Genomic DNA, 57,671 nt, shown 5'->3' on the forward strand with positions numbered 1-57,671 from the left:
TTCAACCGGATAACTCACTCTTGTCCCCATAGAAAAAACACCTCCAAGTCTAATTTCGGCTAACAATCATCCGTTTTCAAACTTGAAGGTGTTTTTTATTTGTCTCATCTTATGGGGTCAGTCCCGTCTGGCAAGGGGCGGTTTTTTTATGAAACAATTTTCTCAATCAGATTGTCGATGTCAACTGCGCTGCCATCCTCTTTTCGGTAGACAACATGCTCCTTGGAAAAATGAACTGGCGAATCGATCCCGGCTGCGGCGGCCAGATTAAACAGCCCCTCACGCAGCGAAATGACGTAGTTGCAGACGCGGTGCTGTTTTTCCTCAACGCTCAGCGCTTTTTGCAGCTTCGGATCTGTTGTTGCAACGCCTGCCGGGCATGTGTTGGTGTGGCATACGAGGGCGCGGATGCATCCGACTGAAAACATCATGCCGCGTGCAATGTTGACAAAGTCAGCGCCCAGAGCTAAAGCGACCGCGATTTTGTCAGGGGTCAGCAGCTTTCCGGAAGCAAAAAGTTTCATACGGTCACGCAAGCCGTATTGTCTGAGCAGCGTATCAACGATAGGGAGCGCCGTCATAATCGGGAGGCCGACTGTGTCGGCAAGCTCATAGAAGGAAGCGCCGGTACCGCCTTCACTACCGTCTACCGTAATAAAATCAGGATGTTTTCCGCTTTTCTGCATATAAGAAAAAAGCTCATGCAAGTCATCAGGCTGGCCTGCAACAATTTTAATGCCGACCGGCTTTTGACCGACGTCTCGCAGCTTTTCAATAAAATCCAGCATTTCAGGCGCGCTTGAAAATTCATGAAAGCGGTTTGGGCTGTCGATTGATTTTCCGGGTTCGACATTCCGGATGTCTGCCACCTCTTCTGATACTTTAGCGCCATCCACATGTCCGCCGCGGGTTTTGGCTCCTTGTGCGAGCTTCAGCTCAAACGCTTTAATTTGATCTAGCCGGCTTTTCTTTTTAAATTCCTCCCACGAAAATTCCCCTTTTCTATTGCGTACGCCAAATAGACCGGGGCCGATTTGGCAGATGATATCAGCACCTCCCTTTAAGTGATACTCAGACAATCCGCCTTCACCGGTATTCATCCAAGTGCCGCCCGCCTGGTGCAGCCCTTTTGACAGCGCCGTAATGGCGCGCTCTCCAAGTGAACCGTAGCTCATGGCGGATTGACCGACTAATCCCTTCACATAAAAAGGCTTTTCGCATGTACTCCCACCGATGACTTGAACATCATCCGGATGGAGAAAATACGGATCAGCCTTGGTACGTTCGGCATGTTCGCTGCGTCTGAACAGATTGTCCGAATCGATTTTATAGATGTGGGTTTCGATTTTCGGAGACTGGCCCACACGCAATTCTTCTTTTTGCTTTGGGAAAAGGGCGTTTCGGATATAATAGCCCGGTTGATCAAAATCTCTTACCGATCCGAATCCCATCATTCTGCTTTTGTATTTTCCTGATATGACTGTTTGCTCATATTCTTTTCGTGAAAAAGGCTGTTCCTCATTGTCATTGCTGAATAAATACTGCCGCAGCTCCGGTCCGATTTTTTCAAAAATATAGCGAAACCTTCCGATGACAGGATAATTGCGGAGGATTGAATGCTCCTGCTGTTTTTCGTCCTTTATGTAGATCCAGACAAACAATGCGATGGGGATAACGATGATCCCGATGATAAATGCAATAAGTGCAATGATGATGTATTCCATCTGTTAGCCTCCCTTTTTATGTAACCATTTCCACTGTTGGAGCGTTTCCAAACAATAGAAAATATTACTGTGTTTTTTCTATAAAAAGAGAGCGGAACAGCCGCTTTTTTTCTGCGGAAATAGAATCAAAACACCTTTTTCAGTGAATAACGAGAATGACGGCTTTTTCCGTTTTTCCGCGCTATGTGAATTTGTTATAATGTTTAAATGGTAAGAAACGAATGGAGGAACGGATGACGTGTACGATGTAACGGAGTGGAAGCATGTCTTTAAACTCGATCCAAATAAAGATTTGCCTGATGAACAGCTTGAGATTCTTTGTGAGTCAGGGACTGATGCGGTCATTATCGGAGGAAGCGACGGTGTGACGGAGGATAATGTCCTGCGGATGCTGTCTCAGGTGAGACGGTTTTTGGTGCCGTGTGTCCTTGAGGTGTCAGCGATTGAAGCGATTGTCCCTGGCTTTGACTTATATTTTATTCCGAGTGTATTAAACAGCAAAAATCCGGATTGGATTGTCGGGATGCATCAGAAAGCCATGAAGGAATATGGAGAACTGATGTCGATGGAAGAAATCGTGGCGGAAGGCTACTGTATCGTAAATCCTGATTGCAAAGCCGCGGCTTTAACGGAGGCGGACACCAATCTGAATCATGACGATATCATCGCCTATGCGCGCGTGTCTGAGCTGCTGCAGCTTCCGGTTTTTTATCTGGAATACAGCGGCGCTCTTGGGGACATAGAAGCCGTGAAGCAAACGAAGGCTGTATTGGAAACGTCCACCCTGTTTTACGGAGGCGGCATCAAAGACGCGGAGACGGCGAAACAGTATGCCGAGCACGCGGATGTCATTGTGGTGGGCAACGCTGTGTATGAGGATTTTGATGAAGCGCTGAAGACAGTAGCAGCTGTCAAAAGCGAGTAGCGAAATGTACGGATTTGGTTTATGATAGAACATATGTTTGTATAGGCGGGTGACGAATTTTGAATTACATTAGCAATCAACTATTAAGCGGATTAAACCCTGTTCAGCAGGAAGCTGTCAAAACAACGGACGGGCCTTTGCTGCTGATGGCGGGAGCGGGAAGCGGAAAGACGCGTGTCCTGACGCACAGAATCGCTTACTTAATGGCGGAAAAGCATGTGGCGCCGTGGAACATTCTGGCGATCACATTTACAAATAAAGCGGCCAGAGAAATGAAAGAACGTGTGGAGAGCATTCTCGGGCCCGGAGCGGATGATATCTGGATTTCCACGTTCCACAGCATGTGTGTGCGGATTTTGCGCCGAGATATCGACCGCATCGGGATCAACCGCAATTTCTCAATCCTTGATACGGCTGACCAGCTTTCAGTCATCAAGGGAATTTTGAAGGAACGCAACCTCGATCCGAAAAAATTTGATCCGAGGAGCATCCTCGGCACGATCAGCAGTGCGAAAAATGAATTAACCGAACCTGAGGAATTTTCTAAGGTTGCCGGCGGCTACTATGATCAGGTCGTCAGCGATGTATACACTGATTATCAGAAAAAACTGCTGAAAAACCAGTCGCTTGATTTCGACGACTTAATTATGACGACCATTAAACTATTTGACCGTATTCCGGAAGTGCTTGAGTTTTATCAGCGCAAATTCCAATACATCCACGTCGATGAGTATCAGGATACGAACAGAGCGCAATACATGCTCGTGAAGCAGCTGGCGGAGCGTTTTCAAAACCTTTGTGTTGTCGGCGACTCCGACCAGTCCATCTACAGATGGCGCGGGGCGGACATTGCCAACATTCTTTCTTTTGAAAAGGATTATCCGAATGCCAGCGTCATTTTGCTTGAACAAAACTACCGTTCAACAAAACGGATTTTGCGCGCGGCCAACGAAGTGATCCAAAACAACACAAACCGAAAGCCGAAAAATCTATGGACGGAAAACGATGAAGGAATTAAAATTTCCTATTACCGCGGAGACAATGAATTCGGTGAAGGACAATTTGTTGCCGGGAAAATTTATGAGCTTCATAACACCGGCAAACGGAAGCTGTCGGATATCGCCATCTTGTACCGGACAAACGCCCAGTCCCGTGTGATTGAGGAAACGCTTCTCAAAGCGGGCCTGAACTATAACATTGTCGGCGGCACAAAGTTCTATGACAGAAAAGAAATCAAAGACATCCTCGCGTATCTGCGTCTCGTATCCAATCCGGATGATGACATCAGCTTCACGCGTATTGTCAATGTGCCGAAGCGCGGGGTCGGCGCCACATCGCTTGAAAAAATCGCTTCATATGCAGCGATGAACGGCTTGTCACTCTTCCAAGCGATTCAGCAGGTTGATTTCATTGGCGTCAGCGCCAAGGCAGCAAACGCGCTCGACAGCTTCAGACAGATGATTGAGAACCTGACAAACATGCAGGACTATTTATCAATTACAGAGCTGACCGAAGAAATTCTCGATAAAACCGAATACAGAGAGATGCTGAAGGCTGAAAAATCAATTGAAGCCCAAAGCCGTTTAGAAAACATCGACGAGTTCCTGTCTGTAACGAAAAACTTTGAACAGAAAAGCGAAGACAAAACACTCGTTGCGTTCCTGACAGATTTGGCACTGATCGCTGATATCGATCAGCTCGACCAGAAAGAGGAAGAATCCGGCGGCACGGATGCGATCACGCTGATGACGCTGCACGCCGCAAAAGGACTGGAATTCCCGGTTGTTTTCCTTATGGGACTTGAGGAAGGCGTCTTCCCGCACAGCCGTTCACTGATGGAAGAAGCAGAGATGGAAGAAGAACGCCGTCTCGCTTACGTGGGCATTACAAGAGCGGAGCAGGAGCTTTATCTGACCAACGCAAAAATGCGCACGTTGTTTGGCAGAACAAACATGAACCCGGAATCACGCTTTATCGGTGAAATTCCAGATGATTTATTGGAAAACCTAAATGAGAAAAAAGAAACGAGAGCGCCGTCTGCGAGAAAAATGCAGCCGAGGCGCGGCCCTGTTTCCCGTCCGGTGTCCTACGCAAGCAAAACAGGCGGCGATACCCTAAACTGGGCTGTCGGAGATAAAGCCGGGCATAAAAAATGGGGCACAGGCACCGTTGTCAGCGTGAAAGGCGAAGGAGAAGGGACCGAACTCGATATTGCCTTCCCGAGCCCGATCGGTGTGAAACGCCTGTTAGCGGCATTCGCGCCAATAGAAAAGCAGTAATTGAAGAGGAAAGGAAGAAGCAGATGGACAAAGAAACAGCGAAGCAGCGGGCAGAAGAACTGCGCCGCACCATCAACAAGTATAGCTATGAATATTACACCTTAGATGAACCGAGCGTCCCGGATGCCGAATACGACAGATTGATGCAGGAGCTGATTGCGATTGAGGAGGAGCATCCAGACCTCAGAACGCCTGATTCTCCTACACAGCGTGTCGGCGGCGCTGTGCTTGATGCGTTTCAAAAAGTCACTCACGGCACGCCGATGCTCAGCCTGGGCAACGCGTTTAATGCTGACGATCTCCGCGACTTTGACCGCCGTGTGCGACAGGCCGTGGGTGATGATGTGGCGTATAATGTGGAGCTGAAGATAGACGGTCTTGCTGTTTCTCTCCGTTATGAAGACGGCTATTTTGTGAGAGGCGCTACAAGAGGCGACGGGACGACGGGAGAGGATATTACGGAAAATCTGAAGACGATCCGCACTATTCCGCTCAAAATGAAACGCAGCCTTTCGATTGAAGTGCGCGGCGAGGCGTATATGCCGAAGCGTTCGTTTGAAGCGCTCAATGAAGAACGGATCAAAAACGAGGAAGAACCGTTCGCAAATCCGCGCAATGCCGCTGCGGGATCACTCAGACAGCTAGACCCTAAAATTGCGGCGAAACGAAATCTCGATATCTTCGTCTACAGTATAGCGGAGCTTGACGAAATGGGTGTGGAGACACAAAGCCAAGGACTTGATTTTCTCGACGACATCGGCTTTAAAACGAACCAGGAACGGAAAAAATGCGGCAGCATTGAAGAAGTCATTGCGATGATCGATGAGCTTCAGGCGAAACGCGCCGATCTCCCGTATGAAATTGACGGCATCGTCATCAAAGTGGATTCCCTTGATCAGCAGGAGGAGCTTGGTTTTACGGCGAAAAGCCCGCGCTGGGCCATTGCGTATAAGTTTCCTGCAGAAGAGGTCGTGACCAAGCTTCTCGATATCGAATTAAATGTCGGAAGAACGGGTGTAATTACGCCGACCGCGATTCTTGAGCCGGTAAAAGTTGCCGGGACAACGGTCTCAAGAGCATCCCTTCATAACGAAGATTTAATTAAAGAGAAGGATATCCGGATTTTGGATAAGGTAGTCGTCAAAAAAGCGGGCGATATTATACCTGAAGTCGTGAACGTTCTCGTTGAGCAGCGCACAGGGGAAGAAAAGGAATTCAGCATGCCGACAGAATGCCCTGAATGCGGCAGTGAACTCGTCCGCATTGAAGGAGAAGTGGCGCTTCGCTGCATCAATCCTGAATGCCCTGCCCAAATCAGAGAAGGGCTGATTCATTTTGTCTCCCGCAATGCCATGAACATTGACGGGCTTGGCGAACGAGTGATCACACAGCTGTTTCAGGAGAATCTCGTCCGTAATGTGGCAGATCTGTATAAGCTGACGAAGGAACAGGTGATTCAGCTCGAACGCATGGGCGAAAAATCAACTGAAAACCTGATCAGCTCTATACAGAAATCGAAGGAAAATTCATTAGAGCGCCTGTTATTCGGCCTCGGCATCCGCTTTATCGGCTCGAAGGCTGCAAAGACGCTCGCCATGCACTTTGAAAGCTTGGATAATCTGAAAAAAGCCACCATAGAGGAGCTTCTCGCAATAGATGAAATCGGTGAAAAAATGGCTGACGCAGTCATCACCTATTTCCATAAAGAAGAAATGCTCGAGCTTTTGGCAGAGCTTGAGGAGCTGGGCGTAAACACACTTTATAAAGGTCCGAAAAAAGTAAAAGCAGAGGACAGCGATTCCTATTTTGCAGGCAAAACCATCGTTCTGACAGGAAAGCTGGAAGAGCTGTCAAGAAACGAAGCGAAAGCGCAAATTGAAGCGCTCGGCGGAAAGATGACTGGAAGCGTCAGCAAAAACACAGACTTGGTCATCGCCGGAGAAGCGGCGGGAAGCAAGCTGACAAAAGCGCAAGAGCTGAATATTGAAGTGTGGAATGAAGAACAGTTAATGGGAGAGCTAAAGAAATAAGAGGAGTGTTTTCTATTGAAAAAGACGTTGGTAATGGCGGCAACGGCGGCAGTGTTAATGCTGTCTGCCTGTTCGTCAGGTTTTGGGGGGAAGAAGGAGGAAGAGATTACGCAAAAAACGGCGAAATCGTCAGAAAAAGCGATTATCCCGAAATACAATATCTCTGACTCTTATTACAAAATGGTGCTTCCGTTTAAGGCGGGGAAAGCACGCGGCCTGACAACTGAACAGCTGAATACAAGACTTGATATTGATGAGTTTGAAACAGGACTGATGCGCCTTGCCCAAGACTCTTTCTCGACAGACGATTATCTGTTCCAAGAAGGACAATACTTAGATGAAGATACAGTATTAAGCTGGCTGGCTCGGAAAAAAACAGGCTCTGATCTGAAAAAAGCCCAAAAAGAAGATAAAAACTTTAAAAACGAGGGTCTGAACCCAGCCCTCCCTAGCTCCGGTTCAACTGAAGAGAAAAACGAAAGCAGTCCGGTTTATTTAGCTTCTATGCTGGAACATGATTACTTAGTCAGAAAAGACAAGAATTCCATCCAGCTTGGCGGCGTTATGATCGGCTTGGCGTTAAATTCCGTGTATTACTACCGTGAAAAAACAGGCGACCCTCAAAAAGAAGTGGAGATTGACAACAGCACACTCCGTAAACAGGGAGAAAAAATCGCGCAGGAGGTCATTAACCGCCTTCGCAAAAAAGACAATCTGAAGAATGTGCCGATTACGATTGCGCTTTACAAACAGGCGTCCAAAACATCAATCGTTCCCGGCAATTTTATCGCCAAAACAGAAGTCAAAGCAGGCTCCTCTGATATCTCAAACTGGGACGATGTAAATGAAAAATACGTCTTCTACCCGGCCGATACGAGCACTGCAGAGAAATATCCTGATGATACTGAAGTCTTTAAACGGTTCAAAAACTCAATTGACAACTACTTCCCGAACTACACAGGTGTTGTCGGAACGGCCCTGTATGAAAACGATGAAATGAAGAAAATGAAAATTGAAATTCCGATGCAATTCTACGGAAAGAGTGAAGTCGTCGCGTTTACCCAGTTCTTAACGGGTGAAGTCATGGACTACTACTCAAAGAGCTCACTAGATCTCGAAGTGGATATTACATCCTCAGACGGACAGGAAGCAGTCATTCTCCGCGATGCTGGCGATAAAGAGCCGACTGTTCACATTTATGACTGATAAACATGCAAAACCCTTGTGCCAATTAAGGCTCGAGGGTTTTTTGTGTTACAATTAACAGTATAAGGAAACCGCAACCGTTTCCGCTTCTGCCGAAACAAAAACCAAATGGGGGTATGTTGATGCTGGAAATCGTGTAAAAACAATAGAAGAAATCAAAAGCATAGAAAGGGAGATAAACGTGCATAAAGAAATCAAGAAAGTATTTCGTGAGGAGAAGGTTTTGGCAGAGGCTGCGGAGAGATACGGTTTTTCAAGAAATCAGGTGCGTTTTCTGGCTGATGCCGAAAACTATGTATATGAGTTTATAAAAGATAATGAACCTTATATTTTAAAGGTTACCCATACAATTCGCAGATCGGCTGATTATATGATGGGTGAAATGGAATGGCTCCGTCATCTGGATGAAGGCGGGCTTTCAGTCGCAAAACCGATTTCGTCGCTAAACGGCACAGAGGTTGAAGAAGTCCCTGACGGAAGCGGCGGAGCATTTTTATTGCGAGCCTATGAGAAGGCGCCGGGGCACAAAGTGGACGAATCCGACTGGAATGAAACCCTATTTTTTGAGCTTGGCAGATACACAGGGAAAATGCACAGCTTGACAAAAAGCTACAAGCTCAACAATCCTGCTTATAAAAGACAGGAGTGGGATGAAGAAGAGCAGCTGATGCTTAGAAAATACGTGCCGGAAGACCAGACTCAGGTGTTTCAGCAGGCGGATGAGCTAATGAATAAACTGCGCCAATTACCAAAAAGCAGGGACAGCTACGGCTTGGTTCATGCAGACCTCCACCATGGCAATTTTAACTGGGACCAAGGGAAAATCACAACATTTGATTTTGATGACATCGGATACAATTGGTTTGTCAATGATATCAGCATTCTCCTTTATAATGTGCTGTGGTACCCGGTCGTTCCATATGAAAATAAAGCCGTGTTTACAGAGGGATTTATGGCGCACTTTATGAACGGATACAGAGAAGAAAATGATCTTGATGCTTCGTGGCTGAAAAGAATACCTGATTTTCTCCGTCTGCGTCACATGCTGATATACGGACTGCTGCATCAAATGTTTGATCTTAACTCAATAGGCGCAGAAGAAAAAGAAATGCTGGCCGGTTTCAGAAGGGATATAGAAAACCGCACGCCGATCACAGAATTTGATTTTTCTAAGCTCGTCTAGAACGAAAAAAGCCAATGGGATATAATGCCCCATTGGCTTTTATAATGTATCGCACTTCACGCCGACTACACCTTCAATGTCTTTTATATCATAGTAGACATCGGTCGTATATCTGTTTTTATGAACACGGACTTTGACTTCCATGATCGGAAATTCTTTTTCATGAAGGTCATCGATTCGGACGGAGTGTGTCTTAATGTTTCTTCTTTTCATTTCTTTTAAGATCTCTGTCATTTTGTCTTTATCAGAAAGTGACATTCTGATGCGGATGTCTTTTTCCTGCAGACGGTCTGGACCGATTTTTCTGACCGCCCACGGAAGAAATTCAACGCTGATCAGGATGAACAGAAGGCTGGCAAAGGCTTCTTTGTAAAATCCCGCTCCGGTAGCAAGCCCGAGCCCTGCCGCACCCCAAATCATAGCCGATGTGGTTAAGCCGGAAATGACGTCGTTGCTTTTCCGCAAAATGACACCTGCGCCGATAAACCCGACGCCGGAGATGATTTGCGCCGGCAGACGCAGCGGGTCCATCATGATGCGGTAGTATTTAGGGAAATGATATGCCGCGTTAATACTGACGATCGTCAGCATGCATGAGCTGACGGCGATAACGATACAGGTTTTTAACCCGAGCGGCTTATTCTTCAGCTCGCGCTCCAGCCCGATGACCATGCCAATCAAAGTGGCAATGCCTAATTTCAATAAAATGTCAGGATCAATATACCAGCTCAACAGCAACTTCCCCCTTATCTATGGTGTTTTTAAATAAATATGATTTTCTCACAGTATTTATCGCAAAACAAGGGCACAAAAGCCACCAAGCAGCGCTTGATGGCTTTTTGATTATTTTTTGCGTTTTAACAGTTTTTCCATGACACCGAATAATCGGTAAGAGGCTTTTGCAGGCCGCTTTGTGATCATGCTGACGATAATGCCGGCAATCATACTGAGGATAAACCCAGGGATGATTTCGTACACGCCGGTTGATTTTGCCAGGCCGGTTGTAATCCAGATCAACACGGTCGCAGCCCCGACAATCATCGCAGCAAGCGCGCCCCATTCGTTCATCCGCTTCCAATACAGGCTGAGCAGAATCGCAGGCCCGAAAGCTGAACCGAAGCCGGCCCACGCGTATCCGACCAAATCAAGAATGGTGCTGCTCGGGTTCAAGGATAAGAGAACCGCAATAACGGCAATCACTAAGACGGACAGACGCCCGACCATTACTAGTTCTTTATCGGAAGCTTTTCGTCTGAAAAACGTCCGGTATAAATCCTCTGTTACAGCACTTGCTGTTACCAAGAGCTGTGAGGAGATGGAACTCATGATGGCAGCCAAAATAGCTGACAATAAGAAGCCGGTGATTAAAGGGTGGAACAAGATTTTAGAGAAGATAATGAATATCATCTCCGGATCCTTTACAGCAACTCCGAATTTATGGGCGTAAGCAACACCGATTAAACCGGTCAGCACGGAACCGAGAACTGAAATAACCATCCAGCTCATGCCGATTCGGCGTGCAGGTTTTAAATCTTTAATGTTTTTAATGGCCATAAACCGGACGATAATATGAGGCTGGCCGTAGTAGCCCAAGCCCCAGGCTAAATAGGAAATAATGCTAATGACGCTCGCGCCTTTAAAGATATCCAATAGATTTGGGTTAACAGCGCTGATTTCATGGAAAGCAGGAGCAACGCCGCCCACATGGGTAAAAGCAACGATCGGCACAAGCACTAGTGCTGCAAACATGATCGCACCCTGTACAAAGTCAGTCAGACTGACAGCAAGGAAACCGCCAAACAGTGTATATAACACGACAACCGCGGTAGTCAGAAACAAGCCCAGTTTGTAATCCGCGCCAAAAGCAGATTCAAACAGCCGTCCGCCAGATACCATACCGGAAGAGGTATACAATGTGAAAAAGATCATGATAACCAAAGCAGATACGATTTTCAGCAGTGATGAAGAATGCTGGAATCGTTTATCAAAGAAATCAGGAATCGTAATCGCGTCATCCGCCGCTTCCGTATAAGCACGCAGCCTTGGAGCCAGCAGCAAGTAGTTTGAGTACGCCCCGATTGTAAGACCTAAAGCAAGCCATAAGGTTGACAGCCCTGTCGCAAACATCGCGCCGGGAACACCCATCAGCATCCATCCGCTCATATCCGCCGCTCCGGCAGACAAAGCAGTAACAAACGGCCCGAGACCTCTTCCTCCAAGCATGTAATCGTTAATATCAGTTGTTTTCTTAAATGCATACCAGCCGATTAACAGCATGGCAATAAAGTAAATTCCTAAAGAAATAATGATTTCAATACTCACGTTTTACCCTCTCTTCAATTCTAATAATTTTGCATCACCTCTCAAATTGATGGTGCCAGTTAAGCAGCCTGGCGCAAGTGCGACACAAAAGACATTCTTTTGCAGGTGCACTTGGTAACTTAACCTAACAAAGTATTCCCACCCATTCAAGCGATGAAACATAGACGGTCAGCGGGAAATATCGGGGCAAACCTAGAAGGGGATAAAGATTAAAACGCTTTCAAAAATAATTAAAGTAAAAATTTTCAGAAAAATATTTCGTTTCTCCTTCGCCTCTTTTTAGTATAAAATATATAGGGTATTGTCTCGAAAACACAGGCCCGCCCCAAGGCGTTTTGTTGCTTTAAAGGGCTTGTTTTTGATATGATCAGTATTATATGACTTAACGGAGAAATATGTGGAGGTGGATCATATGTCACGAATTTCAATAGAAGAAGTAAAGCACGTTGCGCATCTTGCAAGACTTGCGATTACTGAAGAAGAAGCAAAAATGTTCACTGAACAGCTTGACAGCATCATTTCATTTGCCGAGGAGCTGAATGAAGTCAACACAGACCATGTTGAGCCTACAACTCACGTGCTGAAAATGAAAAATGTCATGAGAGAAGATGAAGCGGGTAAAGGTCTTCCGGTTGAGGATGTCATGAAAAATGCGCCTGACCACAAAGACGGCTATATTCGTGTGCCATCAATTCTGGACTAAAGGAGGGACACAAGAATGTCATTATTTGATCACAAAATCACAGAATTAAAACAGCTCATACATAAAAAAGAGATTAAGATTTCTGACCTGGTCGATGAATCTTATAAACGCATTCAAGCGGTAGATGATAAGGTACAAGCCTTTTTGGCATTAGATGAAGAAAAAGCGCGCGCGTATGCGAAGGAGCTCGATGAGGCGGTTGACAGCCGTTCTGAGCATGGTCTTCTCTTCGGTATGCCGATCGGCGTAAAAGATAATATCGTAACAAAAGGGCTGCGCACGACTTGCTCCAGCAAAATTCTTGAAAACTTTGACCCGATCTACGACGCAACTGTCGTTCAGCGCCTTCAAGATGCTGAAGCGGTCACAATCGGAAAACTGAACATGGACGAATTCGCCATGGGGTCATCAACAGAAAACTCAGCTTACAAGCTGACGAAAAACCCTTGGAACTTAGATACGGTTCCCGGCGGTTCAAGCGGCGGTTCAGCGGCTGCGGTTGCTGCGGGAGAAGTTCCGTTTTCACTTGGATCTGACACAGGCGGTTCCATCCGCCAGCCGGCCTCTTTCTGCGGCGTTGTCGGATTAAAGCCTACATACGGACGCGTGTCCCGTTATGGGCTGGTCGCGTTTGCGTCTTCATTAGACCAAATCGGGCCGATTACACGTACGGTTGAGGACAACGCATTCTTGCTGCAAGCCATTTCAGGCGTTGATAAAATGGACTCTACAAGCGCAAATGTAGACGTTCCGGATTTTCTATCTTCATTAACTGGCGATATCAAAGGATTGAAAATCGCGGTTCCGAAAGAATATCTTGGCGAAGGCGTCGGCAAAGAAGCGAGAGAATCTGTTCTTGCAGCGCTCAAAGTTCTAGAAGGCCTTGGCGCTACATGGGAAGAAGTATCTCTTCCGCACAGTAAATACGCGCTTGCGACGTATTACCTGCTGTCTTCTTCTGAAGCGTCTGCCAACCTTGCACGTTTTGACGGCATCCGCTACGGATACCGCACGGACAATGCAGAAAACCTGATCGACCTTTACAAGCAAACGCGCGCTGAAGGCTTCGGAAATGAAGTGAAACGCCGTATCATGCTTGGAACATTCGCTTTAAGCTCAGGTTACTATGATGCGTACTACAAAAAGGCGCAAAAAGTGCGTACTTTGATTAAGAAAGACTTCGAAGACGTATTTGAGAAATATGATGTCATTGTTGGACCAACTACACCGACACCTGCGTTTAAAATCGGTGAAAACACGAAAGACCCGCTCACAATGTACGCTAACGATATCTTAACGATTCCGGTCAACCTTGCCGGTGTTCCGGGAATCAGCGTGCCATGCGGATTTGCTGACGGACTTCCGCTCGGCCTGCAAATCATCGGAAAACACTTTGACGAAAGCACTGTATACCGCGTCGCTCATGCATTCGAACAAGCGACAGACCATCATAAAGCAAAACCTGAACTGTAAGGGGTGAAATGAATTGAACTTTGAAACGGTAATCGGACTTGAAGTCCACGTTGAATTAAAAACAAATTCAAAAATTTTCTCAAGCTCTCCGACGCCATTCGGCGCGGAGGCGAATACACAGACAAGCGTCATCGACCTCGGGTATCCGGGTGTCCTGCCTGTACTAAACAAAGAAGCCGTGGAATTCGCAATGAAAGCGGCAATGGCGCTGAACTGTGAAATCGCGACGGATACAAAGTTTGACCGCAAAAACTATTTCTATCCGGACAACCCGAAAGCGTATCAGATTTCTCAATTTGATAAGCCGATCGGCGAAAACGGCTGGATCGAAATTGAAGTCGGCGGAAAAACGAAACGTATCGGCATCACACGTCTTCACCTTGAAGAAGATGCCGGAAAACTGACGCATACAGGCGACGGCTATTCTCTTGTTGACTTCAACCGCCAGGGAACGCCGCTTGTCGAGATCGTATCTGAGCCGGATATCCGCACGCCGGAAGAAGCATATGCGTATCTTGAAAAGCTGAAGTCCATCATCCAATATACAGGCGTGTCTGACTGTAAAATGGAAGAAGGCTCACTTCGCTGTGACGCCAATATCTCTCTTCGTCCGATCGGCCAAGAGGAATTCGGCACAAAAACGGAATTGAAAAACTTGAACTCCTTTGCGTTTGTTCAAAAAGGCCTTGAGCATGAAGAAAAACGCCAGGAGCAGGTTCTTCTGTCCGGCGGTGTGATCCAGCAGGAAACTCGCCGTTACGATGAAGCAACGAAGAAAACCATTCTTATGCGTGTCAAAGAGGGTTCTGACGATTATCGTTATTTCCCTGAGCCTGACCTTGTCGAGCTTTACATTGACGATGAATGGAAGCAGCGCGTAAAAGCAAGCATTCCTGAGCTTCCGGATGAACGCCGCAAGCGTTATATCGATGAGCTTGGCTTGCCTGCATATGATGCGATGGTTCTGACACTGACAAAAGAAATGGCAGACTTCTTCGAAGAAACAGTTCAAAAAGGCGCTGAAGCAAAACAAGCATCAAACTGGCTCATGGGTGAAGTGTCAGCTTATCTGAACGCTGAGCAAAAAGAGCTTTCTGATGTTGCGCTGACACCGGAAGGCCTTGCCGGCATGATTCAATTGATTGAAAAAGGAACAATTTCTTCTAAAATCGCGAAGAAAGTGTTCAAGGAATTAATTGAAAAAGGCGGCGACGCTGAGAAGATTGTAAAAGAAAAAGGCCTTGTGCAGATTTCTGATGAAGGCGTGCTTCTGAAGCTTGTCACAGAGGCGCTTGACAACAATCCTCAGTCGATTGAAGACTTTAAAAACGGGAAAGACCGCGCGATCGGCTTCCTTGTCGGACAAATTATGAAAGCGTCCAAAGGACAAGCCAACCCGCCGATGGTTAACAAAATCCTGCTTGAAGAAATCAAAAAACGCTAATGAAAAAGCAGCTCTCCTCATTGCAGAGGGAGCTGCTTTTTTATGATCAAATAGAAATAAAGATAGAGATCAAAGCGCGAAGCTTTTCAACTTCTTCGAAATCACTTCCGGTCAAATTTGACAGCAGGCCTTTGATAATCGGCTTGCGCGGCTTTTCCTGTGACAGCTCTTCCTCGATCACATCGAGCGAAACGATGATGTCCTCAGGCAATGCGGTGTTTTCTTTCACTTTTTGAATGTCCTGAAGGATCTGGCCTTTATCCGCCGGCACCAGGCTGTAAATGTCTTTTGGCATGAGCGGATTCAGGCTGGAACGGCTTAGCCCCTGTACAAGATCATCCAGTCTCTCCATGATAAATTCAGATATGTTGTCTGCATCAATTTTGATTTCTTCATTAAATACCATCACATTCATATAGGAGTGCACAATGCCTCTTGCCATGATGGAGAGGTCTGAGAGGTAGTTCTCAGTTTCCTTGCCATAAGTCGCAAGCAAAGCGTTCCGATACAGTTTATCTGTCTCGGCTGTGACTTTGTAAAAGTATTGCTTTACTTCTTGGTTTTCCGGAATGATATTTTCAGTAAGCAACAGAACAATAAAATCCTTATGATCGCGAAAATCCTCAAACTGGGCGCTGATTTGTTTTTTCAGCACATCTTTAGGCGGCTGTCCGGCGAGATCCTCTTCTATTTGTTTCATTTTTTTCATAGACATGCCAATGTAATATTCACAGGCAGACAATAGCAGCGCTTCTTTTGATTTGAAATGCAGATAAAAAGCGCCTTTTGAGATGCCGCATTCACTGGCGATTTCCTGGATGGTCGTCGAAGCGTATCCTTTTTTCGCAAATAAACGAATGCTTGTTTTTATGATTCTCTCTTTCTTCTCATTCATGACGTGCTACCCCTTAATCCTTGAAAAATTTAGAAAAATTTTCTGGTATATGAGTTGACGATGTTGCGTTATACCGTTTAGTATTATATAGAATGACCAGTCAGTCAATAAAAACACAATGGAGGATATGATGAATCACGTTATTAATTTCGTTCTGAAAAACAAATTCGCCGTATGGCTGATGACGATTATTGTAACGGCAGCCGGCTTGTACGCGGGTATGAATATGAAGCAAGAATCCATTCCTGATGTAAACATGCCTTACCTGACAATCAGCACGACATATCCGGGAGCGACGCCTAGCCAAGTCGCTGATGAAGTAACGAAACCGGTTGAACAAGCGGTGCAGAACTTGGACGGCGTGAGCGTAGTTACGTCCACGTCCTATGAAAACGCATCGTCGGTTATGATTGAATATGATTATGAGAAAGATATGGACAAAGCGAAAACAGAAGCGGCTGAAGCATTAGAAAACGTCAGCCTGCCTGATGACGCGAAAGATCCTGAAATTTCCCGCTACAGCATGAATTCCTTCCCGATTCTGACGCTCAGCGTATCCAGCGATAAAGATAATCTTCAAGAGCTGACGAAAAAAGTGGAAGATGGCCTCGTACCGAAGCTTGAAGGAACAGAAGGAGTAGCTTCCGTCCAAGTGTCAGGCCAGCAGGTTGAAGAGGTTGAATTCTCTTTCAAAGAAGACAAAATGAAGGAATACAACCTTGATGAAGATACAGTCAAACAAGTGATTCAAGGTTCAGATGTAACAACTCCGCTTGGATTGTACACATTCGGCAAAGAAGAGAAATCAGTCGTCGTCAGCGGCGATATTGAAACCATTAAAGATTTGAAGAATATGAGAATTCCAACGGCATCTGCTTCTAGTGCAGGCAGCAGCGCCGCAGCAGCACAAAGTGCACAAGCGGCTCAAAGCGCGCAGGCGGGAGCACAGGCGCAGCAAAGTGTTAGCACAGACGTGCCGACGGTCAAGCTATCTGACATTGCAACGATTAAAGATGTCAAAAAAGCTGAATCAATTTCCCGCACAAATGGAAAAGACAGCATCGGCATCAACATCATCAAAGCAAACGATGCCAACACGGTAGAGGTTGCCGACAGTGTCAAAGATGAGCTGAAGCAATACAAAGAAGACCATAAAGGCTTCGAATACAGCGCAACCCTTGACATGGCAGAACCAATTACAGAATCAGTTGACACGATGTTAAGCAAAGCCATTTTCGGCGCTATCTTTGCGATTGTGATTATTCTCTTATTCTTAAGAGATATTAAATCAACATTAATTTCAATTGTTTCCATTCCGTTATCATTGCTGATCGCACTGCTTGTGCTGCAGCAGCTTGATATTACATTAAATATCATGACGCTCGGTGCAATGACCGTTGCCATCGGACGGGTTGTCGATGACTCCATCGTTGTTATCGAAAACATTTACCGCCGCATGAGACTGAAAGATGAACCGCTGCGCGGGAAAGCCTTGGTCCGTGAAGCAACGAAGGAAATGTTTAAACCGATCATGTCATCCACTATTGTGACAATCGCGGTATTCCTGCCGCTCGCATTGGTAGGCGGACAAATTGGTGAATTGTTTATTCCTTTCGCCTTAACGATTGTATTTGCGCTTGCCGCGTCCCTGTTGATTTCGATCACGCTCGTGCCAATGCTCGCGCACAGCCTGTTCAAAAAATCATTAACGGGAGCGCCGATCAAAGCGAAAGAACATAAACCTAGCAGACTGGCAGGCTTCTATAAAAAAGTTCTGAACTGGGCGCTGAGCCACAAGTGGATCACGTCTATCATCGCCGTTTTGATGCTGCTTGGAAGCTTGTTCCTCGTACCGTTAATTGGTGCCAGCTACCTTCCGTCAGAGGAAGAAAAAACGATGCAGATCACATACAGCCCTGAACCGGGTGAAACGAAAAAAGAAGCGGAAGATGAAGCTGAAAAAGCAGAAAAAATCCTGCTTGACCGCAAGCATGTCGATACGGTTCAGTATTCATTAGGCTCTGGCAGCCCGCTTGCCGGAGGCGATTCAAACGGCGCATTGTTCTACATCAAATATGACAGCGACACGCCGGATTTTGATAAAGAAAAAGACAACGTGCTGAAAGAAATCAAAAAGCAGTCTGACCGCGGAGAATGGAAGTCACAGGACTTCAGCTCTTCAGGCAATAACAATGAATTGACATACTATGTGTATGGCGATTCAGAAAATGACATTAAAGACACTGTCAAAGACATTGAGAAGGTCATGAAGGATGAAAAGGATCTGAAGAACGTAAACTCAGGCCTTTCCAGCACATATGATGAGTATACATTTGTCGCTGACCAAGAAAAGCTGGGCAAACTCGGTTTAACAGCTTCTCAAATTTCTAAGGCCTTAATGTCAGAGACAGCACAGGACCCACTCACAACCGTGAAAAAAGACGGCAAAGAGCTTGATGTGAACATTAAAACCGAAAAAGACGAGTATAAGAGTGTCAAAGATTTAGAGAACAAAAAGATCACATCAGCCACTGGCAAAGAAGTCAAAATTGGTGATGTGGCAAAAGTAAAAGAAGGCACAACATCTGATACGGTGTCTAAACGTGACGGAAAAGTGTATGCTGATGTCACTGGTGAAGTTGCATCAGATAACGTGACAGCTGTATCCGTTGATGTACAGAAGAAAATTGATAAGCTTGACATGCCTGACAACGTAACAATCGATACAGGCGGCGTTTCCGCAGATATCGCGGATTCCTTTACGAAGCTTGGATTAGCGATGCTAGCAGCGATTGCGATCGTCTACCTCGTGCTTGTGATTACATTCGGCGGAGCATTAGCGCCATTTGCCATTCTGTTCTCACTGCCGTTTACAATCATCGGTGCCCTGGTCGGACTTTACGTATCAGGTGAGACAATCAGTCTGAACGCGATGATCGGTATGCTGATGCTAATCGGTATCGTTGTTACAAACGCCATTGTCCTAATTGACCGCGTGATTCATAAGGAAGCGGAAGGACTGTCTACGAGAGAAGCGCTCTTAGAAGCCGGCTCCACACGACTCCGTCCGATCCTGATGACAGCCATCGCGACAATCGGCGCCTTGATTCCATTAGCTCTCGGCTTCGAAGGCGGAAGCCAGGTCATTTCAAAAGGACTCGGCGTAACGGTTATCGGCGGTTTAATCAGTTCGACGCTTCTGACTCTCTTGATCGTGCCAATCGTATACGAAGTATTGGCGAAGTTCCGCAAGAAAAAACCGGGAACGGAAGAAGAGTAAAAATGACAAAAAGCCTCAGCTATGCTGGGGCTTTTGTGCGTTTCCGTCTGTAAGATTATGTACATTTTGTTGCGATTTTTTTAACTCATAGTATAATTAAAGGTTGTTAGTGTAAAAATGGATCGGATACTCTTAAGTAGGATGATGAGATAATGAAACGTGCACGCATAATATACAATCCGACTTCGGGACGGGAGGTCTTTAAAAAGCATCTTGCCCAGGTCCTTCAAAAATTTGAACAAGCCGGCTATGAAACCTCCACCCATGCCACAACATGCGCGGGAGACGCAACGCACGCTGCAAAGGAAGCGGCATTGCGTGAGTTTGACCTGATCATTGCGGCAGGCGGAGACGGAACGATCAACGAGGTCGTCAACGGGCTTGCTCCACTAGACAATCGTCCGACACTCGGCGTGATTCCTGTCGGCACAACAAATGACTTCGCCAGAGCGCTCGGCATTCCGCGAGAGGATATTTTAAAAGCGGCTGATACAGTAATTAACGGTGTTGCCCGCCCGATCGACATCGGACAGGTCAACGGCCAGTATTTTATCAATATCGCCGGCGGAGGCCGCCTGACGGAGCTGACGTACGACGTCCCAAGCAAACTCAAAACGATGCTCGGCCAGCTTGCTTATTATTTAAAGGGTATGGAAATGCTGCCTTCACTTCGTCCGACAGAAGTCGAGATTGAATATGACGGCAAGCTGTTTCAAGGTGAAATCATGCTGTTTTTGGTCACGCTGACAAATTCCGTCGGCGGGTTCGAAAAACTCGCGCCGGATTCCAGCCTGAATGACGGCATGTTTGATTTGATGATATTAAAGAAAGCAAACCTTGCTGAATTTATCAGAGTCGCATCAATGGCGCTCCGCGGCGAACACATCAACGATCAGCACATTATTTATACAAAAGCGAACCGCGTGAAAGTCAATGTATCAGAAAAGATGCAGCTGAACCTGGACGGCGAGTACGGCGGCATGCTGCCGGGCGAATTCGTGAATCTGTACCGACACATTCACGTCGTCATGCCGAAAGAGAAAGCGGAACAGTTGGATGACTAATAACTTGGCTTTGTAAGCCAAGCTCAGAATGTTGACAAAATCCTAAAACAGTTTTCGTTTTAGGATTTTGTCATCTTTTCAGCGTGATTGAAAACCTTTGAAGTCTAGGAAGGACGAGCATCGGAGCACAGCGAATGTTGAATTCGTGAGCACCGAAGCACAGGCCTAACAACGAATGCGAAGGTTTGCCTACACGCTGAAACTTGGCTTTAATAGGCCAAGTTTTTCTTTCGCTTAAAACAAGAGGTGAACATACATGAAAATGAAACCCCCAGTAGAAAAAAATGAATACTACGACGTGACATTTGAAGATTTGACGCACGAAGGAGCGGGCGTCGCAAAGGTGCAGGGCTTCCCGATCTTCGTGCCGAACGCTCTGCCGGAAGAAAAAGCTCAAATCAAAGTGACACGCGTCAAAAAAGGCTTCGCCTTCGGCCGCCTGATTGAGCTGAAGGAAGAAAGCCCGCACAGGACCGACGCTCCATGCCCGATTTACAAGCAATGCGGCGGCTGCCAGCTTCAGCACATGACCTACGAAGGCCAGCTCTTGTTTAAACAAAAACAAGTCAAAGACGTCTTAGAACGGATCGGCAAGCTGGACCTGTCCAACGTCACCGTGCACCCGACACTCGGCATGGAAGACCCATGGAACTATAGAAACAAAGCACAGGTGCCGGTAGGAGAACGGGAAGGCGGGCTCGTCGCCGGATTCTATCAGCAAAGAAGCCATGACATCATCGACATGAGCGCCTGCCTGATCCAGCAATCTAAAAACGACGAAGCCGTTCAAGCCGTCAAAGACATTTGCGCCACATACGGTGTCAAAGCTTACAACGAAGAACGCCACAAAGGCTGGCTCCGCCATATCATGGTCAGATACGGCGTCGTTACGGGTGAAATGATGATCGTCTTCATCACAAAAACAAACGACTTCCCGCACAAAGCGAAGATCATCGAAGACATCACAGCGCAATTCCCGCACGTGAAATCTGTCGTGCAAAACATCAATCCGAACAAAACAAACGTCATTTTTGGCAACGAAACAAACGTCATCTGGGGCGAAGAATACATTTACGACCTCATCGGAGACGTCAAATTCGCCATCTCCGCCAGATCGTTCTATCAGGTCAACCCGGAGCAGACAAAAGTGCTCTACGACAAAGCGCTTGAGTACGCGGAACTGCAAGGCGAAGAAACCGTCATCGACGCCTACTGCGGCATCGGAACGATTTCTCTATTCTTGGCAAAGCAGGCGAAAAAAGTGTACGGTGTAGAGATTGTGCCGGAAGCGATTGAAGATGCCAAACGAAACGCTGAATTAAACGGCATCACAAACGCTGAGTTCGCGGTTGGCGAAGCGGAAACCGTGATTCCAAAATGGTATGAAGAAGGCATCACAGCCGATACGCTAGTCGTCGACCCGCCAAGAAAAGGCTGCGACGAAGCCCTCCTGCGGACGATTATAGAGATGAAACCGAAGCGGGTGGTGTATGTGTCCTGTAATCCTGGCACGCTTGCAAGAGACCTGCGGGTGCTTGAGGATGGCGGGTATGCGACGCGCGAAGTGCAGCCTGTGGATATGTTTCCGCATACGAATCATGTGGAGTGTGTGGCGTTGCTAAAATTAATTAAATAAGAAGCAGGTGGGTTCGAGAATCGATAAAAAATTCTCGGACTTCATCTGCTTTTATTTCAATTGTCTCAAGAAAGCGATGAATTATTTCTTGAGCTAATTCTTGAAATTCCATAAAAGCATCTAACTGTTGTTTAATTTCATCGAATGCTAGTTCATCGATATTGGTTTCAAGAGAAGACTTCAATTGATCGGTTTTAGAATTGATAATGTTCGTCTGGTCATTGATATCGCTGACACTCCAACATAATCTGCTTCGGATATTTTTTCGTCAATAAACAAACTGAGTGATTTCTTTTTTTTTGTTTGAGCGATCTAATTCCTTCTCAAATTTTCTAATTTGCTTTTCTGACTTCTTTTTCTGTTGATTAGATTGTTTTCAAGGATATGCAAAATTTCCTGATTGTCCAAATCGATGCTAGATGTTTTAAGTCATTGAGAATGAATAATTTTAAGTCAGCTTCTCTAATTAAATGATCCCACATGCCTTTACACCATGTTTATTGTAGTTTCCGCATATATAGGCACCTACTGTTCTATTTATAGTGCATTCTACGTCCACAATATTCACAGTAGGATGTATTTGTAAACAGAGGTATTTCTGCCTGAGGATGTGTTTTTTTACTCTTCATCAATTGCTGAACGGTTTAAAAATCGTTTTTCAATATAATTGCATCATGTGGATTGGGGACAATAATAAGCATTTCTAAGTAAACTTGATTTCGATTTTTATTTGTAAAACTTCTAGTCGTGGTCCGTCCATGAACTAAATCTCCGGTATAATGTGAATTTTTAAGAATTTTCCTAATGGAAGAGCCATGCCACTTATCACTAGCGTTTTTCTTTCCAGCTACTGCTACTTGTCCAGGTGTAGGGAATCCTTCTTCATATAATTCCCTTGCAATGTGATAATGTCCTTATCTGAAAGATAGTCCCTAAAGATATCTAACGATGTTTGTGTTTCATCAGAGCTTATCTGAAGTTTCCTTTCTAAATGTAACCATAAGGTGGATTGGATCTTTGAATAATCCCTTTTGTGCACCGCTCCTTAAGGTTGCTCCGACTCGTTCACTTTTACTTTGTGATTCCTGTTCATACATCCAGGCATAAATACCAAACATTTTCCTATTATCTTCTAATGTGTTTATGGCGTTATCTAAGGTAATGATATGGATCTTGCTTTGTTAAACAAGATCACGAATCTCATAGGATAGGCGACCATTACGTGCCAAATATGAAAGTTCTTTAGCCAGTATCAAGTCTAATTTCTTAGCTCTTACATCGGCTAATAATTGTTGTAACTGTGGGCGCTTTTCTGTCTTAGCTCATTCAGATTTTAATGATCTACTGTTTAGTACTAACGAAAAGGATATTTTCCCTATTAGTTGAGGGAAATGTTAAAATTTAAATAGTGAAACAAGCCTACTTTTTCGTTGAGTTCCAAATAGAATAAGACTAAAATAAGAATTAAGTAAGATTTATCTTAGAGGTGAAATCTGTGGAATTGAAGTTGTTCTACCGTACGCAGAGAGATTTAGCTGTTGATTTAAACAAGATAATTGATTCCTATTGGCGGGAAGAGATAAAAGAAAATGAGCTAATAGATGGAATTAAGAACTTATATGAAAATAATCGGGAAAAATTAATTAAGGACAATCAGTTTACAAAAGTAGTCCAGCAGCAATGTGGGAAAAGACGCTTGGCTGTGGTAGGAAAAGTATTGGATATTAAGTAGGAAATAAGTCTTGTCCGAAAGGTTTGGTTGCATGACAATGGATTTAGAATATTCTTCAAGTTTGAATGGGGCGTCCTTTTTACTTTTTGAGTTAAAACAGGTTGTAAAGTTGAAACAACAGGGCTTAGCCAAAGATGAAATAAGAAAACAAGTAAAAGAAGAAAATCTGTTTCAATTTAATAACCAAGGAAGAATCAATAGAGCACTGCCATCCGTTATGAAAAGGGCAGAAGTTATTGATGAAACGCTTGCTGCTTTATTGTTGGAAGGGTCTATTGAAACTGGGAAAATCCTTAATCTATATGCCATTATGAAGACTGATTTACTGTTCTTCGAGTTCATGGATGAGGTAATCGGGGAAAAGCTACATAATAATGATTACCTCATAGAGAAGAAGGACATTAATCTCTTCTTTTCTTCTAAAGCAGAGCAAAGTGAGAAGGTAGCTAGTTGGAGTGATATTAATGTTGAAAAGTTAAAACGTGCCTACATCCAAGTGTTGTATGAAGGCGGTATTTTAAGAAACAGGAAGAGTAAAGAACTAAATAAGCTAATTATTGATGAACCGATGAAAAATTATCTTACTCAAATAGGCGATTCTCGTTATGTACATGCTATGGGTGAGTAGGAGGTGACAGAATGAGTAATTTGAAAGCTAGGGCTGATAAAATTATTGATAAAATTAAAGAAGATAAATTTATCGAAGGTCGTGGTTTAGGCAACGAAATTAGTTTTTATGTGTTTGACTACGAACCGAATCAGGAGCTTTATATCAGAGATTACGTTAAAAGGATCAAAAGACAATTGAACTATGAAGGATCAAATCGAAGAGTAATCGAGTTTGATTTGTACAAGATGCTCATTGATATTACAAAGGAAAAAAGAATTTTTGATCGCATTTTTTTAATGGAAGAACGTCAAGGCAGAGAAGCATTGTTTAAAGCGATGACAACATTTGCTAAGCCTGAGGTGTTTCTAAATAAAATCAAGGAACAGGTGGATGACTATAATGTGATTTTTATCACAGGAATAGGGAAGGTTTACCCATTTGTTCGGTCTCACAATATCTTAAATAATTTGCAAGAAGTTTTGGACAATATACCTGTAATCATGTTTTTTCCAGGTAAATATGATGGTCAGTCATTAAAATTGTTTGGAAAGTTTAAGGATGATAACTATTACCGAGCATTCCGATTAGTCGATTAATGAATCAGGGGGAATTTAGATGATTATTAAAGATATGTTTCAAAAAGACATTGAACGTGATATTCGTGGGGTCATTAAAGTAGCTCAACAAGATGAAGGTAATATTTATCAGGAATTGGACGAGTATGTTGTTACCCGTGAACTGCAAAAACACCTTTCTAAGTTTTATGAGAACTATCAAAAAGGGATTAATGGCGTAACAGATAAGATGGGTGTATGGATTTCTGGATTCTTTGGTTCCGGTAAATCACACTTTCTAAAAATCCTTGCTTACTTGCTTGAAAATAAGAAGGTAAAAGGTAAGCAAGCAATTGATTTCTTTCAAGAAAAAGTACAAGACCCTCTTGTATATGCGAATATGCAAAGAACGGCTGATGTGGGAACAGAAGTCATTCTGTTCAACATAGATTCAAAAGGTTCACTTGATAACAAATCAAAAGAAGATGCAATTCTCCGTGTCTTTATGAAGGTTTTTTATGAGCATCGTGGTTATTACGGAGATATACCCGGTGTTGCAGAGATGGAGAAGTATCTGGATAAACATGGAGTCTATGAGGCATTTAAAGCCGAATTTAAGTTATTAGCTGGTGAATCGTGGGAAGAACGTCGTAATAGTTTTTACTTTGATGCGGATTTTGTCATTGGTGCTTTAACGAAAGTAACTGATATGACGGAAGAGTCTGCTCGAAATTGGTTTGAGAACGGTGTAAATAATTTCGAAATCAGTATTGAAAAGTTTGCGAAAGACGTAAATGAGTACATCAATAGTAAGGGGGAAAACTTCCACCTTATCTTTCTAGTGGATGAGATAGGCCAATACATTGGTGATAACCGTAGTTTGATGCTGAACCTGCAGACAGTTGCTGAAGATCTTGGAACCCATTGTAAGGGTAAGGTTTGGATTATGGTTACTTCCCAAGAAAGTATTGATAGCATAATCAAAGTCAAAGGTGATGACTTCTCTCGTATCCAGGGGCGATTTGATACAAGACTTTCTCTTTCATCCATCTCGGTGGATGAAGTTATCAAAAAACGTATCCTATTGAAAAAAGATTTTGCTAATGACAAATTGAAGGTTCTCTATCCTGAAAAAAGTGCTATTTTAAAGAACTTAATAAGTTTCCGAGAAAGCACAGCGGATTTACGTGGTTACGACAATGAGCAGGAATTTGCAGATGTTTACCCTTTTATCCCGTACCAATTCAAGTTATTACAAAACGTATTCGAACAAGTGCGTAAACACGGCTCCTCTGGTAAACATTTATCAGAAGGGGAACGATCTATGTTATCGGCATTTAAAGAGGCTGGACTTCATTATAAAAATGCTGAGGAAGGTACGCTTATTCCTTTCTATGCCTTCTATGATACAATAAAAGAATTTCTGAATCCATCCATTTCAAGAGTAATTGAGGGTGCATATGAAAATCCTGCTTTAAAAGATGATGACTTTAACATTGATCTTTTAAAGGTTCTGTTCATGATTAAATATGTAAAAGAACTTCCAGCAAATCTCGATAATATTGCTACTCTAATGGTTACACATATTGATGAGGATAAGTTACAGCTTAAAGAGAAAATTAAAGTTTCTTTACGTAAGCTAATATCCCAAACGTTGGTACAGAAAAATGGGGATAATTTTATCTTTTTAACAGATGATGAACAAGACATCAATAGGGAAATCAAATCCCTTAATATTGATGAAGACATCGTTAAGCGGGAGTTAGCAAACTACATCTTCCAAGACCTATATGATGAAAAGCGTTTCCGTTACAGCAGTGAATACTCATTTACCTACAATCAAAAAATGGATGAGAAAAATTATGGAAATCAGACATCCAATATAGGAATGCAAATTCTTTCTCCTTTATCAGACCATTACCATAAGTCCGAGCAAGAATTAATGATGATGACTTCGGGTAACGGGGAAATGATCATTAAACTTGGTGGTAATGAGGCCTATATCGAGGAAATCGGAGAAGCGTTGCGTATTGAGGAATTTCGTAAGAAAACGAATATTACGCAACTTCCTGAAAATATCCAAAATATCTTAAATAATAAACAAGTAGAAGTTCGTGAACGTCGAAGAAGGGGTCGTGAGCTTTTGGATGAAGCGATTAAGGACAGTGCTTTCTTTATTAATGGTGATAAAGTAGAGATAAAAGGGTCAACTGTTCGTGAGAAAGTTAATGCTGCCTTCACAATGCTAGTCGATAATGTTTATACAAAACTCAGTTATATAAAGGAACATTTAGATAATGAGAGAGCCTTAATTTCAATCCTTGCTTCAAATGATGAACAATTGTCTTTTGAAGAAACTTTGAAGGTGAATCCAAATGAGTTGGCTAAGCGGGAAGTGTCTGATTTTATCAGTTTACAAGACGACTTGAAAAAGCAGGTGCGAATTAAGATTTTATTCGACCGTTTCGGAGACAAGCCGTATGGTTGGAAGACGCTTGATATAGCAGGCATAATTGCACAATTATTAAAAGAACAACGTATTCGAATTCGGTATAATGCAGAATACTTGGAACCTGAAGATAATGTTAATACACTTGTAACGATTTTTACAAAGACACAAGAAGCCGACAAAGCCATTGTGTTGAAGCGGGTGAAAGTTGACGAAAAACTAATTAAAACAGCTAAAAGCATTTGTAAAGATGTTTTCAATAAAACAGATTTAGCTGATGATGAAGATGGACTATTGAAGGACATTCGACTACTTGTTGAAAAACAGATAGACGAAATCAAGGGGTATAAAGTCCGTTATGAAGATAGAAAGTATCCTGGCATGAGTTTGCTCGATAAAGGATTAGAATACTTTGAGCAGTTCCAAAACGGCTTAGACAATGTATCTTATTTCAATAAGTTGAAGGAACTAGAAGAGGATTTACTTGATTGGGAAGAGGATATTGTCTATGTCAAAAGTTTCTTCGGAACTGATCAAAAAAAGATCTTTGATGATGGATTGGCAGCCATAAGAAAATATGATGAAAGTAAATCCTATTTGATAGGTGCAGAGGTAGAAGGAGTTATTAACAAGCTCCAGTCCATACTTCAGGATCCTATACCTTACAAAAGAATTAAGGACATTCCAGAACTAATTCATGCAATGGATGAACAAATATATATTGTCCTTAATGAGAAGCGAGAAAACGCTCATAAAAAATTAAAAGATGATAGTGATTACTTATCATTGTTGACATCACAATATGGTGTATCGAATGAAACGAAAGAAAGAGTAAATCACTACTATCAAGAACTTAATGCTAATGTAGATACTTTTACAGATATTTATAAAGTTGATGCAACAGTTTCCCAAAGTACTAGCTTCAAGGAAAAAATGGAAGGGTACATTGAGCGAGAGATTGCAGAATGGAGACGTAAAAAAGAAGAAGAGGAAAGAAATCGTCCTAATGGTGAAGTAGCTGATCCTCCATTATCGCCTGTAACTCCAGTTATTCATAAGTATCCAGTAAAAGTAACAAAATTAGTCAATGTAAGAACACTAACCTCAGAAGATGATGTTGATAAGTACATCAATGCCTTATCCAGCAAGTTAAAACAGATAATTAAAGAAAATAAACAAATTGAGTTTGAAGATTAATTGAGGTGTATGTAAATGAATAAATCTGCACTCAAGACTTTTGCTACGAATGCACGCAGAGAGTTACTAAAAAAAGTCGAAGCAAGGGCTATGAAGATAGGAGTTACAGAAAATAACATAAAAAAAGCCGAAATTGAAAGCTCAGATGCCATCTTTATTGATGGCAGGTGGCTTTTAAAGGAAGAAAAGATTCAAAGAGATAGATTAATTGATCGCATTAACCAAATTGGATTCAACCGTGTGATGGAGGAAGTTGCTTATACGTGGTTTAACCGTTTCACTGCTTTACGCTTTATGGAGGTAAATGATTATTTACCAACAAAAGTAAGGGTGCTTTCATCTACAAATGCAGATAGCACTGAGCCAGACATGATGAAAGAAGCACTATCCTTAGATTTAGATTTGAATAAGGAATATATCTATAAGCTAAAAATGAACAATAACTCAGAGGAATTATTCAAATACCTTATTATCAAGCATTGTAATGACCTGAATCGCTTTTTACCATTTATGTTTGAAACAATTGATGACTATAAAGAAATATTATTTCCAGAAGGATTGTTATCTAAGGACTCCTTTATTCGCCAAATGATAGATACGGAGAAAATCCCAGAAGATAGCTGGCGAAAGGTAGAAATAATTGGTTGGTTATACCAATACTACATCGTTGAAGAGAAGGATCGTGTAATTCAAGCTAAAAAGAAATATAAAACAGAGGAAATACCATTTGCTACACAATTATTTACACCTGACTGGATAGTACGTTATATGGTACAGAATTCATTAGGTCGGTACTGGATTGAGTCGCATAAAGAACACCAAGATCTTTTAGGTAATTGGGAATTCTACCTTGATAATCGAAATCCTGAACCGGATTTTGAGGAAAAACTAGCTCTCTATATTAATAAAGAATTAAATGTAGAGGATATTAAGTGTTTTGATCCTGCAATGGGTAGTGGACATATTCTTGTTTATCTGTTTGATGTTTTATATGAAATATATAGTAAATGTGGCTATATGGAAAGGGAAATTCCAAGATTAATTCTTGAAAACAATCTCTACGGATTAGACATAGATGACCGAGCGTATCAACTTGCTTGTTTTTCAGTTGTAATGAAAGCAGTAGAATACAATAGTCGATTCTTTAGGAGTATTGAAAGAGAAGGATTATCAATGAACTTAGCATCAATCCAAGAATCTAACTCGATTGATGATGAATATACTGCTTATATTGCAGGTGAAAAAAATGGTAAGGCTTTTGAAATGGTGCATGATTTTATTCAGTATTTCAAAAATGCAAAAACCTTTGGCTCACTGATAAAAGTTGGTACATGTGATTTTGAATTTCTAAAACAAAGATTAAAAAGTCTACAGGATAAACCTGCGAGGGATCTTTTTGAAGAAGAAGTAAGAATAAGAGCTATTGAGCTTTTACCAAGACTTATTAAACAGGCTGAGATTATGACCGAGTCTTATGATGTACTAATTACAAATCCGCCCTATATGGGGAGTAGATATATGACCCCTGATTTATCACAGTTTTTAAAGAATAATTATACTGCTTATACAGATTTATTTTCTGTATTTATTGAGTATTCCTTTGAAAAAGTAAAACCGATAGGGCATATTGGTTTAATAACACCATTTGTTTGGATGTTCCTATCCGCTTATGAAGATATAAGAAAGAGGATTGTTGCTGAGAAGAATATCAGTTCTTTAGTTCAACTTGAATACAATGCGTTTGAGGTCGCTGTAGTCCCAGTTTGTACATTTACTTTAAGAAACTACCAATTAGATATAAATGGTGAGTATATAAGGCTATCTGATTTTACGGGTGTTGAAAATCAACCGATAAAAACTTTGGAAGCTGTTAAAGATGAAGGGGTACATTATAGATTTTCTCAAAAAAATGATTTCTATAAGATGATACCTGGTCAACCAATTGCTTATTGGATTTCACAAGAGTTAGGAGAAACTTTTGTAAAGGAAAATAAACTTCTTGAATATATTGATGTAACTGGTTCCCAAAACATTACCGCAGATAATAATAAATTTCTAAGAAAGTTATGGGAAGTTAATTCTCAGGATGTAAATAGTAAATGGAGTTTTTATATAAAGGGAGGAAATTATCGGAAATGGTATGGGAATATAGATTATGTAGTGGATTGGTCGGAAGAAGCAAGGAACTTTTATAAAAATAATAAGACATCGAATCTTTTGAACGAGAAGTATTGGTTTAGGAATGGTTTAACATATAATGGTATTTCTAATCGTGGATTTTCCGTTAGGATTGCAAGAGATGGAATATATGATAAAAAAGGGCCAACTTTTCATGTGTTAGAGGATAAAATAAGCGAAAATTATATTATTGCCCTTTTGAATACAAAAGTCATCAATTATATTATGGATCTTTATAATCCTACAATGAGTTATCAAATGAAAGATGTTAATAATCTCCCTGTTATACTAACCAAAAGTGAAGATCTAACCAATAGGGTTGAAGAATTGGCAGAAATGAATATATCCATATCAAAGATGGATTGGGATTCTAATGAAACTTCTTGGAATTTTAAGAAACATCCATTTTTATATTCCAATTGTGTTGAGGATTCCATAGAAGGTGCTTATTCAAATTGGGAAAGGTACACAAATGATCAATTTCACCTTTTAAAAGAAAACGAAACCGAATTAAATAAGATTTTCATTGAACTATATGGGCTAAGTCATGAATTAAGTCCGGAAGTGGATGAGGAAGATGTTACTATTAAAAAAACAGATAGAGTTGGGGCAATAAAAACGTTTATTTCATATATTGTGGGGTGCATGTTAGGTAGATATTCATTGGATGAAGAAGGCCTAATTTATGCAGGTGGAGAATTTGATATAAACAAATATTCAACATTTAAGGCAAATAGGGATAATATTCTCCCAATTCTTCCGGGATCCTATTTTAAAGATGATATTGTTTCTCGCCTAGTTGATTTTGTTAGAATAAAATTTGGTGCGGAAGAACTTAACAAGAATCTTGATTTTATAGCAGATACTTTTGGCAGAAAGAAAGGCGAAACAGCAAAAGATACGTTGCGTCGTTATTTCATAAATGACTTTTTCAAAGACCATGTTCAAATTTATAATAAGAGACCAATTTATTGGTTGTTTACATCCGGTAAGGAAAAGGCCTTTAACTGCCTTATCTACATGCACCGTTATGATAAATCCACCTTATCTCGTATTAGGACAGACTATTTACATGAGTATCAGATTCGTTTAGATGCTGAAAAGAAAGACTTACTTAATATCATTGAAGGGGATTCTACAGCAAAGGAAATAAGTAATGCCAAGAAAGAGTTAAAATCCCTTGATAAGAAGATTGAAGAGCTAAAAGCGTATGATGCCTTGTTACACCATATGGCAGATATGCAGATTGAAATAGATTTAGATGATGGGGTTAAAGTTAATTATGAAAAATTTAAAGGACTTGTCGCAAAAATATAATTAACTTCATGAGGATACATCGGCGTTTTGCTGATGTATCTTTCCACTATAATGATAATAGAAGGTAGGTGAAGGGAATGAACATAAATCAAATTGAGGCTGCGTTATCAGATATATTCAATGAGCCACTAAAAGATGGGGAACAACGGAAGATTGTGTTTTGGGTGGACAAGGATAAGGAGTTTGCTGAGGACATTGAACGTCTTACCGTTGATAAAGTAAAGGTTCATACGCTTACGGACCGTAACCAGTTTCAGACGAAATATTTGCTTGAAGAAGAAGATCCTATGTCTTCTTACTTGATTTATACAAATATGGAATTAGGTGTTGAAGATAACTGGTTAACTGATACAGTTTTTTATTCGAAAACTTTCTATGCAGATAGAATTTCACTTATTCTAAGTGAGTTGAATATAGATCCATCGCTTCGAGCGGTAATTAAAAAATATGAACGTTTCTTTAATAATAAGGAACGTTTTAGAAAGTTTTCGGCATTAAATATAGAAACATATTCAGAAGGAATAATTGAACTTTCAATCATGAGTGTTTTATGTAACGTTAGAACACCCGATTTTGAAGAGGTTTTAAAAGCTGTATTAATGGATACTCTGGATGACAATGAGAATAAATACCTTTCCCTTCTGGAGAAGTTTTTTGATATTGACGTGTTCTGGAATTTTGTTTCTAATCACTATGGTTATGAACGGGAGAAGAAAAGTCTTAAAACATTGTTCATCCATCTAGTAGTAACGGCATTCAGTCAATCAATTGGAGAAGAAAATCTAAATGAGCTTAGTGATTTTATATCCAATCGAAATAAAACGAATGCAGTTGTGTTTATTGACCATTGGATGCACCATAAGACTGACTATGTGGTATTTGATGAATACGCAGAAATAACTGAGCAGGAAATTCAACTTTCGAATATCATTAATCATCTTCCTGTTGAAACATTTAAACAAGCGGATACTTTTTCATATCTCGATCGAGCAATCATCATTTTCATAGCTAATGGATTGGTTACACAGCTTGAGGATTATGAAGAATACACGAAACTCATTAAATTGAGAAGAGCTAAGCATTACTATGATAAATTTGCTTCCCTATATGAGGCACTTTACTATACCGTTAAAATTCATGAGTTTTATAAAGAACATCGTCAAGGTATCCCACAAGGACGGGCTATTGATTTGTTTCAAGCATATGTAGATGAATATCATTCAATGGATACATATTACCGTAAGTTTTATGTGGCTTATGATGAAGAAAGTAATCATGATCTATTGAAAAAGTTAAAAATGCTGGTAGAAAATCTATATACAAATTGGTATATGGGTGAGTTGAGTGCCCATTGGTCCCAAGCGGTTGAGTCCGAAATGACACAGGAATGGTCATTACCCGGTATAAAAAATCAGCAAGACTTTTATTCTTCATTCATTGATTCTAAAGTTAGAAATGGGGAGCGGGTTTTTGTTATTGTTTCGGATGCGATGCGTTATGAAATCGGCGTTGAGCTAGCCGATCGTCTTAATACCGAGACAATGGGTGTTTGTGATGTGGAAACATTACTAGGCGTAGTGCCCTCTATTACAAAACTTGGAATGCCATCACTCCTACCACACAAAGAAATAGACATAGATACAAATGCAAGGGTATTTGCTGATGGGAAAGATTCTTCTGGTTTGGAAAAACGGAAAAAGATTATTGAATCAAGGGTGGCTGAAAGCATTGCTGTTCATTTTCAAGATGTACTAGCAATGAATAAAGCAGGAAGAAGAGAAACCTTTAAGGGTAAAAAACTCATATACATCTATCACGATACGATTGATGCAATGGGAGATAAGGCTTCAACAGAAGTTTATACATTTAATGCTGTTGAAACTTCATTAAACCAATTGTATGACTTAGTTAAAATTATTCGGGATGATTTGAGTGGAACAAATGTGTTTATTACTGCCGATCATGGTTTCCTTTACCAAAGGGATGAATTAGAAGAAAGTGATAAGATTGGACAAGATTCAATAGATAGTATTGAAGTTAAACGTCGCTATATACTTTCAAAGGATCAGCGTGAAGTATCAGGACAATTAGCTATCAACCTGTCATCCATAATAAAAAATGAGCAGCAATTAACAGCATATTTGCCAAAGGCAACACTCAGATACAAAATGCAAGGCTCAGGTATTAATTTTGTTCATGGTGGTGCAAGTCTGCAAGAGATTGTCGTCCCACTCTTATTGTTTAAAAACAAACGTACTGGACAAAAAGGTGCCAAGGTAATTAAAAAAGTTGATATTAAACTTACAAATACAACCCGTAAGATAACAAATAGCATTTTTAATCTTGAATTTTTCCAAACCGAAAAGGTGGAAGACAAGACAACCCCTCGAACAGTTGTCATCTATATGGCTGATGAGAAGGGAAATGTAATATCTAACGAGGAAACGATTATAGGAGATCGCCCCTTTGATAATCCTGCTGATCGGACTTTCAAAATAAGGTTTGTATTAAAGAGCATTCCTTATGATCGAAATAAAACATATTATTTAACCATAAAGGATACTGAGACAGGTGTTGTAGTGGAAAAAATACCATTTAACATCAACTTGGGTATTATTAGCGACTTCGATTTTTAATAGGGAGGTGGACCGTGAGTGAAAGAAAGAGCGAATGAAGGAATAACTGTTGATTTAGATAAAAAGTTGAATGACGTTTTTGCTGGAAGAGTTGTACGTAAAGATTTAACGACCCTTATTAAAGAGGGAGCGAACGTTCCAGTATACGTGCTCGAGTATTTACTAGGGATGTATGCTGCAACTGACGATGAGGACAGTATTCGTGAAGGCCTTGAACGGGTGAAGAAAATTCTATCTGAAAACTTTGTTCGTCCTGATGAGGCGGAAAAGATAAAATCACGCATTCGGGAATATGGCCAATACTCCGTTATTGACAAGGTAACAGTTGCATTAAATCCCAAAATTGATACTTATGAAGCTGAGTTTTCAAACCTTGGTTTAAAAGGTGTTCCCATTTCATCCATGTATGTGAAAGAGTTTGATAAGCTCCTTGTCGGTGGTATATGGTGTATGGTCAAAGTTGATTATTTTTATGATGAAGAGGTTCGAAACTCAAATCCCTTTAATGTTAGTAGCTTACAACCAATTCAAATGCCAAATATGGACATTCAAGAGGTATTTGATGGGAGAAAGAGCTTCACAAAAGATGAATGGATTGATGTCTTAATTCGTTCAGTAGGAATGGAACCAACTCAACTAGAAGAGCGGGTAAAGTGGCATTTGTTACTGCGGTTGGTTCCTCTTGTGGAAAATAATTACAATATGTGTGAACTGGGGCCTCGTGGTACAGGAAAATCTCATGTGTATAAGGAGTTATCACCAAATTCGATTCTCGTCTCGGGTGGTCAAACAACCGTAGCAAATCTATTTTATAATATGTCTACAAGAAAAGTAGGTCTTGTCGGGATGTGGGATTGTGTTACTTTTGATGAGGTTGCGGGTATCCGTTTTAAAGATAAAGACGGCATTCAAATTATGAAGGATTACATGGCTTCAGGTTCTTTTGCTAGAGGTAAAGAAGAAAAGAATGCTTCTGCTTCCATGGTATTTGTCGGCAATATCAATCAAAGTGTGGACACACTAATTAAAACATCACACTTGTTTGCACCATTCCCTGAAGAAATGGCAAATGATTCGGCATTCTTTGATCGGATGCACTATTACCTTCCTGGTTGGGAGATTCCGAAAATGCGACCTGACATTATCACTGAAAAATATGGATTTATTGTTGATTATCTTGCAGAATTTTTTCGTGAAATGCGTAAACGTACATTCAGTGATGCAATTAATCGCTATTTCAAGTTAGGTAATAATTTAAACCAGCGTGATACGAATGCGATAAAGAGAACTGTTTCTGGAATGTTAAAGCTCCTTTATCCACATGGAGATTTTACAAAAAAAGATTTAAGTGAGGTACTGGAGTATGCACTTGAAGGCCGTCGACGTGTTAAGGAACAGTTAAAGAAAATTGGTGGAATGGAGTTTTATGATGTAATGTTTTCTTATATTGATAAGGAAACGTTAGAGGAACATTACGTATCAGTCCCAGAACAAGGTGGAGGTAAACTAATTCCAGAAGGCATGGGGAAACCAGGACATGTTTACGTTGCTGGACATAGCCATTCTGGAATGATTGGCATTTATAAGCTCGAAAATCAAGTTGTTAGTGGAACCGGTAAATTTGATAAATCAGGTGTTGGTTCAAACCGTGATGCAAAGGAAAGCCTTGATACAGCATTTCGTTTCTTTACAGCTAATAGTAAGAGTATTAGTAATACGATTAGTACGAAAACAAAAGACTATCTCATGCATATAAGTGATCTGCAAGGAATTGGCCTAACGGATGAGTTAGCGATTGCTGAATTAATTGGTCTTTGCTCAGGAGCGTTGGGAAAGCCAACGCAGGAGAGTTTAGTCGTTATTGGTAATATGACAGTCGGAGGGACTATTTCCAAAGTTGAGGGATTTGCAAATACTTTACAAGTATGTGTAGATGCTGGGGCCAAGAAAGTGTTAATACCTGCAGCATCGGTTATGGACTTGCAGACAGTTCCACCAGATTTATTGGTAAAAGTGCAGCCAGTTTTTTATTCTGATCCGATAGATGCGATATTTAAGGCTTTAGGTGTGAGCTAGATTAAAGAAATAACAAAAAACAAGGAATTCTGTTTTGAGTTCCTTGTTTTAACTTCGGGTAATATTTTAATAATTAGAAAATATTTAATTTCTTCTGTAAAGAAGTTTGGGCACAAAGGAAATAGATATAACTTTGATAAAACCGCCAACTCTATCAAATACTTCTGTTCTTCTATAGTAAGATCCATAGACCTAGCTACAGCAAGGTACTTCAAGAAACATTAGGTGATAGGATTGGCGATAAGGACTATAATCAATTTTTTGCGTCTTCAATACTTCAAATGCATAAAAAAGTTTTCTTCTCACGCTTTTTATATATTTATTCGAATTTAAAGCAATTATTTGAACTTTGTGAGGAATTAAGAGTCAACATAAAAATAATAATGATCAGGTTTACATTAAGGATCTTCCTTAAAGTTTTGAAGATATCTTTACTTACGTTGTATTGGGTAGGTATATCTTGTGAATAAATAAGTTGATGTTTTTCTGGTGTCTTGAAGTGAAAGGGAACCATAGTAGAGTCATCTAATACTTCTGCATAAAGATAAATTTTTGTCCATTCACAAGGTATGATGTCATTTAATTTCTGTCCAATAAGCTGATACAAATCTTGCATTTTTTTAGTTTCCAATCTTTTTACCTCAGTCGTCGAGAAATCCTCCTAGTTATAAAAAATAGCCCAGCAGTGAAGAGCTGAACTATTTTTGACCATTGCTTATTCTTCTTCCGAATTGAGATAGTGTTCCAAGAACTCCCTGTTTTTCTTACCAGTAGGAGCCAAACCTAAATGTTTATATTCCCAAACTATTTGACGTTGAGTACCGTTTAGTTCTGAAGCAATAACATCATCATAATTATAGTCAATTGAAAACTTTCCGGTATGCTCTAGCTTGAGTGTAAGGTTAGTCCAGACGTCTGAGTTATTCGCTTTCCATTCATTTCTTAGTTCATCAAATAAATCTTGTAGTTCGATTAACAGGTCATCATAAATTTGTTCACTTACTTGATAATGTTCCGGAATGTCATGCGAATAAATGAACTCTTCACTATTTTTTGTATTAAAGAAAAAGTATACTTCTCTAGAATCGTCTAAAATCTCTGCGTATAGAGCAACTTTATTCCATTCCGCTGGAATCATTTCATTAATTTGTTCTGCTATTTTTTGATATAATTGGCCCATTTTTTCTGTCTCCATAATATCAACCTCCTGCTTGGTTTCTTATTGTCATATTTTTATATCTGCCATCACCAACTTTATACTTTACTTTAAATAAAGTTGGTCTCAATGAATCGCCTTGATAAACATTTTCTATTTGCACACTAACTGTTTCGGGAGGTTCTTCTTTAAGAGCTTTTGCCCACTCCTGCTCCATCTCATACCATTTCCCACCGCTCCTATTAATCTGAGAATTCATCGGCACGATATTGTCGAACTGGCCTGAGCCTTTGAATTGGGTGGCGATTAAATGGCCTCCGTCGTCATCTGTCAGCCGGTCAGGTTTACCTGCTTTAGACTGTGCATATTGGTTACGTTTTGCTTCTCCCATCTGCAAGTCGGCTTTGACACTTGTAATTCTACCATAGTTGTCAGTGGTGTACGTGTAGCCTTCTTTTGTTTTATAGACAACATTCGGTTTCAGCACTTTCTTTCTGCTCCATTTTGCATAATGCTCGCCGTATTTGACGGTTACTGGCGGCACAACTGGCGCTGGTGTTCGTCTTCCGCTTGATGACGTTCCGTACGGTTTCGGCAGGATGACCTTGGCGAATTTTTGCAGTCCCTCTTTAAGTGTGACCCCGTTTACTGCGTTGTAAGGGACGCCTGCCGGCACTAAGTCATGACGGGGATGATACGGGAGAATATCCGCAAGTGTGAGATCTCCGATTTGATTTAACTTGGTTTTGACGCGTTTTTTTGAAACTTCAATGCCTGTGTTTACCTTTTGTTTGATCTGATCAACGGTTGGTTTTGAGACCGTTATGGCTTTTTGTGCTGTGGCTGATTTGCTTGCTACTGTTTTGACTTTGGTCGTCACTTTGGTAGCTGTGCCTGTTTTGGAGACGGCTCCTACGCCTTTTGTGCCGACAACTGATGTGACAACAGTGCCAACCGCATATGACACCCATCTGGCTCTTGAGTAGATGTCACCATTCACCATGTCTTTTTGGTACGATTCTTCGATTGCTGCTGAAATGGCTTCATACGTTTTGATCGGGTGAGCCACCGCTCCTGTAATGGCTTCAACGGTTCCGCCCGGATCTGTGACCATATCCCACAGACCTGTGACCGCGTCTTTTCCTGAATCGTAAAGGCCGACGGCAACCCCTTTGAAGCCCGCTTCAAACTCACGCGTGTTTTCAATTTGGGTGAAGTATCTCTGTTGTTCTGCTGTCAGATTTTCATAGCCGATCGTTTTTGCCATTTCGTAGAATTCATCGGCATCTGCATAATCGTAGTTTTTCAGTCTTTCTTTTAATTTCTCAATCTCGCGTTCCTTCGCTTCCTCTTTCTTAATTTTCAAGTAAGCATCCGTTCGCTTTTCAATGTCGCCTTTTTTCTTATGTATGTCACTCTCACGGTACGCTTTGGCGTTGTAGTGGATGGGTGTGGCGTTTTTGCCTTTGCCTGTTGCTTCTTGGAGCTTTTGGAAATCGGACTTGATGAATTGTTCGTTTGGTTCTGACAAGGCGTATTCTGTATTCAGGTCTTCGTCTAAGGCGTCCAATTTTTCCAGTGTTTTTTTGCGTTTGTCATTGGCATCAGCCAGCTCGTCTTTGAAGGTTTCTGTTGAAAACAGGTCGAGCGGGAGGATGTCGTTGATATCGTTCAGGATGTCTTTCATGGCTTTTTTCTGTTCGGACATGATGGATTTCGATTTTTTGTGGGCGTTTGCCAGCTCATGTTCCAGAAAGGATTCTTCGATGTATGCGTCAGAGAGGGCTTTATCCTCGACGGCTCCGGCGATGCTGTTGAAAAATGCGATTTTCATGTCGATGTAGTCGATCCATTGGTCGGTGACGCCGACGTGGTCGTGATAGAAGGCTTTGATGTTGCTGGCGCCTTTTCCTGAGAATTCGCTGTCACCAAGATCGGCGACGCTTTTTAATGCTTTTCTCAAGTTTAACATTTGCGTTCTTAGTTCTTTGTACTCTTTTGCACGGTCTGTCGCTTCCGAAAGCAGTGTTTTCGCTTCAAATACTTTCATGACCATTTCCCTTCTTTTGTTCACTCAATATCAAAATTTTACCACGGCGCGGGATGAGAATGGCTGTGAGAACATGTTTTGATGGAAAAATGAGTCATTTGGCATGTGTCTTTATTCATGGAGGGATTGTGTAAACATAGTCGAAATGATTATTGATGGACAGGTAAAGGAGCATTTTGATGAAGAAAAAACGCATTACATTCGGTTTATTAGGGTTTATGATATGCATCATCCTGTTTGCTCTGTATATTCAGTTACATAATAAAAGCAATATTCCTGTCAAAACTTCCACCATTCATCCCGAAGAAGACCGCATCTTTTTTATCTATTCCAACCCTCTCATAAAAGAGAGTACGCTGCTTTCCACCTCAACAGGCGAACGGTTTAACAGGCGCACGTTCAAGGTGGCGGATGTGCCTTATATTCAAACGAAATCTCCCGCATCAACAGACATTGTATTATTAGCGGAACACGAGTCTTTTTATTACACGCTGGAGAAAGATGCCATAAAAAAGCATCCGCTACCAAATCCATTTTCGTTCTGGTATGAGGGGAAGGATGTTTCTGTTAAGGCCTATAATGTTGATACGACGGGGAATGACATCCATATAAATGACAAAAAAACGAAAAAGGAATATAGCCTCACCTTGCCTTCACTTGTCACGATGGGGGCGAGTGACGAGAATAATATTTATGTCATTCAAGGCATGGCTATTTACGTGATCGACAGAAACACAGAGGAAATCATAGAAACCCTGAGCTTAGCCTCATACGCTGATAAATTCGCAGACTCGGAGGAATTTATTGTCGCGAGCTCGCAGCATGAACTGACTGTGATTGAAAAAGGGACATGGAAGACGAAGTATATTTCTTATCCTGATGATCTTGAATATGCTGATACCGTGTACTATGACAAAGAGAGCGGCAGTTTTTACGTTACGTATCAAGACAAAGAGGGGAAAGCTCACTTGCTGGAATATGGGAAGGATTTTTCTTTTCATACATACGACTTGACATTCCCTTATATGGAGGGGAAGTTTAAGGGGAATCAACTGTATGTTGTTGCCCAGGAAGAGCATAAAAAGGGCATTGGCGGATATGTGGGTGTGTTTGATATTCGATCTAAGAAGAAGCTTTATCAGTTTGATTTGCCTGAGGAACAAGTGAAGGTTCAGGATTTTGTGGTGGTGTACGATCGGTGAAAACGTATAGGAAATAAGTGACACGGGACCCTTCCATGGGGTCCTTTTTAGCGGAGAAAAACAAATTGACAGGATGAAAAAACAATTTCTTCCTGTTGTCTTGTTTTCAAAATTTGGGATTGATAGAATATGACATATCTTACAGAGAGGGAGGGAAGCGAGTGAAGCAAGCGATACCATCTTCGCGTGTTGGTGTTAAGATTAATGAATGGTACAAGATGATTCGACAGTTCAGTGTTCCGGATGCTGAGGTGCTGAAAGCGGAAGTGGAGCAGGACATTCAGCAGATGGAAGAGGATCAGGATTTGCTGATCTATTATTCTCTGATGTGTTTTCGGCACCAGCTGATGCTGGATTATTTGGAGCCGGGACAAACATACGGGAATCGCCCTACAGTGACAGAGCTTTTAGAAACGATTGAAGCCCCTCAGAAAAAACTCACAGGTCTTTTGAAATACTACTCTTTGTTTTTCCGCGGCATGTATGAATTTGATCAGAAAGAATATGTTGAAGCGATTGGATATTACCGTGAGGCGGAGAAGGAGCTTCCGTTTGTAACAGATGAAATCGAGAAAGCGGAATTTCATTTTAAAGTGGCAGAAGCATACTACAATATGAAACAAACTCATGTGTCGATGCATCATATCCTTCAAGCCTTAGACATTTATCAAGATCATCCGTTATACAGCATGAGAAGAATACAAAGCATGTTTATCGTAGCGGGAAATTATGATGACTTCAGATGTTATGATAAAGCGCTCCCGCATTTAAGAAAGGCGTTGGAGCTGGCAATGGACATTCAAAACGACAGGTTCATTGGCATCTCTTTATTGAACATCGCCAACAGTTATGACAGGTCAGGAAGATATGATTTGGCAATTGAGCACTTCCAAAAAGCGGCGAAAGTAAGCAGAGAAACGGTCCCTGACTTGCTGCCGAAAGTCTTGTTTGGGTTAAGCTGGACATTATGTAAAGCTGGACAAAAACAGCAGGCGTTTCAGTTTATAGATGAAGGTTTAGAACATATCAAAAAATATCCAAATACGCTTCACCATAAATACTATAAAGAATTGTATACGTTCTTACAGGCGGTGTACAAAGATGTTATGGATGAAGACAGGATTCATGATGTATTGAGCTGCTTTGAAGAAAAGAATCTGCACGCCTATGTGGAAGCATGTGCCCGAAGTGCGGCATCTGTATTTGATAGCCGCTGTCATTTTGAAGATGCTGCTGTGCTTTACCGAAAAGTGCTGCAAGCACAAGAAGATATTCAAAAAGGGGAGTGTCTATATGAATATTAAGAAAAAAGTGATGGTATGTCTTGGTGTAACACTTATATTTGGCGGCAGCCTGTCTTTTCATTTCTTGACAAACTCCGGCGGTGTTAAGGAATCAACGGATCGAAACACGACGTATATCGATCATTCTCCTCACAATGACATGACTGATCAGGATAAGAAAGCCCTTAGCTAGGGCTTTTTTTCTTGCTTTATTGGAAGTTTGTGTCGTCTCGTACTTTTAAACTATCGCATTCCTTCTATTTCTAACGCAAGACACTCGAAACAACCAAAGCATTTGAGGTATAATGGTTAAAGTGAATAACAGTATTTAGATTGATATATATGAAAGAGAGTGGAACATCATGGGCCGTAAGTGGAACAATATTAAAGAGAAGAAGGCGTCTAAGGACGCAAATACGAGTCGGGTTTACGCAAAGTTTGGCCGTGAGATTTATGTGGCGGCGAAGCAGGGCGAGCCTGATCCGGAATCCAATCAGGCGCTGAAGGTTGTGCTTGAGCGCGCGAAGACTTACAGCGTGCCGAAAAATATCATTGAACGTGCGATCGAGAAGGCGAAGGGCGGAGCGGAAGAAAATTATGATGAGCTTCGTTATGAGGGCTTCGGGACGAACGGATCAATGATTATCGTTGATGCGCTGACGAATAATGTGAACCGTACGGCGCCGGAAGTGCGTGCGGCGTTCGGAAAAAATGGCGGAAACATGGGTGTGAGTGGATCTGTTGCTTACATGTTTGACGCAACGGCTGTTATTGGTGTGGAAGGCAAAACGGCTGATGAAGCGCTTGAAATTCTCATGGAAGCGGATGTGGATGTCCGCGATATTTTAGAAGAGGATGACAGCGTGATCGTCTATGCGGAGCCGGATCAATTCCATGCAGTGCAGGAGGCATTTAAAAACGCGGGCGTTGAGGAATTTACGGTAGCGGAGCTGACCATGCTTGCGCAAAGTGAAGTGACACTTCCTGAGGACGCGAAAGAACAGTTCGAAAAGCTGATTGACGCGTTAGAGGACTTGGAAGACGTTCAGCAGGTGTATCATAACGTAGATCTTGGTGAATAAAAAAGGAGCAGACTGTCATGGTCTGCTTTTTTTATTGTCCGGGAAATTGTTTTATCCGTTTATAGGCAGGTGTCTATACGATCTGTAAGCTCTTCTCATACGCTGGACTGTAACCTATGTGAAGGAGAGATTGGATATGACTGATACAAGACACTTCTGCTGCGGACCCGGTTTTGGTGCTTACCCAGGCTATGGTGCAGGCTATCCGGGATTCGGCATGTACGGAGGCGCGGGCTATCCGGGCCATGGCATGTATACGGGGATGGGCCATCCAGGTTATGGAGGCGCAGGCTATCCGGGTTATGGCATGTCTGGAGGATTCGGCGGCTACCCAAGCGGAGGCTATCCGAGCTCAATGAGTTATCCGAGCTACGGAATGCACTATGATAATGATGGACATCACCACCATTACCCTGATGGAAATTACGGACATCATCAGGATGGAAATTACGGACATCATCAGGATGGAAATTACGGACATCATCAGGATGGAAATTACGGACATCAGGATGGAAATTATGGCCATCATGAGGACGGAAATTACGGGCACCATCACCACCAAATGGGGCATTGGGGAAAAGACGGTCATAAATAAAAAGCGTGGAGAACGGACACTCTTGCTGATCAAGGGTGTTTTTTTTGTTTTTGTTTTTCTTGACTGTTCAGTCTGGAAAAGGTAATATCTTCTTGCAGGAGGTGATATTCGTTTGGGTAGGAATAAAGAATTCGATACCGCGCTTGTTTTGCGTAGAGCGATAGAGGTTTTTGGAGAGTATGGCTACGAAGGCACGTCTCTTCAGGAGCTGCTCTCTCATTTAGGCATTGCGCGCCAGAGTTTGTACGATACGTATGGAACGAAGCGGGATCTGTTTTTGTCCGCTGTGAAAACGTATCTTGAGGGGAAAAACGCGGCTGTTGTGGAAAGGCTTGAGGCACCGGGCTCTGTCAAGGACGCCATTCGTGATATTTTTCAGGAGGGTGTGAATGTCCTGAAAGATCCTGAACGTTCAAAGGCGTGTTTTATCATCAACAGCGCTATTGAACAAATCCCGCATGATTCGGACCTTGCCCGGTACTTTGAAGGACAGACGAAACAGCTTGAGACGGCCTTTTATCAGGCGCTGAGAAGGGCACAGGCTGAAGGAGAATTGAAGGAGCATCTTGATATAGCGGCACTTGCCCGTTATTTAAACCAGAGCCGGCTGTCTCTGACGTTTATCGCTAAGGTTTCTGCTGATTTTAACCAGCTTCAGGATTATGTTGAAGTGAGTTTATCTGTACTTGATTAACTTTTTTTGATAAAGGGTGCTTTGCCCTTTGATGCAGTTTTCGGACTGAATGGTCTAAAATGAACGAGGTGATGATCCATGATGATGACGGAATACGAAAAAGCATGTGACACACTGAATCAATTTATGCAATATATGCTTGAAAAGGATATGGAGCGCTGGACAGAGCTGTGGGATGAACATGCCGTATTGGAGTTTCCCTATGCGCCAGAGGGATTTCCGGAAAGAATTGAAGGGAAGGCGGCCATTTACGATTATATTAAGGATTTTCCTGATAACATTCATATTTCTGCTTTTACTGCTCCGACAGTGTATCGCTCGGCTGATACAAACACGATCATTGCGGAGTTTCAATGTGAAGGCTATTCGATCGCGACTGGGCTGCCTTACCGGCAAACCTATATCAGTGTGATTGAAACGAAGGACGGCAGCATTTTGCATTATAAGGATTATTGGAATCCGCTTGTCGTAAATGAGACGTTTGAAGAAACATTTGTACAAACAGAGGAGGATGAAAAATGATGAGTCACGATCAGATTCTGATTACGGGAGGAACCGGCACAACAGGGAGCCGGATTGCTAAACGGTTAATTGAGCAGGGTTACAGCGTTCGCATCGCGAGCAGGAAAAAGGGCGAGATTAGCAATGCGGAGTATGTATATTTTGATTGGAAGGATGAGTCCAGCTTTACGCCTGCATTGGAGCGGGTGAAACGGATTTACCTCGTTGCGCCGGTTGGTGTGTTTGATCCGTCTCCTTATGTGCTTCCCTTTTTAAAGGAAGCAAAGCGGCTCGGTGCTGAACGTGTGGTGATGCTCAGCGCGTCCGCTGTTTCTGAGGATGGTCCTGTGTTTGGGGCATTGCATCGTGCAGTACGCGGGTTTCCGGAATGGGCGGTGCTGCGGCCGTCATACTTCATGCAAAACTTCATCAATGTCCAGCATCGCATGTCCATTCAAACTGAAGGGCAAATCATCACGGCGGCGGGTGAAGGGAAACTTGGTTTTATTGATGCTGATGATATTGCGGAAACAGGAGTGCGTGCTTTGATTGACAGTGTGCCTCATAATACTCATCATATTCTGACGGGACCTGAGGCGCTGAGCTACGCTGAAGCGGCGGAGATCATCGGAGCCGCGGCGGGACGTCCGGTGACGCATGTCAGCATTTCTTCTTCCGAACTGCAAAACAGGATGGAAACAGCAGGTTTGCCTGCGGATTACGCCCGCTTTATGGCGGAATTAGAAGAAGCGATCCGCCATGGTGCCGAACACCGGGTGACGGATACAGTGAAGCGTGTGACGGGAAAAGAGCCCCGCTCGCTGGATGAGTTTGCGGTTGATCACGCTTCGTACTGGAGGCGCTGATCTCATTTTGGACTGAATAATCCAGAAAGACCTTCGGCTCTGCCGAAGGTCTTCTTTTTATCTATTGAGTTTAAAAAGGCTGGCCGCGTTTTCGGTGCCGATTTTGAATCGGTCTGTTTCACTGATTGGACACTGGTCAAACCAGAAAGAGATTTCTTCCATCGTTTCATACGGATAGTCCACCGAGAATAAGATGCGGTCAGAGCCGACCTCTAACAATGTATCAATTAATGCCTGTGTTCTGAATACGCCGCTTGTTGTGAGATAAAAGTTTTTGCGGAGATATTCAGTCGGCGCTTTTTTATGGTTTCCGTGGGTCTCAGGGCGCTGATGGCGCAGTCTGTGCTCGACGCGCGGCAGCGTAAACGGCAGACCCTCGCCTAGGTGTCCGAGAATTACGGTCAAATCAGGGTATTCGTCAAACAGGCCGCTCAGAATCAGGCGGATGGCGTGTGTTGCTGTTTCAACCCCAAAGCCCCACGCTGAGCCGAGGAGGCCTTCGTAGCCTTCATAGATACGCTGCTGATTTGGCAGCGGGATACGCGGATGCAGATAGACGGGAACCTGAAGCTGTGCAGCTTTCTCCCAGAAAGGGCGTACCTGTGGCTCGTCTAAATATTGAGCGGTATTTTCGTCCCCGATATTACTGTAGCCGTTGACCAAGGCGCCGACAAAACCGAGTTCGTTTACTGCCCGCTCCAGCTCCTTCGCGGCTTCTTCAGGATCTTGAAGCGGAACCGCCGCAAATGCTTTAAAACGGTCTGGATGTGTGGAAACGAAGAATTCCGCAGCGTGATCGTTCATTTGCTTTGCGAGTTTCACAGCTCTGTCAGGATCGGTGATTCCTTCAATCCCCGGCTGGGTTAATGAGAGAATCGACGTTTGGATGCCGTTTTTATCCATGTCTTCAATCCGTTTTTCGAATTCCTGCAATCGTTTTTGGACAGCGCTGAAATATTCATCGTCAGTAAAATTGTGACTTCCCGTTGCCGGAAAATCAGGAGATTCCCAGTGCTCTTCTAATGCGATTTTTCCATTCATGTCAAAGGCTCCTCTCTTTATCATGGCTGGTGTAGATCAGATGGAGTGCACTCATTTTACGTCACGAAGCTTCGTTTCAACAGGTAATGAACATCGTGTTTATTACTTTACATCATGTACAAGATGTAAGTTCATGGTACAGTAGATTTTGGGAAAAGGTCAATAAACAGAGAACGTGCAAACGTTTAGAAGAAGACATCAGCTGATGATTTGTCCAGAAGAAAATAAAAGTTAGACAAGGAGGTAAAAAATGTCTAAAAAGCATAAAGTAGATCCGAGAGTCAAAAGAACAAACAAATATCTAAGAGACGCTTTGATCGCACTGCTGAAAGAAAAAGAAGCCAATTCGATTACGATTCAGGAAATTACTGAAAAAGCGGATCTGACCCGCGGCACTTTTTATTTGCACTATCGGGATAAACAGGATTTTCTGTTTCAAAGCATGACGGAGGTTCTCGATGATTTGATCCGGCAGGTTAAGCCTGAGACGCCGGTGGAGCCGGTCAGTATGGATGAGGATCATCCGCCTGTTTCATTTGTGAGGCTCTTTGAGTACATCCATGAACACGCCGAGTACTTTCAAGTGATGCTGAGTGACAGAGGGCTTCCTCAATTCAGAAGTCTGATGGCGGAATTCGTTCAGAAACGAATTTACGAGGAATTGCTTTCATCCATTGAAGAATCTGAGAAACAGCTTCAAATTCCGAAAGAGATACTGGTCAGCTATATCACCTCCGCGCATATCGGGGTGATTTGTTCCTGGCTGGAGAGCGGCATGAAGTACAGTCCTTTCTTTATGGCGAATCAATTAACACGTTTAACGCTTTTGGGACCTCTCCGAATCGCAGGTATAGAAAAACAAATCAAGCTTCCTTATTAAGATTTTTGTCATAATGACGCTTCCTGCCTCATACCTATTAAGGTCATTGTTTTTGAGAAAGGAGGAGCCAGAATGAAGGATATGCAGCCGTTTACACCTGTTAAATCATACACGCCCTTTCACAGCCGTTTTGATCCCTGTCCGCCCATAGGGAAGAAATATTACAGAACGCCGCCTAACCTCTATATGACCTTTCAGCCTGAGCATATGGAGCAGTTTTCACCGATGGAGGCTTTAAGGAAAGGCACCCTTTGGAAGGATCTCTATGATTTTTATGAAAATCCTTATCGAGGGGGAGACACACATGACAAAAAAGGTTGATGCGGAATATTACCGCCAGCTTGAGCAGATTCAAGCAGCAGATTTTGTGCTTGTTGAGCTGAGTCTGTATTTAGATACACATCCTGATGATGAAGACGCGCTGAAGCAATTTAATCAATATTCCGGTTATTCGAGGCACTTAAAAAGACAGTTCGAATCATCTTACGGACCGCTTTTGCAGTACGGCAACAGTCCCGCGGGTGAGGATTGGGATTGGAATCGAGGGCCATGGCCGTGGCAAGTATAAGGAGGAATGCTTGAATGTGGGTGTATGAAAAGAAGCTGCAATATCCCGTCAAGGTCAGTACGTGCAATCCGACGCTGGCAAAGTATTTGATTGAGCAATATGGCGGAGCGGACGGCGAGCTGGCCGCGGCTCTCCGGTATTTGAACCAGCGTTATACCATTCCTGATAAGGTCATCGGCCTTTTAACAGATATCGGCACGGAGGAGTTTGCTCATCTGGAAATGATTGCGACGATGGTGTATAAGCTGACGAAAGATGCGACGCCGGAGCAGCTGCGTGAAGCCGGGCTTGGCGATCATTACGCGAATCATGACGGCGCGCTTTTTTATCACAATGCGGCGGGGGTGCCTTTTACGGCAAGCTATATTCAGGCGAAAGGCGATCCGATTGCGGATTTGTATGAAGATATCGCAGCAGAAGAAAAAGCGCGTGCGACGTATCAGTGGCTGATTGATATTTCGGATGATCCTGATTTGAACGATTCTCTGCGGTTTTTGCGTGAACGTGAAATTGTGCATTCTATGCGCTTCAGGGAAGCGGTTGAGATTTTAAAAGAAGAACGGGATAAGAAGAAACTCTTTTAACAGGCAGCGGGGGCTCCCTTCATGCGTCCTTTTACATACAGACAAAATATTCTGTTTTTTTGTCGTTTGCTTGCATTATAATGAAGGTATGCATGTAAGTTTAGTTTTGATCGGGGGGCCTTTATGACATCTTTTAAGATTACGAAAGAAACTGTCGCAAATGATTTTTACGCCGGCCTGGCAGATCGTGAGGATGCAGAGCAAATAACGGGACTGCTCGTCCGTACGGCTGAATGGCTGCGGAACCAGGGCTCTGATCAATGGAGCGGGCTGCTGGAGGGGCATGACTCACATGATATTGTTGGCTCAATTGAAAGCGGACATGTGTTTGTGTTCCAGAAAGATCAAGAGCTGGCTGGTGTAGTGATGCTTCTACCTGAGCCGAGCGAGTGGGACAGAACGCTTTGGGGAGACGAGGGACACGAAGAGTCCATTTATTTGCATCGTCTGGCGGTCAGCCGCCGGTTTGCGGGGAATGGGCTTGGGGCCGAGATTCTCACATGGACGGAGACAGGTGTTGAGTATCCGGGGAAGAAGCGGATCCGTCTTGATTGTGTTGCTGATAACGACGCCTTGCATTCCTTCTACCGGCGAATGGGATATGAATTCAAGGGATCAGATGCCTCGGGGTTTCATTTGTTTGAGAAAGAACTGAACAAGTCAGAATAAGCGTCCTTTTTAGGGGGCTTTTTTGCCTTTTTGAAAAGGGAGGACAGGGCGGATGATCTTTTTTTATGTGATGGCCATTGCGACGGCTTGTATTTCCGCTTGTGTCTCCATTTTTCTGCGGTTGAGGATGCCGCAAAATAAATGGCCGGAATGGATATTGGGTGGGCTGCTTGTTCTCGGTGTGATCACAATTTGGTGCAGCATCTTTTTTGTCGGCGGCTGGGATGGCATGGCGCTGGGCATGCTTGGGATTCATGTGATAGTCGGAGCGTTTGCCGGGTACTTGATCGAGACGGTGTTCCGGCTGCTGAAAAGGCAAATCAGGAGAAGGTAAGACATGTGCCGTCTCAAATGATGTCGAATTTTTTACGGGGCGGCAGGAATTTTCTTTCGAGTGGAGAAATACATATTACTTTACAATGAAAGCGTTTTCTGTAGTGGGAAGGTGATGTCGATGATACATAGCCTGACAAATGGGCTGAATCGTTTTTGTACATGGGTGATGAGACTGGCTTATGTAAATGTGCTGTGGATCTTGTTTTCTCTTGCCGGGCTCGTCGTGTTTGGGTTGATGCCTGCTACGGCCGCGATGTTTTCAGTGGCGAGAGAGTGGGCGAAGGGGAACACGGATGTCCCGGTGTTTTCTGTGTTTATCCGGACGTTTAAGAAGGAGTGGAGTGCAGCTCAGCTGTTGGGGCTCATTCTTGTGACGGCCGGCTTGTTTTTGTTTGCGGATATACGGATTGCCGCTCAGATGAATCAGCCTGTGCTGGTGAATGTGTTTATGAGCATCGGATTGATTTTCGTGTTTGTGCTGTTATATGTGTTTCCGGTCTTTTCTCATTTTGATGTAAAGCTCAGACAGGTGCTGAGCATCAGCTTTTTGATTGCCTTCAGCCGGCCATTGGTGACGCTGATGATGGCAGCGGGTGCGGTCGGAATGTTGTTTCTAGTGCTGTTTCATGTGACGTTTTTGCTGTTTTTCAGCGGCAGCGCGCTGAGCTTGTTGTTAACGAAGCTGTCCTTTACAGCATTTATGTCAATAGATCAGCGCCAGGAGAAAGAAAAGGCGGCATGAAAGAAAGAGTCGCGGACTGGTACAGGCGGATGAAGATTAAGGATAAGCTGTTTGTGTTTCTGTCATTGATCATGGCCGTGTCCTTTCTGTTTGTATACAGCGGGGTGCAGTACGCTTTTCATGTCTATGATGAGCAGATTTACCGCAAATCCTCGGAGGTCCTGCGGATGTCTTCTGAACGGATTGAAGACGAGCTGAAGAAAATTGAAGATGTATCGTATGAAATCATTACCGATGAACAAATTCAGCGCATTCTCAGCATGCAAAACCGTGATGATACGTATGACCAGTATCAAATGAAGCAGGAGCTGTGGGATCAGCTTGCGCAATATGCCAGCGATGAAAAGTACATTGATTCGATTCATTTGATTGATGCCCGCGGCTCAGAGTATTCCGCCGGAAGCAGTTCATCGGACCTTATGAAACAGCAGCAGGAAGAGGTATTTGAACGGGCGAAAGCGCAAAAAGGCAGGAATCTTTGGATGACCTTGGGCAATTCAGATCCTGTCCTGATTTCAGCGCGGCAAATCAGATCGTTTCATCAGCTGAGTTTAAATGGCTTGGGAATGGTGCTGATTCAAGTGAATGTGAAACAGATGATTCGTGACTTGCCGAAGGATTGGGGCGATTCGGTCGGAGACATGATGATCGCAGACAAGGACGGCAATCTGGTGTATTCGGCACATGCATCGGTGCTTACGCCTGAGATGACAAAGCAGACGCTGCGGCATCCTGGTTATGACTTGGTAAAAAAGAATGGCAAACGTTATTTTATTTCTTTCCTTCAATCATCCTATCAAAACTGGAGCTACTACAATGTCATCCCCTTTGATCAGATGTTCGCGAAAATTTCCTTTATGAAAACGGTGATCGGTACGTGTTTTCTTTTGTTTTTCAGTGTGGTTTTGCTTTTCGGGCGGAAGATTGCCAACAGCATCACAGAGCCGATCGAGCAGCTTGTGTCCGCAATGAAATCGGTGCAGCACGGCGGGATTGAGGCAGGCGTGTCGCTGTCACTGCCGGAACACACACAGGATGAGGCCGGAACGCTGAACCGCCATTTTACCGTGATGATGAAGCGGATCAATGAGCTGATGGAAGAAAATGTGGAAAAGCAGCTTATTATTAAAGAAACAGAGTTGAAGGCGCTGCAAGCCCAGATCAACCCGCATTTTTTGTATAACACGCTTGAGTCCATCAATTGGCTGGCGAAAGCGAATCAGCAGAAGCAAATTTCTCAAATGGTGGAATCGCTCGGTTTTCTCCTGCGAAACAGCATTCATATCAAAGAAGATACAGTGACCCTTCAGGAGGAGGCGGATATTGTGCTTCACTATATGACGATTCAGCGGTTCCGGTTTGAGGAGCGCTTGAACTTCACACTGGACATCGCCGATGAGGTGAAGCATTGCCGAATTCCGAAGCTGACACTCCAGCCGCTGGCGGAGAATGCGATTCAATACGCGCTTGAGCCTTTTACTCGGCCATGCGCTATCCGCCTTCAAGCGAAAAAAACGGAGGACTGCGTCTGTATTACTGTCGAAGATAATGGGCCCGGCATGGACGAACGTATTCTTGAAAAAACGGGCGGAAGAGGGATCGGGCTCTGGAATATTCATGAACGCATCCGACTGATGTTCGGGGAGCCGTATGGCTTACGCATTCAAAGTGAGAAAGGAAAGGGAACAGCGATTTTGCTGACAATACCGTGCCGAAATGAGGTGGTGTGATGTACAAAATACTGCTTGCTGATGATGAGAGGATCATTCTTGACGGAATGGCAGGGATCATTGAGTGGGAGACGCTTGGCGCTTCTTTAGTCGGCAAAGCGCAGAACGGAATTGAAGCGTATGAGAAGATCGTAAACAAGCAGCCGCATATCGTCGTCACTGATGTAAAAATGCCCGGTATGGACGGGCTTGAGCTGATCAAAAAGGTGTCAGCCGTCTGCCCGTCCGTGCAATTTATCGTCCTGTCTGGTTTTGGGGAGTTTGAGTACGCGAAGGAAGCGATGAAATACGGGGTAAGGCATTATTTGCTGAAGCCCTGTAATGAGCAGCAGATTATCCGTTCATTAGAGGAAATCATCGCCGAGCTGAAGCTGCATGATGTACGGAAAAAGAAAGCCGCCCACCTGAAACATGAGCTGAATCATATCCGTTCCTTTGCGGCTGATCAATACCTGGAAGGATTGATTGCCGGTGTTACCCATCTGTCTCCACCGCCTTCGCTTGCAGGAAAGAAGATTCGCCTTATCATCGCGGAGAACACTCAGCCTGAAGATTCTGCCGCCAGAGAGGCGTTTGGTTCCGCGCTGACAGCTTTTTGCTGCAGCGGAGGACGTGCGGTGTTTGCCGTGGAGGAGGGCACGCCTGATCTGGAGAAAAAGGCGGCAGACGGCTTTGCAGGCTGCCGGGTAATCATCAGCCGGACGGGGGAGCTGCAGGACGCAGGACAGCTGTTCCGGGAAGCAACTGAAACGGCCGGTGACCAAAAGCGGAGTGAATTGATTTCTAAAATCACCAGGCTTGTCGCCGACGAGCTTGGCAATCCGAATCTCTCTCTGAAATGGGCAGCAAAAGATATGCTGTTTATGAACCCTGATTATTTGGGGAAAATCTTTAAGCAGGAGACAGGCGAAAAGTTTTCCCAATATGTTACGCGGGTGCGTCTTGAGCATGCGATGAAGCAGATGAAGCTGAGGCGGGATGTGAGTGTATCAGAAATTGCGGAAGAGATCGGATTCGGTGATAATCCGAAGTATTTCAGTCTCGTCTTTAAAAAATATACCGGTCTGACACCGTCAGAATTCAGAAGAAAACAGGGAGGCGCTTCCGCAGGATAGCCATCTCTGTTTTTTTAACTTTCGCCACTGTTTTTTGAGTGTTTCGCCCCGTTACAACCCTGTAAAATAAAATGTAAGCACTTACATTAAAGGGGGGATTGATGTGAAGAAGGTTTATTACGTGCTGCTGTCACTTGTGTGCGTCTTGTTTTTCAGCGGATGTTCTGCGGGTGAAGAAGCGTCAGGGAAAAAGGAAGACATTACGCTCAGAATCGCATGGTGGGGCGGACAGCCGCGGCATGACTATACAACAAAGGTCATTGAATTATATGAGAAAAAGAATCCGCACGTCCATATTGAAGCGGAATTTGCGAACTGGGATGACTATTGGAAGAAGCTTGCGCCAATGTCTGCCGCGGGCCAGCTGCCTGATGTCATTCAAATGGATACGGCATATTTGGCGCAATACGGAAAGAAAAATCAGCTTGAGGATTTATCGCCATATATGAAGGACGGAACCATTGATGTCAGTTCAATCGATGAGAATATGCTGTCCGGCGGAAAGATTGACGGAAAGCTTTACGGATTTACACTTGGGGTCAACGTGCTTTCTGTGATTGCCAATGATGATCTGCTGAAGAAAGCCGGTGCTTCAATTCAGCAGGAAAACTGGACGTGGAAGGATTATGAGAAGCTGGCGTATGAGCTGCAGGAAAAAGCCGGCGTTTACGGATCTAACGGAATGCACCCGCCTGATATTTTCTTCCCGTATTATTTGCGCACGAAGGGTGAGCGTTTTTATAAAGAGGACGGCACGGGCCTTGCGTATCAGGATGACAAGCTGTTTGTTGACTATTTTGAGCGGCAGCTGAGACTGGTCAAAGCAAAAACATCGCCAACACCGGACGAAAGCGCCCAAATTAAAGGGATGGAAGATGACTTTATTGTCAAAGGCAAATCAGCCATTACATGGAACTACTCGAATCAATATTTAGGCTTTGCCCGGCTGACAGACTCGCCGCTTTCTCTCTATCTGCCGCCGCAGCAAATGAAGGAAAAAGCGCTGACGCTGAAGCCGAGTATGCTGTTTTCTATTCCGAAAAGCTCAGAACATAAAAAAGAGGCCGCGAAGTTTATTGATTTCTTCGTGAATAATAAAGAAGCGAACCAGCTGATCAAAGGCGAGCGGGGCGTTCCGGTATCCGACAAGGTGGCAGATGCGATTAAACCGGAGCTGAATGAGGAAGAGGCCAACATTGTGGAATATGTGGAAGCCGCGTCGAAAAATATCAGCAAAGCCGATCCGCCGGAGCCGGTGGGAAGCGCGGAGGTTATTAAGCTGCTGAAGGATACGTCTGATCAGATTCTGTATCAGAAGGTATCGCCGGAAAAAGCCGCCAAAACATTCCGGAAGCAGGCCAATGACATTTTAGAGAGGAATAATTGACGGGAAATGGGGCTGACAGAATGAAAATAAGCCGGAGTATGAGAAAAGACAATCTGGCGGGATATGCTTTTATTTCTCCGTTTATTATCGGCTTCTTCTGTTTTACGGTGATTCCGATGGGCGCGTCCCTGTTTCTGTCGTTTACAAGCTACGACCTGTTTACGGCGCCGAAGTGGATTGGGCTCGATAACTATAAGGAAATGTTTACGGGTGACGAAAAGTATTGGCAGTCGCTGAAGGTCACTTTCACGTACGTGCTTGCTGGGGTTCCGCTCCGCCTCGGCTTCGCGCTTTTTATTGCCGTCATTTTAAACAATGCGGCAAAGGGGACGGCTATCTACAGGACGCTGTTTTATCTGCCTTCGATCATCGGCGGAAGTGTGGCTGTTGCCATTATGTGGCGCAATATTTTCGGCAATGACGGGGTCATCAATGCGCTGCTGTTTTTTGTCGGGATTGATCAAAAAATTCTCTGGTACCAAGACCCGACAAGCGCGTTATGGACGCTGATTCTGCTGTCCGTCTGGCAATTCGGGTCATCCATGCTGATTTTTCTGGCCGGGCTGAAAAACATTCCGGCATCGTATTTGGAGGCGGCCAGCGTGGACGGCGCAAACCGCGTGCAGCGCTTCTTTAGGATCACGCTTCCGATGCTGACGCCGATTATTTTCTTTAACCTGGTCATGCAGACGATTTCTGCTTTTATGACCTTTACCCCGGCCTATATCATCTCAAAAGGCGAGGGCGGGCCGCTTGACGGGACGCTATTGTATTCACTCTATTTGTTCCAGCGGGCGTTTAACTATTTTCAAATGGGCTACGCCTCGGCGATGGCGTGGATCATGCTTATCATTGTCGGGCTGATTACACTGATTTTATTTAAAACATCATCATATTGGGTTCACTACGAATCAAAGGAGGAATAACGGATGGAGCCGGTCAACCAGCCTGTCAGGCAAGCCCCGGTGTTTGAAGGGAAAAAAGCCGGGCGCATCAAGCCAAAACGCATTCTGTTCCATGTTTTTACGGCGTCACTGGCGGTGTTATTGCTGTATCCCGTCATTTGGCTGTTTGTCAGTTCTTTTAAAGAAAGCTCCAGTATTTTCACAACCTCTCATTCTCTCATTCCAGATCCTTTTATTCTCAGTAACTATGCTGAAGGGTGGAAGGGCATTGCGGGGCAGCCGTTTCTGACCTTTATTAAAAACTCGGCGATCATTGTCGGGCTGTCTACAATCGGCGCCGTTCTGTCATCGGCTGTCATTGCCTACGGCTTTGCGCGCATCCCGTTTAAAGGAAAATCATTTTGGTTCGCCTGTATGATGGGGACGTTAATGCTGCCGCATGAAGTGCTGATGATTCCGCAGTACATTATGTTTGCGAAATTAGACTGGCTGAATTCTTTTAAACCGATTGTCGTTCCGCAATTTTTCGGGCATGCGTTTTTTATCTTTCTGATGATCCAGTTTATCCGGACGATCCCTGAGGAGCTGGATGAAGCAGCGAGAATCGACGGGTGCGGGCGCTTTGCCTGTTTTTGGCGGATCATTTTGCCGCTCATTGCACCGGCGCTTGCGACGTCTGCGATTTTTTCTTTCTATTGGAAGTGGGAGGAGCTGATTCAGCCGCTCTTATATTTGAATAAGCCGGAGCTTTATCCTGTTTCACTTGCGCTGAAGCTTTTCCTCGATACGGAATCCGCTTCGAACTGGGGCGCGATGTTTGCCATGTCGGCCGTCTCTTTGCTGCCTGTGATTCTCGTATTCTTTCTGTTTCAAAAATATATCGTTCAGGGCATCAGTACGACCGGATTAAAATAAAAAGGAGTGTTGCAGATGGCACAGCTTATCTTTGATGAAGAAAAGGTCACATCCGTGATTGACCGAATCGTGAAACGGACATTTCAAATGGATTTTGCGTGGGATTGGCCAGGCGGCGTCGCATTTTACGGCGTGGCGGAGGCGTATGAAGCGACGGAAAACGAGGAGTATATCAAACTGTTAAAAACGTGGGTGGATGAACAGCTTGAGGATGGGCTGCCGCCGCTGTCGATCAACGGTGTATCAATCGGCCATACGCTTTTGTTTCTGCATCAGGTGACGGGAGATCACGTCTATTTGGAAACGGCTGGCGAGATGGCGGAATATGTGCTTCATCATGCGCCGCGCTTTAGAGAAGGTATTCTTCAGCATACGGTGAACTCGGCGGATTATGTGTTTCCTGAGCAGGCATGGGCGGATACGCTGATGATGGCGGGGCTGTTTATGCTGAGAATCG

46 protein-coding genes and 3 pseudogenes (1 of these 49 running past the window's edge) are annotated in these 57,671 nt (G+C 43.2%); 39 read left to right on the plus strand and 10 right to left on the minus strand.

Going from position 1 to position 57,671, the window contains the following annotated elements:
- Positions 1 to 146: 146 nt before the first annotated feature.
- Positions 147 to 1,724, minus strand: coding sequence for an FMN-binding glutamate synthase family protein (locus WA325_RS17150; RefSeq protein ID WP_336183982.1), 1,578 nt, complete (start codon positions 1,722 to 1,724; stop codon positions 147 to 149).
- A 238-nt stretch (positions 1,725 to 1,962) separates the two neighbouring features.
- Here WA325_RS17150 and WA325_RS17155 point away from each other — a divergent pair, with 238 nt between their 5' ends.
- From WA325_RS17155 to WA325_RS17175, 5 genes are all read left to right on the plus strand, one after another.
- Positions 1,963 to 2,649, plus strand: a complete 687-nt coding sequence (locus tag WA325_RS17155) for a heptaprenylglyceryl phosphate synthase (RefSeq protein WP_336183983.1) — start codon at positions 1,963 to 1,965, stop codon at positions 2,647 to 2,649.
- Positions 2,650 to 2,708: 59 nt separating this feature from the next.
- Positions 2,709 to 4,928 carry a DNA helicase PcrA gene (gene pcrA / locus WA325_RS17160; RefSeq protein WP_105954746.1) on the plus strand — a complete coding sequence of 740 codons (2,220 nt, stop codon included), beginning with the start codon at positions 2,709 to 2,711 and terminating at the stop codon, positions 4,926 to 4,928.
- Between the two features lie 23 nt (positions 4,929 to 4,951).
- Positions 4,952 to 6,958 (plus strand): NAD-dependent DNA ligase LigA, encoded by a 2,007-nt coding sequence (gene ligA, locus WA325_RS17165; protein ID WP_336183984.1) that lies wholly within the window; start codon positions 4,952 to 4,954, stop codon positions 6,956 to 6,958.
- 15 nt (positions 6,959 to 6,973) lie between these two features.
- Entirely contained in the window at positions 6,974 to 8,164 is a 1,191-nt protein-coding gene (locus tag WA325_RS17170) for a CamS family sex pheromone protein (protein ID WP_024120459.1), read from the plus strand.
- A gap of 175 nt (positions 8,165 to 8,339) precedes the next feature.
- Positions 8,340 to 9,347 (plus strand): phosphotransferase enzyme family protein, encoded by a 1,008-nt coding sequence (locus tag WA325_RS17175; RefSeq protein WP_336184030.1) that lies wholly within the window; start codon positions 8,340 to 8,342, stop codon positions 9,345 to 9,347.
- 39 nt (positions 9,348 to 9,386) lie between these two features.
- On the opposite strand, the gene WA325_RS17180 is transcribed toward WA325_RS17175, so the two are convergent.
- Complete coding sequence (locus WA325_RS17180) at positions 9,387 to 10,085, minus strand: MgtC/SapB family protein (RefSeq protein ID WP_081638247.1); 699 nt, start codon at positions 10,083 to 10,085, stop codon at positions 9,387 to 9,389.
- Positions 10,086 to 10,190: 105 nt separating this feature from the next.
- Positions 10,191 to 11,669, minus strand: coding sequence for a proline transporter OpuE (opuE, locus tag WA325_RS17185; protein WP_105954750.1), 1,479 nt, complete (start codon positions 11,667 to 11,669; stop codon positions 10,191 to 10,193).
- Between the two features lie 412 nt (positions 11,670 to 12,081).
- On the opposite strand from opuE, the gene gatC reads away from it, so the two are divergent.
- The 3 genes from gatC to gatB are packed head-to-tail and all read left to right on the plus strand — an operon-like array spanning position 12,082 to position 15,289.
- The gene (gene gatC, locus WA325_RS17190; protein ID WP_024120463.1) at positions 12,082 to 12,372 is read left to right on the plus strand and encodes an Asp-tRNA(Asn)/Glu-tRNA(Gln) amidotransferase subunit GatC; all 291 of its coding nucleotides are present in this window, start codon (positions 12,082 to 12,084) and stop codon (positions 12,370 to 12,372) included.
- A 15-nt stretch (positions 12,373 to 12,387) separates the two neighbouring features.
- Entirely contained in the window at positions 12,388 to 13,845 is a 1,458-nt protein-coding gene (gatA, locus tag WA325_RS17195; RefSeq protein WP_024120464.1) for an Asp-tRNA(Asn)/Glu-tRNA(Gln) amidotransferase subunit GatA, read from the plus strand.
- A gap of 13 nt (positions 13,846 to 13,858) precedes the next feature.
- Positions 13,859 to 15,289, plus strand: coding sequence for an Asp-tRNA(Asn)/Glu-tRNA(Gln) amidotransferase subunit GatB (gene gatB, locus WA325_RS17200; protein ID WP_010333268.1), 1,431 nt, complete (start codon positions 13,859 to 13,861; stop codon positions 15,287 to 15,289).
- Positions 15,290 to 15,319: 30 nt separating this feature from the next.
- On the opposite strand, the pseudogene WA325_RS17205 reads toward gatB, so the two are convergent.
- Positions 15,320 to 16,184 (minus strand): annotated as a pseudogene (locus WA325_RS17205) (TetR/AcrR family transcriptional regulator); the annotation flags it as partial.
- Between the two features lie 130 nt (positions 16,185 to 16,314).
- Here WA325_RS17205 and srfP point away from each other — a divergent pair.
- From srfP to rlmD, 3 genes are all read left to right on the plus strand, one after another.
- Positions 16,315 to 19,464 carry a surfactin resistance protein SrfP gene (gene srfP, locus WA325_RS17210; protein ID WP_336183985.1) on the plus strand — a complete coding sequence of 1,050 codons (3,150 nt, stop codon included), beginning with the start codon at positions 16,315 to 16,317 and terminating at the stop codon, positions 19,462 to 19,464.
- Positions 19,465 to 19,616: 152 nt separating this feature from the next.
- A complete protein-coding gene (locus tag WA325_RS17215) occupies positions 19,617 to 20,528 on the plus strand; it encodes a diacylglycerol kinase (protein ID WP_010333270.1) in 912 nt (303 codons plus the stop codon).
- Between the two features lie 256 nt (positions 20,529 to 20,784).
- Positions 20,785 to 22,164, plus strand: coding sequence for a 23S rRNA (uracil(1939)-C(5))-methyltransferase RlmD (gene rlmD, locus WA325_RS17220; RefSeq protein ID WP_336183986.1), 1,380 nt, complete (start codon positions 20,785 to 20,787; stop codon positions 22,162 to 22,164).
- 644 nt (positions 22,165 to 22,808) lie between these two features.
- On the opposite strand, the gene WA325_RS21490 is transcribed toward rlmD, so the two are convergent.
- Positions 22,809 to 23,066 carry a recombinase family protein gene (locus tag WA325_RS21490; protein ID WP_442895290.1) on the minus strand — a complete coding sequence of 86 codons (258 nt, stop codon included), beginning with the start codon at positions 23,064 to 23,066 and terminating at the stop codon, positions 22,809 to 22,811.
- A gap of 279 nt (positions 23,067 to 23,345) precedes the next feature.
- Positions 23,346 to 23,426: pseudogene (locus WA325_RS21495) on the minus strand (hypothetical protein); the annotation flags it as partial.
- Positions 23,427 to 23,659: 233 nt separating this feature from the next.
- Between WA325_RS21495 and WA325_RS17225 the strand changes: the two are divergent.
- From WA325_RS17225 to brxL, 7 genes are all read left to right on the plus strand, one after another.
- Positions 23,660 to 23,896 (plus strand): TIGR04540 family protein, encoded by a 237-nt coding sequence (locus WA325_RS17225; protein WP_276736563.1) that lies wholly within the window; start codon positions 23,660 to 23,662, stop codon positions 23,894 to 23,896.
- A gap of 37 nt (positions 23,897 to 23,933) precedes the next feature.
- Positions 23,934 to 24,524 carry a DUF1819 family protein gene (locus WA325_RS17230; protein WP_336183987.1) on the plus strand — a complete coding sequence of 197 codons (591 nt, stop codon included), beginning with the start codon at positions 23,934 to 23,936 and terminating at the stop codon, positions 24,522 to 24,524.
- A gap of 11 nt (positions 24,525 to 24,535) precedes the next feature.
- Entirely contained in the window at positions 24,536 to 25,102 is a 567-nt protein-coding gene (locus WA325_RS17235; protein WP_326962660.1) for a DUF1788 domain-containing protein, read from the plus strand.
- A gap of 19 nt (positions 25,103 to 25,121) precedes the next feature.
- Positions 25,122 to 28,706, plus strand: coding sequence for a BREX system P-loop protein BrxC (gene brxC / locus WA325_RS17240; RefSeq protein WP_336183988.1), 3,585 nt, complete (start codon positions 25,122 to 25,124; stop codon positions 28,704 to 28,706).
- A gap of 15 nt (positions 28,707 to 28,721) precedes the next feature.
- The gene (gene pglX / locus WA325_RS17245; RefSeq protein ID WP_336183989.1) at positions 28,722 to 32,201 is read left to right on the plus strand and encodes a BREX-1 system adenine-specific DNA-methyltransferase PglX; all 3,480 of its coding nucleotides are present in this window, start codon (positions 28,722 to 28,724) and stop codon (positions 32,199 to 32,201) included.
- A gap of 77 nt (positions 32,202 to 32,278) precedes the next feature.
- On the plus strand, positions 32,279 to 34,837 hold the full coding sequence (gene pglZ, locus WA325_RS17250; RefSeq protein ID WP_336183990.1) for a BREX-1 system phosphatase PglZ type A: 2,559 nt from the start codon (positions 32,279 to 32,281) through the stop codon (positions 34,835 to 34,837).
- Between the two features lie 18 nt (positions 34,838 to 34,855).
- Positions 34,856 to 36,913, plus strand: coding sequence for a protease Lon-related BREX system protein BrxL (brxL, locus tag WA325_RS17255; RefSeq protein WP_336183991.1), 2,058 nt, complete (start codon positions 34,856 to 34,858; stop codon positions 36,911 to 36,913).
- Between the two features lie 400 nt (positions 36,914 to 37,313).
- Here the strand turns inward: brxL and WA325_RS17260 are convergent.
- The 3 genes and pseudogenes from WA325_RS17260 to WA325_RS17270 all read right to left on the minus strand — a co-directional run.
- Positions 37,314 to 37,544, minus strand: a pseudogene (locus tag WA325_RS17260) (TIGR01741 family protein); the annotation flags it as partial.
- A gap of 84 nt (positions 37,545 to 37,628) precedes the next feature.
- Positions 37,629 to 38,108, minus strand: coding sequence for an antitoxin YezG family protein (locus WA325_RS17265; RefSeq protein ID WP_044052995.1), 480 nt, complete (start codon positions 38,106 to 38,108; stop codon positions 37,629 to 37,631).
- Positions 38,109 to 38,112: 4 nt separating this feature from the next.
- Positions 38,113 to 40,119, minus strand: a complete 2,007-nt coding sequence (locus WA325_RS17270; RefSeq protein WP_336183993.1) for a T7SS effector LXG polymorphic toxin — start codon at positions 40,117 to 40,119, stop codon at positions 38,113 to 38,115.
- A gap of 179 nt (positions 40,120 to 40,298) precedes the next feature.
- Here WA325_RS17270 and WA325_RS17275 point away from each other — a divergent pair, with 179 nt between their 5' ends.
- The 8 genes from WA325_RS17275 to WA325_RS17310 all read left to right on the plus strand — a co-directional run bounded on the left by WA325_RS17275 (position 40,299) and on the right by WA325_RS17310 (position 46,342).
- On the plus strand, positions 40,299 to 41,321 hold the full coding sequence (locus WA325_RS17275; protein WP_336183994.1) for a hypothetical protein: 1,023 nt from the start codon (positions 40,299 to 40,301) through the stop codon (positions 41,319 to 41,321).
- 161 nt (positions 41,322 to 41,482) lie between these two features.
- The gene (locus WA325_RS17280) at positions 41,483 to 42,625 is read left to right on the plus strand and encodes a Rap family tetratricopeptide repeat protein (RefSeq protein ID WP_336183995.1); all 1,143 of its coding nucleotides are present in this window, start codon (positions 41,483 to 41,485) and stop codon (positions 42,623 to 42,625) included.
- Positions 42,615 to 42,797, plus strand: coding sequence for a phosphatase RapH inhibitor (locus WA325_RS17285; RefSeq protein WP_105991293.1), 183 nt, complete (start codon positions 42,615 to 42,617; stop codon positions 42,795 to 42,797). Before WA325_RS17280 ends, WA325_RS17285 begins: the two co-directional genes overlap by 11 nt.
- Positions 42,798 to 42,966: 169 nt before the next feature.
- On the plus strand, positions 42,967 to 43,686 hold the full coding sequence (locus tag WA325_RS17290; RefSeq protein ID WP_336183996.1) for a YebC/PmpR family DNA-binding transcriptional regulator: 720 nt from the start codon (positions 42,967 to 42,969) through the stop codon (positions 43,684 to 43,686).
- Between the two features lie 136 nt (positions 43,687 to 43,822).
- Positions 43,823 to 44,281 (plus strand): spore coat protein, encoded by a 459-nt coding sequence (locus tag WA325_RS17295; protein ID WP_336183997.1) that lies wholly within the window; start codon positions 43,823 to 43,825, stop codon positions 44,279 to 44,281.
- 112 nt (positions 44,282 to 44,393) lie between these two features.
- Positions 44,394 to 44,975 carry a TetR/AcrR family transcriptional regulator gene (locus tag WA325_RS17300; protein WP_336183998.1) on the plus strand — a complete coding sequence of 194 codons (582 nt, stop codon included), beginning with the start codon at positions 44,394 to 44,396 and terminating at the stop codon, positions 44,973 to 44,975.
- Positions 44,976 to 45,053: 78 nt separating this feature from the next.
- Positions 45,054 to 45,497: a nuclear transport factor 2 family protein gene (locus WA325_RS17305; protein ID WP_105991296.1), complete on the plus strand. Its 444-nt coding sequence runs from the start codon at positions 45,054 to 45,056 to the stop codon at positions 45,495 to 45,497.
- Positions 45,494 to 46,342, plus strand: a complete 849-nt coding sequence (locus WA325_RS17310) for an NmrA family NAD(P)-binding protein (protein ID WP_442895289.1) — start codon at positions 45,494 to 45,496, stop codon at positions 46,340 to 46,342. Before WA325_RS17305 ends, WA325_RS17310 begins: the two co-directional genes overlap by 4 nt.
- A gap of 57 nt (positions 46,343 to 46,399) precedes the next feature.
- Here the strand turns inward: WA325_RS17310 and WA325_RS17315 are convergent, their stop codons facing one another.
- On the minus strand, positions 46,400 to 47,383 hold the full coding sequence (locus WA325_RS17315) for an amidohydrolase family protein (protein WP_105991298.1): 984 nt from the start codon (positions 47,381 to 47,383) through the stop codon (positions 46,400 to 46,402).
- 250 nt (positions 47,384 to 47,633) lie between these two features.
- Here WA325_RS17315 and WA325_RS17320 point away from each other — a divergent pair, with 250 nt between their 5' ends.
- The 13 genes from WA325_RS17320 to yesR all read left to right on the plus strand — a co-directional run.
- On the plus strand, positions 47,634 to 48,263 hold the full coding sequence (locus tag WA325_RS17320; RefSeq protein ID WP_248338647.1) for a TetR/AcrR family transcriptional regulator: 630 nt from the start codon (positions 47,634 to 47,636) through the stop codon (positions 48,261 to 48,263).
- Between the two features lie 72 nt (positions 48,264 to 48,335).
- Complete coding sequence (gene cotJA, locus WA325_RS17325; protein ID WP_024120488.1) at positions 48,336 to 48,584, plus strand: spore coat-associated protein CotJA; 249 nt, start codon at positions 48,336 to 48,338, stop codon at positions 48,582 to 48,584.
- Entirely contained in the window at positions 48,568 to 48,831 is a 264-nt protein-coding gene (cotJB, locus tag WA325_RS17330) for a spore coat protein CotJB (protein ID WP_024120489.1), read from the plus strand. The genes cotJA and cotJB overlap by 17 nt, the downstream gene beginning before the upstream one ends.
- A gap of 14 nt (positions 48,832 to 48,845) precedes the next feature.
- Positions 48,846 to 49,415 (plus strand): spore coat protein CotJC, encoded by a 570-nt coding sequence (cotJC, locus tag WA325_RS17335; protein WP_024120490.1) that lies wholly within the window; start codon positions 48,846 to 48,848, stop codon positions 49,413 to 49,415.
- Positions 49,416 to 49,538: 123 nt separating this feature from the next.
- On the plus strand, positions 49,539 to 50,084 hold the full coding sequence (locus WA325_RS17340) for a GNAT family N-acetyltransferase (protein ID WP_336183999.1): 546 nt from the start codon (positions 49,539 to 49,541) through the stop codon (positions 50,082 to 50,084).
- Positions 50,085 to 50,136: 52 nt separating this feature from the next.
- Complete coding sequence (locus WA325_RS17345; protein WP_044163495.1) at positions 50,137 to 50,418, plus strand: YesK-like family protein; 282 nt, start codon at positions 50,137 to 50,139, stop codon at positions 50,416 to 50,418.
- 114 nt (positions 50,419 to 50,532) lie between these two features.
- Positions 50,533 to 51,162, plus strand: coding sequence for a YesL family protein (locus WA325_RS17350; RefSeq protein WP_202853030.1), 630 nt, complete (start codon positions 50,533 to 50,535; stop codon positions 51,160 to 51,162).
- The gene (locus tag WA325_RS17355) at positions 51,159 to 52,892 is read left to right on the plus strand and encodes a cache domain-containing sensor histidine kinase (protein WP_336184000.1); all 1,734 of its coding nucleotides are present in this window, start codon (positions 51,159 to 51,161) and stop codon (positions 52,890 to 52,892) included. Before WA325_RS17350 ends, WA325_RS17355 begins: the two co-directional genes overlap by 4 nt.
- Entirely contained in the window at positions 52,892 to 54,007 is a 1,116-nt protein-coding gene (locus WA325_RS17360; RefSeq protein WP_336184001.1) for a response regulator transcription factor, read from the plus strand. Before WA325_RS17355 ends, WA325_RS17360 begins: the two co-directional genes overlap by 1 nt.
- 103 nt (positions 54,008 to 54,110) lie before the next feature.
- Positions 54,111 to 55,394 carry an ABC transporter substrate-binding protein gene (locus WA325_RS17365; protein ID WP_336184002.1) on the plus strand — a complete coding sequence of 428 codons (1,284 nt, stop codon included), beginning with the start codon at positions 54,111 to 54,113 and terminating at the stop codon, positions 55,392 to 55,394.
- Positions 55,391 to 56,320: a carbohydrate ABC transporter permease gene (locus WA325_RS17370; protein WP_038954162.1), complete on the plus strand. Its 930-nt coding sequence runs from the start codon at positions 55,391 to 55,393 to the stop codon at positions 56,318 to 56,320. Before WA325_RS17365 ends, WA325_RS17370 begins: the two co-directional genes overlap by 4 nt.
- A gap of 3 nt (positions 56,321 to 56,323) precedes the next feature.
- On the plus strand, positions 56,324 to 57,214 hold the full coding sequence (locus WA325_RS17375) for a carbohydrate ABC transporter permease (RefSeq protein WP_336184003.1): 891 nt from the start codon (positions 56,324 to 56,326) through the stop codon (positions 57,212 to 57,214).
- Positions 57,215 to 57,229: 15 nt separating this feature from the next.
- Positions 57,230 to 57,671, plus strand: the 5' end (the start) of a protein-coding gene (gene yesR, locus WA325_RS17380; RefSeq protein WP_322012971.1) for a rhamnogalacturonyl hydrolase YesR. Its footprint extends 593 nt past the window's final position; only the first 442 of its 1,035 coding nucleotides appear in the window; it begins with the start codon at positions 57,230 to 57,232; its stop codon lies off the right edge, out of view.

It is taken from the genome of Bacillus sp. 205(2023) (assembly GCF_037027485.1).
In the GTDB taxonomy this organism is placed as follows: domain Bacteria; phylum Bacillota; class Bacilli; order Bacillales; family Bacillaceae; genus Bacillus; species Bacillus halotolerans.

Excerpts from the sequence above, each read along its gene's own strand:
- WA325_RS17230 (WP_336183987.1), top strand. The coding sequence starts at position 23,934 with ATGGATTTAGAATATTCTTCAAGTTTGAATGGGGCGTCCTTTTTACTT.
- pglX (WP_336183989.1), top strand. The coding sequence starts at position 28,722 with ATGAATAAATCTGCACTCAAGACTTTTGCTACGAATGCACGCAGAGAG.
- cotJC (WP_024120490.1), top strand. The coding sequence starts at position 48,846 with ATGTGGGTGTATGAAAAGAAGCTGCAATATCCCGTCAAGGTCAGTACG.
- WA325_RS17285 (WP_105991293.1), top strand. The coding sequence starts at position 42,615 with ATGAATATTAAGAAAAAAGTGATGGTATGTCTTGGTGTAACACTTATA.
- WA325_RS17265 (WP_044052995.1), bottom strand. The coding sequence starts at position 38,108 with ATGGAGACAGAAAAAATGGGCCAATTATATCAAAAAATAGCAGAACAA.
- WA325_RS17310 (WP_442895289.1), top strand. The coding sequence starts at position 45,494 with ATGATGAGTCACGATCAGATTCTGATTACGGGAGGAACCGGCACAACA.
- cotJB (WP_024120489.1), top strand. The coding sequence starts at position 48,568 with ATGACAAAAAAGGTTGATGCGGAATATTACCGCCAGCTTGAGCAGATT.
- WA325_RS17215 (WP_010333270.1), top strand. The coding sequence starts at position 19,617 with ATGAAACGTGCACGCATAATATACAATCCGACTTCGGGACGGGAGGTC.
- rlmD (WP_336183986.1), top strand. The coding sequence starts at position 20,785 with ATGAAAATGAAACCCCCAGTAGAAAAAAATGAATACTACGACGTGACA.
- WA325_RS17270 (WP_336183993.1), bottom strand. The coding sequence starts at position 40,119 with ATGAAAGTATTTGAAGCGAAAACACTGCTTTCGGAAGCGACAGACCGT.
- gatC (WP_024120463.1), top strand. The coding sequence starts at position 12,082 with ATGTCACGAATTTCAATAGAAGAAGTAAAGCACGTTGCGCATCTTGCA.
- WA325_RS17345 (WP_044163495.1), top strand. The coding sequence starts at position 50,137 with ATGATCTTTTTTTATGTGATGGCCATTGCGACGGCTTGTATTTCCGCT.
- WA325_RS17235 (WP_326962660.1), top strand. The coding sequence starts at position 24,536 with ATGAGTAATTTGAAAGCTAGGGCTGATAAAATTATTGATAAAATTAAA.
- gatA (WP_024120464.1), top strand. The coding sequence starts at position 12,388 with ATGTCATTATTTGATCACAAAATCACAGAATTAAAACAGCTCATACAT.
- WA325_RS17360 (WP_336184001.1), top strand. The coding sequence starts at position 52,892 with ATGTACAAAATACTGCTTGCTGATGATGAGAGGATCATTCTTGACGGA.
- WA325_RS17295 (WP_336183997.1), top strand. The coding sequence starts at position 43,823 with ATGACTGATACAAGACACTTCTGCTGCGGACCCGGTTTTGGTGCTTAC.
- WA325_RS17350 (WP_202853030.1), top strand. The coding sequence starts at position 50,533 with ATGTCGATGATACATAGCCTGACAAATGGGCTGAATCGTTTTTGTACA.
- WA325_RS17375 (WP_336184003.1), top strand. The coding sequence starts at position 56,324 with ATGGAGCCGGTCAACCAGCCTGTCAGGCAAGCCCCGGTGTTTGAAGGG.
- WA325_RS17320 (WP_248338647.1), top strand. The coding sequence starts at position 47,634 with ATGTCTAAAAAGCATAAAGTAGATCCGAGAGTCAAAAGAACAAACAAA.
- WA325_RS17315 (WP_105991298.1), bottom strand. The coding sequence starts at position 47,383 with ATGAATGGAAAAATCGCATTAGAAGAGCACTGGGAATCTCCTGATTTT.
- pglZ (WP_336183990.1), top strand. The coding sequence starts at position 32,279 with ATGAACATAAATCAAATTGAGGCTGCGTTATCAGATATATTCAATGAG.
- cotJA (WP_024120488.1), top strand. The coding sequence starts at position 48,336 with ATGAAGGATATGCAGCCGTTTACACCTGTTAAATCATACACGCCCTTT.
- WA325_RS17290 (WP_336183996.1), top strand. The coding sequence starts at position 42,967 with ATGGGCCGTAAGTGGAACAATATTAAAGAGAAGAAGGCGTCTAAGGAC.
- srfP (WP_336183985.1), top strand. The coding sequence starts at position 16,315 with ATGAATCACGTTATTAATTTCGTTCTGAAAAACAAATTCGCCGTATGG.
- WA325_RS17305 (WP_105991296.1), top strand. The coding sequence starts at position 45,054 with ATGATGATGACGGAATACGAAAAAGCATGTGACACACTGAATCAATTT.
- WA325_RS17150 (WP_336183982.1), bottom strand. The coding sequence starts at position 1,724 with ATGGAATACATCATCATTGCACTTATTGCATTTATCATCGGGATCATC.
- WA325_RS17340 (WP_336183999.1), top strand. The coding sequence starts at position 49,539 with ATGACATCTTTTAAGATTACGAAAGAAACTGTCGCAAATGATTTTTAC.
- WA325_RS17355 (WP_336184000.1), top strand. The coding sequence starts at position 51,159 with ATGAAAGAAAGAGTCGCGGACTGGTACAGGCGGATGAAGATTAAGGAT.
- WA325_RS17275 (WP_336183994.1), top strand. The coding sequence starts at position 40,299 with ATGAAGAAAAAACGCATTACATTCGGTTTATTAGGGTTTATGATATGC.
- ligA (WP_336183984.1), top strand. The coding sequence starts at position 4,952 with ATGGACAAAGAAACAGCGAAGCAGCGGGCAGAAGAACTGCGCCGCACC.
- brxC (WP_336183988.1), top strand. The coding sequence starts at position 25,122 with ATGATTATTAAAGATATGTTTCAAAAAGACATTGAACGTGATATTCGT.